This window comes from Dyadobacter sp. HNCC25DJ183, assembly GCF_056895175.1.
Map to the genome: position 1 here is coordinate 749,730 of NZ_JBXHAP010000001.1, position 57,671 is coordinate 807,400.

General features: G+C 50.3%; 39 protein-coding genes (2 of these 39 cut by a window edge). 17 read left to right on the forward strand and 22 right to left on the reverse strand.

Going from position 1 to position 57,671, the window contains the following annotated elements; genetic code table 11:
- Positions 1-1,500, forward strand: the 3' portion of a protein-coding gene (locus AC1XTG_RS03035; protein WP_484840966.1) for an ABC transporter permease. It extends 1,125 nt beyond the left edge of the window; the window shows 1,500 of its 2,625 coding nt (coding positions 1,126-2,625); the start codon falls outside the window, past its left edge; the stop codon is at positions 1,498-1,500.
- A 30-nt stretch (positions 1,501-1,530) separates the two neighbouring features.
- On the opposite strand, the gene AC1XTG_RS03040 is transcribed toward AC1XTG_RS03035, so the two are convergent.
- The 5 genes from AC1XTG_RS03040 to AC1XTG_RS03060 all read right to left on the reverse strand — a co-directional run bounded on the left by AC1XTG_RS03040 (position 1,531) and on the right by AC1XTG_RS03060 (position 10,146).
- On the reverse strand, positions 1,531-2,937 hold the full coding sequence (locus tag AC1XTG_RS03040; RefSeq protein ID WP_484840967.1) for a sulfatase family protein: 1,407 nt from the start codon (positions 2,935-2,937) through the stop codon (positions 1,531-1,533).
- A 26-nt stretch (positions 2,938-2,963) separates the two neighbouring features.
- On the reverse strand, positions 2,964-4,523 hold the full coding sequence (locus AC1XTG_RS03045; protein ID WP_484840968.1) for a sulfatase: 1,560 nt from the start codon (positions 4,521-4,523) through the stop codon (positions 2,964-2,966).
- Positions 4,507-5,937, reverse strand: coding sequence for a RagB/SusD family nutrient uptake outer membrane protein (locus tag AC1XTG_RS03050; protein ID WP_484840969.1), 1,431 nt, complete (start codon positions 5,935-5,937; stop codon positions 4,507-4,509). The genes AC1XTG_RS03045 and AC1XTG_RS03050 overlap by 17 nt, the downstream gene beginning before the upstream one ends.
- An 11-nt stretch (positions 5,938-5,948) precedes the next feature.
- Positions 5,949-9,017, reverse strand: coding sequence for a SusC/RagA family TonB-linked outer membrane protein (locus AC1XTG_RS03055; protein ID WP_082489246.1), 3,069 nt, complete (start codon positions 9,015-9,017; stop codon positions 5,949-5,951).
- Between the two features lie 160 nt (positions 9,018-9,177).
- The gene (locus tag AC1XTG_RS03060; RefSeq protein ID WP_484840970.1) at positions 9,178-10,146 is read right to left on the reverse strand and encodes a c-type cytochrome; all 969 of its coding nucleotides are present in this window, start codon (positions 10,144-10,146) and stop codon (positions 9,178-9,180) included.
- Between the two features lie 499 nt (positions 10,147-10,645).
- Between AC1XTG_RS03060 and AC1XTG_RS03065 the strand changes: the two genes are divergently transcribed.
- Together AC1XTG_RS03065 and AC1XTG_RS03070 are read left to right on the forward strand one after the other, a co-directional pair.
- A complete protein-coding gene (locus AC1XTG_RS03065; protein WP_484840971.1) occupies positions 10,646-13,636 on the forward strand; it encodes a sensor histidine kinase in 2,991 nt (996 codons plus the stop codon).
- A 62-nt stretch (positions 13,637-13,698) separates the two neighbouring features.
- Positions 13,699-14,331, forward strand: a complete 633-nt coding sequence (locus AC1XTG_RS03070; protein WP_484840972.1) for a response regulator — start codon at positions 13,699-13,701, stop codon at positions 14,329-14,331.
- Positions 14,332-14,339: 8 nt separating this feature from the next.
- Here AC1XTG_RS03070 and AC1XTG_RS03075 read toward each other — a convergent pair whose 3' ends face one another.
- The 7 genes from AC1XTG_RS03075 to AC1XTG_RS03105 all read right to left on the reverse strand — a co-directional run bounded on the left by AC1XTG_RS03075 (position 14,340) and on the right by AC1XTG_RS03105 (position 22,466).
- On the reverse strand, positions 14,340-15,794 hold the full coding sequence (locus tag AC1XTG_RS03075) for a TolC family protein (RefSeq protein ID WP_484840973.1): 1,455 nt from the start codon (positions 15,792-15,794) through the stop codon (positions 14,340-14,342).
- A gap of 32 nt (positions 15,795-15,826) precedes the next feature.
- The gene (locus AC1XTG_RS03080) at positions 15,827-17,179 is read right to left on the reverse strand and encodes an HlyD family secretion protein (RefSeq protein WP_484840974.1); all 1,353 of its coding nucleotides are present in this window, start codon (positions 17,177-17,179) and stop codon (positions 15,827-15,829) included.
- Entirely contained in the window at positions 17,172-18,176 is a 1,005-nt protein-coding gene (locus tag AC1XTG_RS03085; protein WP_056287088.1) for an ATP-binding cassette domain-containing protein, read from the reverse strand. The genes AC1XTG_RS03080 and AC1XTG_RS03085 overlap by 8 nt, the downstream gene beginning before the upstream one ends.
- A 421-nt stretch (positions 18,177-18,597) precedes the next feature.
- Positions 18,598-19,437 (reverse strand): SDR family NAD(P)-dependent oxidoreductase, encoded by an 840-nt coding sequence (locus AC1XTG_RS03090; protein WP_484840975.1) that lies wholly within the window; start codon positions 19,435-19,437, stop codon positions 18,598-18,600.
- 87 nt (positions 19,438-19,524) lie between these two features.
- A complete protein-coding gene (locus AC1XTG_RS03095) occupies positions 19,525-20,469 on the reverse strand; it encodes a helix-turn-helix domain-containing protein (protein WP_484840976.1) in 945 nt (314 codons plus the stop codon).
- A gap of 74 nt (positions 20,470-20,543) precedes the next feature.
- Entirely contained in the window at positions 20,544-21,353 is an 810-nt protein-coding gene (locus AC1XTG_RS03100; protein WP_484840977.1) for a helix-turn-helix domain-containing protein, read from the reverse strand.
- Positions 21,354-21,431: 78 nt separating this feature from the next.
- Positions 21,432-22,466: an SDR family NAD(P)-dependent oxidoreductase gene (locus AC1XTG_RS03105; RefSeq protein WP_484840978.1), complete on the reverse strand. Its 1,035-nt coding sequence runs from the start codon at positions 22,464-22,466 to the stop codon at positions 21,432-21,434.
- Positions 22,467-22,648: 182 nt separating this feature from the next.
- Here AC1XTG_RS03105 and AC1XTG_RS03110 point away from each other — a divergent pair, with 182 nt between their 5' ends.
- A complete protein-coding gene (locus AC1XTG_RS03110; RefSeq protein ID WP_484840979.1) occupies positions 22,649-23,647 on the forward strand; it encodes a 2-hydroxyacid dehydrogenase in 999 nt (332 codons plus the stop codon).
- A 20-nt stretch (positions 23,648-23,667) separates the two neighbouring features.
- Here AC1XTG_RS03110 and AC1XTG_RS03115 read toward each other — a convergent pair whose 3' ends face one another.
- Positions 23,668-24,165, reverse strand: coding sequence for a DUF1579 domain-containing protein (locus tag AC1XTG_RS03115; RefSeq protein ID WP_484840980.1), 498 nt, complete (start codon positions 24,163-24,165; stop codon positions 23,668-23,670).
- 141 nt (positions 24,166-24,306) lie between these two features.
- Between AC1XTG_RS03115 and AC1XTG_RS03120 the strand changes: the two genes are divergently transcribed.
- From AC1XTG_RS03120 to AC1XTG_RS03175, 12 genes are all read left to right on the forward strand, one after another.
- On the forward strand, positions 24,307-24,900 hold the full coding sequence (locus AC1XTG_RS03120) for an RNA polymerase sigma factor (RefSeq protein ID WP_484840981.1): 594 nt from the start codon (positions 24,307-24,309) through the stop codon (positions 24,898-24,900).
- A gap of 69 nt (positions 24,901-24,969) precedes the next feature.
- Entirely contained in the window at positions 24,970-26,154 is a 1,185-nt protein-coding gene (locus AC1XTG_RS03125; protein ID WP_484840982.1) for a FecR family protein, read from the forward strand.
- Between the two features lie 47 nt (positions 26,155-26,201).
- The gene (locus tag AC1XTG_RS03130; protein ID WP_484840983.1) at positions 26,202-29,738 is read left to right on the forward strand and encodes a TonB-dependent receptor; all 3,537 of its coding nucleotides are present in this window, start codon (positions 26,202-26,204) and stop codon (positions 29,736-29,738) included.
- 11 nt (positions 29,739-29,749) lie between these two features.
- On the forward strand, positions 29,750-31,192 hold the full coding sequence (locus AC1XTG_RS03135; protein ID WP_484840984.1) for a RagB/SusD family nutrient uptake outer membrane protein: 1,443 nt from the start codon (positions 29,750-29,752) through the stop codon (positions 31,190-31,192).
- A 13-nt stretch (positions 31,193-31,205) separates the two neighbouring features.
- Complete coding sequence (locus tag AC1XTG_RS03140; protein ID WP_484840985.1) at positions 31,206-32,498, forward strand: M14-type cytosolic carboxypeptidase; 1,293 nt, start codon at positions 31,206-31,208, stop codon at positions 32,496-32,498.
- On the forward strand, positions 32,495-34,000 hold the full coding sequence (locus AC1XTG_RS03145; protein ID WP_484840986.1) for a PQQ-dependent sugar dehydrogenase: 1,506 nt from the start codon (positions 32,495-32,497) through the stop codon (positions 33,998-34,000). Before AC1XTG_RS03140 ends, AC1XTG_RS03145 begins: the two co-directional genes overlap by 4 nt.
- A 547-nt stretch (positions 34,001-34,547) precedes the next feature.
- Positions 34,548-36,041, forward strand: a complete 1,494-nt coding sequence (locus tag AC1XTG_RS03150) for a T9SS type A sorting domain-containing protein (protein WP_484840987.1) — start codon at positions 34,548-34,550, stop codon at positions 36,039-36,041.
- Between the two features lie 117 nt (positions 36,042-36,158).
- The gene (locus AC1XTG_RS03155) at positions 36,159-36,779 is read left to right on the forward strand and encodes a response regulator transcription factor (RefSeq protein WP_484840988.1); all 621 of its coding nucleotides are present in this window, start codon (positions 36,159-36,161) and stop codon (positions 36,777-36,779) included.
- A gap of 123 nt (positions 36,780-36,902) precedes the next feature.
- Positions 36,903-37,298 (forward strand): hypothetical protein, encoded by a 396-nt coding sequence (locus AC1XTG_RS03160; RefSeq protein WP_484840989.1) that lies wholly within the window; start codon positions 36,903-36,905, stop codon positions 37,296-37,298.
- 102 nt (positions 37,299-37,400) lie between these two features.
- A complete protein-coding gene (locus AC1XTG_RS03165; RefSeq protein WP_484840990.1) occupies positions 37,401-39,230 on the forward strand; it encodes an alkaline phosphatase in 1,830 nt (609 codons plus the stop codon).
- Between the two features lie 109 nt (positions 39,231-39,339).
- Positions 39,340-40,869 carry a SulP family inorganic anion transporter gene (locus tag AC1XTG_RS03170; protein ID WP_484840991.1) on the forward strand — a complete coding sequence of 510 codons (1,530 nt, stop codon included), beginning with the start codon at positions 39,340-39,342 and terminating at the stop codon, positions 40,867-40,869.
- Between the two features lie 65 nt (positions 40,870-40,934).
- Positions 40,935-41,870 carry a hypothetical protein gene (locus AC1XTG_RS03175; RefSeq protein WP_484840992.1) on the forward strand — a complete coding sequence of 312 codons (936 nt, stop codon included), beginning with the start codon at positions 40,935-40,937 and terminating at the stop codon, positions 41,868-41,870.
- A gap of 33 nt (positions 41,871-41,903) precedes the next feature.
- Here AC1XTG_RS03175 and AC1XTG_RS03180 read toward each other — a convergent pair whose 3' ends face one another.
- The 7 genes from AC1XTG_RS03180 to AC1XTG_RS03210 all read right to left on the reverse strand — a co-directional run bounded on the left by AC1XTG_RS03180 (position 41,904) and on the right by AC1XTG_RS03210 (position 53,604).
- Positions 41,904-42,704, reverse strand: a complete 801-nt coding sequence (locus AC1XTG_RS03180; RefSeq protein ID WP_484840993.1) for a glycerophosphodiester phosphodiesterase — start codon at positions 42,702-42,704, stop codon at positions 41,904-41,906.
- Between the two features lie 61 nt (positions 42,705-42,765).
- The gene (locus tag AC1XTG_RS03185) at positions 42,766-45,123 is read right to left on the reverse strand and encodes an ABC transporter permease (protein ID WP_484840994.1); all 2,358 of its coding nucleotides are present in this window, start codon (positions 45,121-45,123) and stop codon (positions 42,766-42,768) included.
- Between the two features lie 125 nt (positions 45,124-45,248).
- Positions 45,249-47,591 (reverse strand): alkaline phosphatase family protein, encoded by a 2,343-nt coding sequence (locus AC1XTG_RS03190; protein WP_484840995.1) that lies wholly within the window; start codon positions 47,589-47,591, stop codon positions 45,249-45,251.
- A 39-nt stretch (positions 47,592-47,630) separates the two neighbouring features.
- Positions 47,631-49,121 carry a SusD/RagB family nutrient-binding outer membrane lipoprotein gene (locus AC1XTG_RS03195; RefSeq protein WP_484840996.1) on the reverse strand — a complete coding sequence of 497 codons (1,491 nt, stop codon included), beginning with the start codon at positions 49,119-49,121 and terminating at the stop codon, positions 47,631-47,633.
- The gene (locus tag AC1XTG_RS03200; RefSeq protein WP_484840997.1) at positions 49,121-52,306 is read right to left on the reverse strand and encodes a SusC/RagA family TonB-linked outer membrane protein; all 3,186 of its coding nucleotides are present in this window, start codon (positions 52,304-52,306) and stop codon (positions 49,121-49,123) included. Before AC1XTG_RS03200 ends, AC1XTG_RS03195 begins: the two co-directional genes overlap by 1 nt.
- Before the next feature lie 181 nt (positions 52,307-52,487).
- Positions 52,488-53,102 (reverse strand): hypothetical protein, encoded by a 615-nt coding sequence (locus AC1XTG_RS03205; protein ID WP_484840998.1) that lies wholly within the window; start codon positions 53,100-53,102, stop codon positions 52,488-52,490.
- A 10-nt stretch (positions 53,103-53,112) separates the two neighbouring features.
- Complete coding sequence (locus AC1XTG_RS03210; protein ID WP_484840999.1) at positions 53,113-53,604, reverse strand: RNA polymerase sigma factor; 492 nt, start codon at positions 53,602-53,604, stop codon at positions 53,113-53,115.
- Positions 53,605-53,706: 102 nt separating this feature from the next.
- Here AC1XTG_RS03210 and AC1XTG_RS03215 point away from each other — a divergent pair, with 102 nt between their 5' ends.
- The gene (locus AC1XTG_RS03215; protein ID WP_484841000.1) at positions 53,707-54,885 is read left to right on the forward strand and encodes an AraC family transcriptional regulator; all 1,179 of its coding nucleotides are present in this window, start codon (positions 53,707-53,709) and stop codon (positions 54,883-54,885) included.
- Between the two features lie 12 nt (positions 54,886-54,897).
- Here the strand turns inward: AC1XTG_RS03215 and AC1XTG_RS03220 are convergent, their stop codons facing one another.
- Together AC1XTG_RS03220 and AC1XTG_RS03225 are read right to left on the reverse strand one after the other, a co-directional pair.
- A complete protein-coding gene (locus AC1XTG_RS03220) occupies positions 54,898-57,264 on the reverse strand; it encodes a mechanosensitive ion channel family protein (protein WP_484841001.1) in 2,367 nt (788 codons plus the stop codon).
- A gap of 145 nt (positions 57,265-57,409) precedes the next feature.
- Positions 57,410-57,671 carry the end of a fatty acid desaturase gene (locus tag AC1XTG_RS03225; RefSeq protein WP_484841002.1) on the reverse strand. It continues 776 nt past the right edge of the window, so 262 of the gene's 1,038 nt are visible here — the last part of the coding sequence; its start codon lies off the right edge, out of view; its stop codon occupies positions 57,410-57,412.

The following is a 57,671-nucleotide window of genomic DNA, read 5'->3' on the forward strand; positions in this document are numbered from 1 at the left end:
TCTGCCTGTTTCAATTATACCAATCTTTCCATTGCGAGGTCCCTGCGGCGCGCCCGGGAGGTGGGCGTGCGGAAGCTTATCGGTGCGCACCGGAGCCACGTACTGGGACAGTTCATTGCCGAGGCAGTAATGATTGCGCTGCTTGCACTGCTGTTTTCATTTGGTTTATATGCATTCCTGCGCACAGAGTTCCTCTCGCTCGACAAGCACATTGCCCAGCTTTTCACATTGAACCTCTCGCTGGTGACAGTACTCTGCTTTATCGCGCTCGCGGCGGTGACAGGAATCCTGGCGGGCGTATTACCTGCATTGTTCTTTTCCAAAATCAACGCATTGTCGGTGATGAAAGACAGTGGCGGACTTAAACTTTTCAAGCGGATCGGATTGCGCAAAACGCTGATTGTAGTACAGTACGTGCTTTCCCTGATCTTCATAGCCACCACGATGGTTGGTTACGGACAATACAAAGGTTTCCTGAACTTCGACCTGGGCTTTTCAACTGAAAACGTACTGAATATCAAGCTGCGCGGTGAAGAGGCCGATGCATTGAAGAAAGAGCTGGCCGAGCTGCCGGAGGTAAAAGGAATATCAACATCCAGGATGATCACCAGCGTAGGCAGCTTTTATGGAGAAACAGTGAAGTACAATCCGGGCGATTCCGCATTAGTCTGGCATAATACTGTGGACGAAAACTATATTCCCGTGCACCAGCATAAATTACTGGCAGGTACCAACTTCAAGCTGCGCCCCGAAAAGGGAAAGGAAAGCGAGGTCATTGTGAACCAGCAGGTATTGAAGCGCTTCAATATCGCCGGACAAGATCCTCAAAAAGCATTGGGAGAGTTGATCACGGTGGGCGGAAAGAAGCTGGCGATTGTGGGCGTGTTGAAAGATTTCCACTACGGAACAATGGAAAGCAAAATTGACCCTGTGATGCTCCTCTATTCGGCAAGCGAGCCCAGTGGTTATCTCAACCTGAAAATAGCTTCCGGCGACCTTGAAGCCACGATCGAGAAGGTGGAAAACATCTGGAAGAAGTTCGACAAAGTACATACCCTCGAAGCACGTTTTTACGACGATCAGATCCAGGAAGCTTACAGTCAGTTTTCTGTAATGATCAAAATCGTAGGCTTTATCGCGTTCCTCGCGATATGCATTGCCTCGCTGGGATTGTTTGGAATGGTCGTTTTTACAACGGAAACAAAACTCAAAGAGATTAGTATCCGCAAAGTACTAGGCGCAAGCCAGGCAGGATTGGTGTTCCTGCTGTGCCGCAATTTCCTGTTGCTGCTCGCCATTTCGGCGGCTGTTGCATTGCCGGTCACCTATGTGCTTTTTGATCAGATATTCCTGACGAAATTCGTTTATCATCAACCCATCGGCATGATTGAACTGGTAAGCGGCGCCATTGCAGTGATGTTGCTGGCATTGTTAATGATCAGCTGGCAAACGGCCAAGGCAGCCCGGAGCAACCCGGCTGAGATACTGAAAAGCGAGTAGCTCCAGACTGGCGCCTGCAATCAGCTGAGGTTACTTTTTAGCGGCCCGTTTGTCCAGCTCCGCATCTACCGGTACCACTGTAGCAAGATGTTGTTTCGCTGCCGCAGACAGTTCTTCAATCACTTGCGGGTACTTACTGCCGATCTCGAATTTTTCGGATGGATCGTGTTCCAGGTTGTACAAAAGAGGCGGATTGTGCACTGCTGCGGGCTTCTGAGAGTAAGACGCATTGGTTTTAAAATGCAGCTTATAAGGTCCTTTCCTGATGGCGTACAGATCGTTATTCTCATAATAATAAACGATTTCCGCGCCTTTCCCGGACTTGGCTGTCAGGATATCGGCGATGTTACCGCCATCGAGCTGCGTATTTGCAGGTGCCTCTGCGCCGGCCCACTTCAATATCGTCGGATAGAGGTCCATTGAAGTGGTTACGGTAGACGAAACCTGGCTTTTTACAGTTCCTGGCATCCAGGCAATGGCGGGCACGCGCATTCCGCCCTCGTAGGTAGACCCTTTCGCTTCATAAAGCAGCCCCGATGAGCCGCCGTTTTCATCGATCAGACTTTTCATCAGCCAGGGACCATTGTCGCTGAGGAAGACGACGAATGTATTCTGGTCCAGTTTGAGTTCTTTCAGTTTGTTCAAAATCTGCCCGACGCTCCAATCCAGTTCTTCTACCACATCGCCATAAGGCCCGCGCTTGCTCTTTCCTGCAAAATCAGGCGAAGCGTGCAGCGGAACGTGAGGGAACGGACTGGCGTAATAGATGAAAAAGGGTTTGCTGCGGTTTTTGGTAATTAAATTGGTCACTTCGCTGGTAAACCTTTTTGTCAGCAGGTCCTGGTTTGGCTCGGTTTCCACTACTTTGGTGTCGCGGTACAAAGGCAATGCAGGATTGTCAGCAACAATCGGTTTTCCATTCGCATCGGTACGGAAAGACTCTTTGCCCATATCATTGGAATACGGAATGCCGAAGTACGAATCAAAGCCATAATTGGTCGGCAAAAACTCAGGCAGCGAGCCCAAATGCCATTTTCCAACGATTGCAGTCTGGTAACCTTTCCCTTTCAATGCTTTGGCCAGCGTTGTTTCGCGCAGGGGTAAGCCGCTGGTGGAATTGGCAAAAAAAACCTTGTTAGCCGCACTCGTCCCGAACACGCCGTTTCGGACAGGCAGCCGGCCGGTAAGCAATGCAGCCCTGCTGGGTGAGCAGACATTGGCCGCTACATAAAACTGCGTGAACCGCGTACCTTCCAGTGCCATTTTGTCCAGGTTCGGTGTACGGATCGTCGGGTGACCGTACACGCCCAGGTCACCATAACCCAGATCGTCGGCGAGAATGATAATGAAATTCGGCTGTTTCGATTTCTGGGCAAATGCGGCCGCTGAACTAAAAAACAGGGTAATCAGGAGTGAGTATATAGGATATCTTTTCATGATGATATGTTTTGTCTGATAAGCATTCAGCGCGTAGCGAGCTGGTCAGGCCACGCAGCCGGCTTTCCGGTTTTCTTGAAAACAGGTAATTGTGCGTTCCATTTTTTGAGCTGTGCGGTCAGCAATGCGGCTAGCTCCCTTGTTTTCGCAGGATTGGAAGCCGACAGGTCTTTTTGCTCGCCTATGTCGTTTTTGAGATTGTAGAGTTCCAGCTTCTGGTTCCGGTAGTCGTAAATGAGTTTCCAGTCGCCTTTGCGCAATGCGCTTGCAAAATGAATGTTGGGCCCCTCCTGCGCAATCCAGCGGTTGGGATGATGCCACACCAGCGCGCGCTGATCGTCCTTGAATGCAGGATTTTTCAAGATCGGCAAAAAGGACTTTCCGTCAACCTGCTGGATCAGTTCAGGACTTTTTACACCGGCTATTTCCAGTATGGTGGGGAAGAAATCTTCCACAATCACATACTGCGCCGCGGTAGTCTGCGGCTTCACCACACCCGGCCAGCGCACCAGCATTGGCTCGCGTATCCCCCCTTCATACACAGAACCTTTTCCCGCTTTGAGCGGCAGGTTGTGCGTCCACGCTTTGCCTCCGCGCTGCGGCTTGGTGCTCAGCCCGCCATTGTCGGACATAAACAGGATCACTGTGTTATCAGCCAGCTTTTGATCGTCCAGGTATTTCAGCAAATCCCCCAGGCTCTTGTCCATTCCCTCGATCAACCCGGCGTACTTCGCTTCCAGACTGTCCAAACCCAATTTCAAGTACTTGTCGACATAGCGTTTATCAGCATCCAGCGGCGTGTGTACCGCATAATGTGCGAGGTAAAGAAAGAACGGCTTCTTCTCCGAAACAGGCTTTTCCAAAGCCTTTATAGCTTCCATTGTAATTGCGTCACTCAGAAAAGTGCCGGTACCGTGGTAAGCTTCCAGGCCGGGTACCGCATTGCGGTTGGGCTTTCCATTGTTAGGTTTGTCATAATTGTTCTCGCCCAGATAACTCGCAGGGTGCCCGATCTCACTCCCCGCAATATTCACCTGAAAACCCAGATTAAGAGGATTTGAACCAGGCGTACCCTTCGAGCCGAAATGCGCCTTTCCGCTGTGGATCGTGTAATACCCATTTTCGCGCAAAACCACAGGCAATGCTGTTCCGTGAAAAGTATGCGGCACATTGGCTTCGGGACTGAAACCATTGATGTTCCAGTCGACGAACTGCATTGTCGTGTCTGCAAAATCGGTATTGGTGTTCTGGTTGGGCGAAGTCCAGTGTGTTACGCGGTGGTGCGCCGCATTCACTCCCGTGATGAGGCTCACGCGCGTGGGGGTACAAACGGGCATTGCATACGCATTGGTAAACTTCATTCCCTCCCGCGCCAGCCGCTCCATATTGGGTGTGTGGTAACGCTTGTTAAAGTCCGTTACCTTCTCCCAAAATGGCACAGAAGTATCCTGCCAGCCCATATCGTCCACCAGGAAGACCACAATGTTCGGCTTGGCAGTTTGAGCCGATACCGGTTTCGGTACCGACAAGGCTGTCAGTACCAAAACCATTGCAATGCAATTCAATAACTTATTTGTAACCTTCATTCTGTTTCAGGTTTGGATTACGGTCGATCTCGCTTTGCGGCAGCGGGAAAAGTACCTGGTGATCAAATGCAACCTTGCCCCGCGCCTTTGCCCATTCGATAAACTTGCCGTGACGGATTAGATCCTGGCGGCGCAGCTCTTCGGAAAAGAACTCCCACCCTCTTTCTTTCAGGATCTGCGCACGGAAAGCTTCTTTCGTCGGAAGCTGAGCCAGTGTCAATGCAGCCAGACCGGCTTTTACATGCACCTGATTGAGAAGGCCAAGCGCCTCCGCTGTCGGACCATTCAGCTCATTCAATGCCTCCGCCTTAGTTAAAAGGATATCTGCGTAACGTACTACCGGAAAATCGTTTCCCAAATCGGCGGCGGTTGCATTCAGGTCTTCTTCAAACTTGAAGCTCCTTTTGTCATCTTGTCCCAACACAATGTGCTTGCCGCTCAGGTCATCGTACTCCGTCAGGAACACCTGCCTGCGCTGGTCTTTGGGATCGAACGAATCGTAAAATGCAGAGAGCGTTTTCAGTTGCGTCGCGTAGTTGGCCTTGGGGTTACCCTTGAATTTGTAGCTGGGCGGCGCGGCGTGTGCCAGATAGTTGGTACCCAGGCCCGGCTGCGCAATGTGCGGCCGCACGTAAATGAACTCACTGTTCACCTCATTGGCCAGTTTGAACAAATCGGCGCGGTTAGCACTGTTAAACAAACTGTAAGTGTTCAGATCAATTACTTTCTGGGCTGTTTCGCTGGCTTTTGCCCATTCTTTATTATTAAGATAAAATTTGGCAAGAAATGCGAGCGCAGCGCCTTTGGTCGCCCTGCCATAATTTTTGGCTTTTACAGGAAGGATCTCACTTACTGCATTCAGCTCGTCCGTCACAAACCTGACGAACTCTTCTTTGGTAGCACGCGCCGGCCGGTCTTCACTGCTGCTGATACTACTGGTAATGAGCGGCGTTGGCCCGAAAAGATCATACAGATAGATGTATCCGCTGGCGCGCAGGAACCTGGCTTCGGCCACGATCTGCTTTTTCCTTTCCTCGTCCAGTTCTATTGCAGGCACATTGTCGATCACGAGATTGGCGCGGTAAATGCCACTGTAGTACCGCGTCCAGGCCACATCGAAAAATTCGTGGGAGGCATTCCAGGTAAAATCTTCCAGCGGCTGTGCCAGCCCGCGCAACCCGCCCTCCCGGATAATGAGCAGGTCGGTAGTGACTTCGGCCATCACAAAAATGTTCCGGAATCCGTCGGTACCCTGCTTTTGTTCCAGCGCATAAGCCGCATTCAGCAGCGCCTCAGCATCGTCGGCCGTTTTGAAAAAATTATTGGGACCGAATGAAGAAAAAACCTCTTCTTCCAGTGGCTTGTCGCAGCCTAAAACAGTGAGCAATAAAAAGATATATAGCATCTTTTTCATTTTTATCAATATCAAAGATTAATACTCAAACCGGCCGTGTAAGTACGCGAAAGCGGAAATGCATTGTAATCCGCACGCACATTGGAGGTTCCGAATGCACTCACTTCGGGATCGTAGCCCGTGTATTTCGTAATGGTAAACAGGTTCTGCCCGGTTATGTATATCTGCACATTGCGTACATATTTCCATTTGGCAGTCGGGAAGTTGTAGGTGAGCTGCAATGTTTTGAGGCGCAGGTAAGAGGCATCTTCCACCGCCCGGCTGTTCACATTACTCGTGTAAGCCACCGCGACGGGGACAGCAGAGGAGTTTTTATTCGTCGGATTGGTTGGCGTCCAGCGGTCGGTATAGGTTTCAAGCAGCCGGTTGCGCCGGAAAGAAATCGGGTTTTCAGACTCGGTCCGGTTCAGGTTAAACATCTTGCTGCCCTGCACCCCCTGGAAGAAAAACGACAGGTTGAAAGGTCCGTAAGTGAAATCGTTGTTCAGCCCGTAAGTGAATTTGGGAAACGGCGAACCGAGGATCGTCCGGTCCTGCGAGTTAATCGCCCCGTCGCCATTTACATCCCGGTACTTGTACTCACCCGGCCGCGACAAAGGCTGCGCCGAAGAGGCAATATCCTCACCAGTCTGGAAAACACCGTCAACAATGTAACCATAGTAGGCATTGAGCGGATCGCCTTTGCGGATGATCGTAAAATCGTTGGTGAAGCCCGCCGAGCCGCCCAGGATAAAAGGCAATGCGCCCAGATCGGTTACCTCGTTTTTAATGGTCGAGAAATTGGCCGCAGTCCGCCAGGTAAATGGCGCAGTAATGTTGATCGAATTCAGCCCCAGCTCAAATCCCGAGTTTTTCAGGCCGCCCACATTTTTGAATGTAGTGGTAAAACCCGTCGTACGCGGCACGGGAAGTTGCAGCAGCAGATCTTTGGTTTGCTTATGGAAATAGTCAATACTCCCTGTGAGCCTGTTATCCAGCACCCCGAAATCGATGCCCAAATCGAGCTGCGTGGTGGTTTCCCATTTCAGGTCCGGGTTGGGGAGCTGGGTAGTAGAGATACCTACATAGGGAGCGCCGTCAAAAATCGCCTGTCCCTGCGGGCCGAGCAGCACCAGCGATTTGTAGCTGCCGATATCCTGGTTGCCGGTTACCCCATAGCTTGCGCGGAATTTCAGATCAGTGACTGAGCGGACATTTTTGAGAAACAACTCGTCCTTGATGCGCCAGCCCAATGCAACAGAAGGGAAAACGCCGTATTTGTTATTGTCCCCAAACCTCGACGAACCGTCGGCGCGAATGGAGGCTGTGAGCAGGTATTTGTCAAAAAGATTATAGTTAATGCGGCCAAGGTAGGAAAGCAGCTGGTTTTTAGTGCGACCCGAACCAAGCGAAAATGTGCTTTGTGCACCGGCAGCAAGGTTATCCGTACCCAGCGCGTCGAGGGGGAAGTTTTGCGCCCCCGCCGTAAGTGAGCTTGTTTCAAATTCCTGGAAAGTGTACCCGCCAAGTATTTCAAGCTGGTTGTTTTTATCCAAAGCTTTACTGTAACGCGCTGTAACTTCGATCAGGTTATTGTAAGAATTGCTCGTGAGCACATTGGCAACGCCCCTGGTACCTTCTGCCCTTTTGGTAAGCCTGGAAGTGAAAATGTCGCGGCGCGAATCCTGGCGGTCTGTTCCGAAGTTGATTTTGGCAGATAGCGAAGGCAGGAAGAAGTACTCTGCAAATACACTCGCGAATGTGCGGTTGGTAGTGGCAAAATCGCTTACCTCGCTGGCCAGTCCCACGGGATTTTCGAGGTTAACGATCTGTGTCTGCGCCCAGGTACCATTTGCATTCCTGATCGGGAGCGTGGGATCCTGGAAAATAGCCGTGTTGATCACACCCGCGCTCTCATTGACGCTCACGCCATTTGGTACAAAATCATCCTTTACATTGCTGGAATTCAGACTGAGTCCGAACTTGAACTTTTCATCAGAATAATTCAGGTTGACGCGACCTACATACTTTTTGATCCCTGAGCTGATCACCACGCCTTTCTGGTCAAGGTAGTTCAGCGAAGCATAGTAATTGAATTTATCCTGCCCACCCGAGAAGCTCAGCTGATGGTTTTGAACAGACCCTTTTTGAAAAATCTCATCCTGCCAGTAAGTCCCCGCTCCTATTTGCGCGATCTGCTCGGCAGAGAACTCCGGTGCCTGTTTCTGGTCGGCGCGCAGGTCGTTGAGCAGACTCGTATACTGCTTTGCATTCAGCATCGGCACCCTTTTCGTCACTTCTGAAATACCGCCGGACAGCGCGTAATTCACATTCAATTTTCCCTTGGTCCCTTTTTTGGTGGTAATCAGAATAACCCCGTTCGCACCACGTGAGCCGTAGATCGCCGTCGCAGAAGCGTCTTTCAGGATTTCGACGGATTCAATATCATTGGGGTTCAATGCATTGAGCGGGTTGCGCGGAGCCTGTTCCGTGACCACCGTCGAGCTGGGTACCACCGAAGTGTTATTAATCGGCAGGCCGTCGATCACATACAAAGGTTCATTATTGGCATTGATGGAGTTGGCCCCACGAATGCGGATCGTTACCCCGCCGCCCGGCTCAGAGCTGGACTGGGTAACCTGTACCCCTGGCGAGCGCCCGGCAATCAGCTGGTCGACAGAGGTTTGTACCCCTTTGTTGAAATCCCTGCTATCCAGCGAGCTGACGGAGCCTGTCAGGTCACGCTTTTTCTGAGTGCCGTAGCCGACCACCACCAGCTCATTGAGCTGGCGCGTATCATCGCTCAGCTGCACATTGACCTGAGAACGGCGGCGCACAGGCACTTCCTGCGTCAGGTAACCAATGCCGGAGATTACCAGTACCGCCTCTTCACCGGCCTGGATTTCGAAAGTACCATCCGCATTGGTGGAAGTACCCGTAGTAGAACCTTTGATCAGAATATTGATCCCGGGCAATGCCGACTGGTCAGTGGAAGATGTAACCTTTCCTTTGACCAGGCTTTGTGTAAATCCCGGAAAAGCCAGCAGCAGCAAGCCCAGGGTCAACATGCTGAAAGGAGAAACACGCAAATGTTGAGACATAAGAATTGGATATAGTTTATGTAAATCGGAGCGCGAATTTACTTAAACTATTTAATCTACCAAGTTTGTAGATTATAAATTCTTATCTGAAATTTTCTGCGTTTCTGAGAGATCAGTGATGATTTGTGTTATTAAAGCAGCTGGTTAACTGCTGCGGAGCTTACCTTTTCTCCATTCGGACAACCTGGTGTTCGATCGGTTTGACGGTATTCAGATAGGCGAAGATCGCACTTAGGTCCTGCTCCTTCATGCCGCCGTACATTGTCCACGGCATAGGTGAGTTCAGGTCACCGTGTGCAACTTTTGGGGCAACATAATTGCTGTCTGCAAATGCTTTGAAGCGCGCAACGAAAGCCTCTCTGGTCCAGTTACCAATGCCGGTTTCCTTGTGCATGGTGATGTTCGGCGAGCGTACTACGCCATTCGGACTGCTAAACTCCATTCCGCCACCGAACTCTGTGCCCGGCACTACACTTCCTTTTTCAGTTTTGCTGTGGCAATCCACGCATCCTGTTGCGGTAATAAGGTATTTGCCGTAGGCAACCTGGTCGGTTTCGGCGGGCCGCTTCGTAAATGCAGCTTTCTGGGGCATGGTGTTAATCAAAAAATTAACCGGAAAATCGGGCTCGGATTCCGGCACATCATTCTTGATCGGCGCCAGTCCACGGATGTAGGCGATCACCGAATAGATATCCTCCTGGTCCAGCTGTCCGAACCGGTGGTAACCCATTACAGGAAACAGCGCCTTTCCATCCTTGTTCACACCAGTGGTAACGGCACGGAAGATTTCTCCGTCCGTCCAGCTGGCCAGTGTGTAGGGTGTGATATTAGGTGCAAAAAACTTACCCGGGAATCCCATTTCCTGCGTAAAAGCTTCTCCGCCCCCACCGAGACCGCCCGATAGCGGCCCTGCGTACCGCGACCAGTCGCGGGTACTGTGGCAATCCATACAAACAGTTACATGGTTGGCGAGGTACTTGCCCCTTTCAATGCGAGCTGGTGTCAGTTCTACTTTCAAGTCAGGAGCGGGACCGGTATCAGGTAATGCGGCTTTAACGTAAATCATAGCGGCGACAACAACTATCACCAGTCCGGCGAGGATCTTACCTGTAATTTTCAATGCTTTCATGTAACTGTCAGATGTTCGTTTAGGCAGCTGAACTTGCCGGTCCGTGCGGATTTGTCACTGTACAGCCAGCAGGTTTCGTCACCCGCAGCCTGCCCAGCGCGTCCGTACATCATGGAAGTTCAGTGTGGTGGTTGAAAAAAGTTGAGTAAAAAAGGAATAACGTTGAGTAAAAAATTGGTTCAGAGCTACTTAATCCGGAAGTAACCAGGTAAACAGCCTGCCTGAATGTCGTTGCAACTTGTGGGGACAAAACAAAGCATGCTGTAAGCAAGGCGCAATAGCAAATTCTTGCTATATCCACCATTTCAGGCAGGTTTTGGCAGGTAATTTGTCGTCTTTTTTAAATCTTCCTCTCAACTCCGTTCTTCATTGCATGCTGCGTAATTTGGTTTTGTTTGCTCACCTGTTATTTCGGAGCAAAATTTGGGTTTTCACTCTGATTGTCTTTCTGGTACATTCTGGCATAATCACCTGTCCGGCGCAGGGGCCTCAAACGCGCGTGAACATTCAGCTGCTTGGCCCTGAGCAAGGGTTGCCCAGCAGGAATACACGCTGCCTGGCGGAGGATGGGCGCGGGTTTATTTGGGTGGCAACCGGGCAGGAACTGTGGCGTTACGACGGGTACACATTTCAAAATTTTACCTCTCTCCTCACCCGCTCGATTGGTGGCGGCACGCTGATCAACCAAATGCGGACCGGCGCCCGCGGGGATATCTGGCTCGCGCATAACAATGGCGTCAGTGTGATTGACCCTGTGAATCTGCGCTGCACGACCATTGATCCTTCCAGCAATCTGAAAGGAGCGGGTACCAGGCAAAATCTTGATATTTTCTTCGACAATAACCAGGACACGTGGACGGCGATACCAGGTGGCAAGCTCGTGAAGATCAGCAAAAAGCGCGTGCCGGTCGCATTGTATACGCCGCCGGCCGGCCCTGGACATTCGCCTGCATTCGAGTCACAGGTAACCAGGCTCTTTTTTGATAAACAAAACAATGGATATGCATTTACAGGCAGTACATTCCTCGATAAGGTAGATGCGAATGCGCGACTCATCCGGCGGATCAACCTGTTGGATAAAGCGCAGTTGAACAGTGATATCGTAATTTCCAGCCTCGTGCAGTTTGCCCCCGGGGAGCTGACTATTTATTATGAGAAAAAAGGCGGTAAGGATCCATTTTCGCGCAAATACGTGTTCGAAACACAACAGCTTGGTCCGGCTACTGCAATTGACACGCCTTTAATTCCCGACTATATCGGTCACGATTCAAGAGGTTACAGCTGGTACAAAGCCTCTGAGAACATTGGTTTTTTGAACAAAAAAACAGGCAAGTTCACCGACCTGACTTCCCAGCTGCAGCAGAAATCCGGTGCTACCAGCTACTTTTTTGCCGCTTACCTCAGCTCCGATGACAGCTTCTGGATCTCGTGCGTAGACGGACTTTTCAAGATCACGCTGACCGAGGAGATTTTCCGGAAATACCTCAATGTACCCCTGGAAAAGCCAGGCGATATCGGCAGCAGCATCCGCGGTATTACAGAAGACGATTCAGGAAAAATATGGGTATGTTCCTACGGTTTCAATCGTGATGGAAGAACGTATTTACTTCACCAGATTGATCCGGTAACTGGAATGCGCCGCCATATGGCGCTTCACCGGCCGAGTAATCTGCCCGGCGACAATGTAATTCCCTATAAAGTGCTCTTTGCACAAGACCAGGTTTATGCAGTGACTGACGGTACCCAGTTTATTAAAATCGATCCTGCAACAGAGGTCTATTACCCGGTTGCATTCCCCGCAGTAAGCGGCCGCGGTTTTACTACTTTTTACAAACTGAATGAACATACGCTCTGGATGGGAACCTGGGGCGGCATGGCGACGATAGATACCCGCGACCTGAAACCCGTTTTGCTCAACGACAAAGCAGGCGCCTACATCAAGAATGTGAGGGTTAACCATTTTATGGCTTGGAAAGACGGCAGCATTCTGGTGAGTACCACGAATGGTTTGTATGTGATTAACAAGAATGCAACTGTCCGCGAGCATTTCGGACAGAATCCGAAAGACAAGATCCAGCTTCCCGCCTTGCAGATATTCCACACGATCTGGCATGAAAATGCATTATGGGCTTCTTCCGGCCAGGGTTTGATCCGCATTGATCCGGTTCTGAAAAAGGCGCGGCTTTTTACTATGCAGGACGGTCTGCCTGATAACAACATTTACGCAGCCCTGCCCGACACGCGCGGTAATCTCTGGCTGAGCACGAACAAAGGTCTCTCGCGTTTCAACATCCGCACACAGAAGTTTTACAACTACAGTACCAGCGACGGACTTCCGCACATGGAGTTCAACCACGGGTCTTACCTGAAATCTCGGGATGGTACATTGTACTTTGGCGGATTAAACGGGATCGTCGCATTCGATCCCGCGCGCATTGACCTCAGTGCCCGTAAAGAACGTCCGTTGCAGCTGATCTCCTATTCCAAATACAATGCAGACCGAAACCGTACCGACACTGTAACCAACCATCGCCCCGGCAGCGAGATCGTGTTCAACCCCGGCGACCGCCTTTTTGCATTCTCATTCATGAGCCCCGATTACCAGAATACCGCGCGCAACCGCTTTCGCTACAAACTGGAAGGCTGGGACGATGACCGCTGGCAGATTTTTGAAAACGGGAACAAACTACTGCTGAACAGTTTGCCGGCAGGGAACTACAAGCTCCGGGTACAGGTATCCGCAGCAGGCGCTGACTGGAGTAGCCAGGAGTGGCAGGTACCTCTCAGGGTGATTGCGCCCTGGTATAAATCGGTGTGGTTTTACCTGCTGAGCATGCTTTCCATCGGGCTGGTACTCTATCTTTTTTACCGTTATCGCCTGCGACAGATCCTGCAAATACAGCAGATCCGCAACGGGATCAGCGCCGATATGCACGACGAGATCGGCAGCACGCTCAGCAGCATTACCTTTTACAGCCAGGCGCTGTTGATGCAAATGGAAAAACCTGAGCACCAGCAGGTGGTACAAAAGATCAAAAACAATGCACAGCAGGTGCAGGAAGGGCTCAGTGACATTGTGTGGAGCGTAAAAGCGGGCAGTGACGAGATCGAAGATGTATTTGCCCGCATGTTCCAGTTTGGCAGCGCGCTGGCGGAGTCCAAACAAATTGCATTCCATTTTGAAACAGATCCAAGGCTCGAAAACATGAAACTGGATATGCAGAAGCGCAAAAACCTGTATCTGATCTTCAAAGAGGCACTCAACAACGCAGCCAAGTACGCCGCTTGCACGAGTATGCGCGTGGTCGTCAGACAGGAAGAGAACCAGGTCAAAATGGTGATTGAAGACAATGGAAAAGGATTTGATCAAAAATCCGCGAAGCGCGGCAATGGGCTCGCAAACATGCAGCAGCGCGCATTACAGATCAAGGGGCAACTGACAATAGAGTCGGCAGCAGAGCAGGGAACTGTAATCACCCTGATTTTTTGAGAAGGTTGCAATAACAAATATTTGCTATATCATCCCAGGCATTGATCCCGTAATTTTGCACGATGGCTTCAAGGATCATTATTTTCGACGATAACCAGGAACGGTTGAGCAGCGTGGCAATGCTGCTTAACCTGTCCGGCGATTTTACATGTACAGGCACTTTTCCCAATGCAGTCAACCTGGTTGCAGATATTACAGCTTCCAAACCCGACCTTGTACTGATGGATATTGACATGCCAGGCATGGACGGGATCGAGGCAACTCGGCTTGTCAGAAAGCATTTCGGTGCTTTGCCGGTATTGATCCAGACCAACTTCGAAGACGACGAACGAATTTTTGAAAGCCTGAGGGCTGGCGCAAATGGGTACCTGCTCAAAAAAACAAGTCCGGAGCGGTTTTTAGAAAGCTTAACAGAGGCACTTGAAGGCGGCGCTCCGATGACGGGCAGCATTGCCGCCAGGGTACTCAGGTATTTCTCGGCAGAGTCCACAGCCAAAAAGGACTACCACCTGACCGAACGTGAAAAGAACATACTGAGCTTTCTGGTTAAAGGGTACAGCTACAAGCTGATCGCTTCCGAATGCCGCATTACCTATAATACTGTGAATAACCACATCCGCAATATTTACGACAAGCTGTATGTGAACAGCGCTACGGAGGCCGTCAGTCTGGCCATCAAAGAGCGGCTGGTGTAGCTACCGGCTTACCTGTCGATTACCGTTCCCACCGAATAGTACAGCTGTGCGACTGCCTTCTGGTAGCCCGCCACAAGCTCCGCCAGCTTGATCTTCATATCAATCAGCTTCGTTTCCCTGCTGTTGATCAGGAACAATGTACTTTCCCCAAGGTCAAATTTGGCCAGTTCGCCATTAAGAAGTATCTGCTGGTTATCGATGCTTTTGGACTGAATGACCAACTGTGATTCGTAAGCTTGCAGGCTGTTGAAGGAGCTCAGGATCTTGGTGTTGATCTCCCGGCCCGTTTGCTGAACATCGTATTGCAGCGCGCGTTGTTTTACTTTGATCTCATTCAGCTTTCCTCTCTGGCTGCGCAAGAATAGCGGAAAGGAAAAATCGACCCCAAGCTTATAGTTGCTCCATTGAAAATCATAATATTCAGGAACATAAGAGCCAAAATCGGTTCTGGTGGTAATAAGCGAGGCGCTCACGTTGAGCTTGGGTTTCAGCATTTCCCTGCGGTAGTTTCTTTCGAGTTGAAGCTGCAAACCTTTATTTTTCAGCAACAGCAGCTCAGGATGCGAGGTGGCTGCATTGCTGATCAGTGTTTCCAGCTGGTTTTTGTAAAAATCCGCACCCGGCTGTTCTGTATCCTGCGGGACGGAATTTTCCGGTAATTCCAGCGGCTCTTCGCGCTCATTCCACAAATGGTTTGACATTACCAGACGCGAGTTATTCAGCTCCACGCGGATCTTTTCAAGCTGCAGGCTGCGCTCCTGATAGGTAATGGCTGCTTCTACGGAATCAATGGCTGGCTTATCGCCGATCAGTACCTGATTTTTGACAAACAGAAACCGTCTCAAAGCCAGGTCGGTACCTTCCCGGATCAATGTAAACTGACGGTATGCATAAAACCAGTCCCAGTAATCTTTCACGGCTTCATACCACACCAGGTTGATCTGCTTGATCTTTTCTGCCTCGGCATAGCCGACCATTACCCTGGCCTGCCGCAATGTATTCCGGCGCGCATCGATCAGGAAACCCTGGCCGATCGGAACACTCAGCCCCACCCCGGCAAGTCCCGGCTGGGCTGTGCGCGTTTCGGGATTGGTGTAAGCACCTACATTGCGGTCGTAACCGATTTTCAAGTCTGCTCCTGCCAGCCAGAGCGGCACTTTGAGCTCGTTGGACCAGTTGTTATAATAGTCGGTACCACCGAAGGTTTTTCTACCAAAATAGCTTTTGAGGTTGGGGTCAAAATCACCCCACGCTTGCTGCACTTTCGTCCTGGCCTCTTCGCCGAGCAATCCCGCCTGCTTTACAACAGGGTGATTGGCCAGAACGATCTGCTCAAAATCCTTCAATGCAAATACCCGCGCATTTTCGGGAATGGTATCGTTCTGAGCGTGGCCTGTTACCTGAAAGGCAACAAGCGCCAGCAGCAGGAAGATCAATCGCTCCCCTTTTATTAAGTAATCCATGTTCAACAATGTTACGGCCACTCTCTTTTTCATCACTTCGCTCCTACCTGCACATCCGGCTCCTTCTGCAAGCTCGGCGGGAATCCGTTAAGCAACCGCCATATCTCGTACCAAAGCGGAACAGACCGCAGGATCACGCGCCCGTAAACACCCGAACCCTGCCGCAGCTGCTTGGGCCAGGGCTGGTCTTTTTCCGGGACCGGATCGGCCGGCTTCACCAGAAGCCGGTATTTCCCACCTTCGCTGCTTACCAGGTCAATCACCGATACTGTACCCGCGAAAGTTCCGACTGCTACTGACGGCCAGCCTGAAAACTGTACCGAAGGCCAGCCTTCAAACTGCAAACGCACGTCGCTGTTGTTCAGGATCAGCGGCACATCCATTGCATCCACGTAAATCTCGGCTGCCACCAAAGGCGCATCAGGTTGAAGTGTGGCAATGGATTCGCCTTCCTTGATATTTTCGCCAATACCCGCTTTCAGCGTTTTGACTACAAATCCATTCTGCGGCGCACGTACCACGTACAGCCCGCGGCGAATATTGATATTGGATATCTCGTTCCGAAGCTTGGCTATTTCGCCCTGCGCGCTTACCCTGCTCGACAATGCCGAGCTCAGGTCCGACTGTGCTTTCGCCAGCGACTGATCGTACTCTGCCTTGATGTTATCTAGGTCGATCTGCGCATTGCGCAGTGACTGAATGGAGTTGTTCAGCTTGTTCTGCTGGCTGATCACTTTGGCATTATCCTCCTGCAACTTCAATCTTCTTGATTCAATGTCAGTAAGCGAAAAGAGCCCGTTCTGATAACCGGCTTCATACCGCGCCAATCGTGACTTCGCTATTTCGTAAAAACGCCGCACTGCTACCAGGTCGGCGCTGTCGATGGTCACGTAGTTTTCTGCCTGGCGTACCTTGTTGCGCGCCGCATTCAGCTTGATCGACAGTGCTGTGGTAAGCGCGCGCATTTGTGCGTTGGTCGCTTCCATTTTCTGTGCAGCTGCATCTTCACTGCCTTTTTTGGCAGACAGCTGCTCCTGTAAACGCACCGGCAGTTCAGGATCGAAGTACGACTGGCTGGTTTCGGAAATTACCAGGATAGTATCTCCCTTTTTCACCTGCTGACCTTCCCTTACCGCCCAATGCTCAATGCGACCGCCAATCTGGTTTTGTACAGTTTGTGGCCGGTCTTCCGGCCGCAATGCAGTCACGTAGCCGCGGCCCGGGATGGTTTGCCGCCACGGCAGAAACAGCACGATGATAAATACCAGCAGCAGGCCGATCATGATCTTGCCCAATGCTTTCGGAGCGCGGGTGGTCAGGATCTGTTCCCGGGAGTGTACTCCCATTTCTTCCCACCGGTTTTGTTCGAGCATTTCGTTAGCCATGTCTCACCTCACTTTCTTCAAGTTCAAGATCTGTAACAACAGCAAGCTTCTCGCTACCAGTTACCATATCAAAGAGTGTATTCAGATTGGTCATGAATTTTTCAACTGCGTAGCTGATTTGCACGATGATCACCTCGGCGGCTACAAATTGCCCGAGTGTCATTTGTCTTTCAATTACGTAATGTGAACCTAAAAGCAGGAGCCCTCCCATTAACGCAGTCCGCAATGCTACCGAACTCGCAAAAAACTTCCGGAGAATCCTGAAATGCTCATTCCTGGCCCGGAGGTACCTGGAAGTAAGCTTGTCTGTTTCCATGATCACCTTGCTCAGCTGAGCAGGCTGGTTGCGGTACCGGTCCAGGTCTGCCGCGACGGATTCGAGATAAGCCACCACCTCATACTTGTACTCCGATTCCTCAATGCTCGTCATCAGGCCCTGCTTGTAGAATAGCCCTAGCATGAGCAGGATTACCAGCACGGTTATCACACCAAAAACGATAAACACAGGGTGGTAAAAGGAAAGCAGTATCGCCGCAAAAAAGATCTGCACCGTAGATGCGACCACGTCGACGAGGAGCTTTGTAAGTCCTTTCTGAATGGTAGTGACGTCAAAAAACCGGTTGACCAGTTCCGGAGGATATTCACCTTCCAGCTCCGATTTTTTGATCCTCGGAAAGCGATAGGCAAATTCCAGGGCGGCTCTTGTGAAGATTTTCTGTTCAAGTACCTCCACGAGCGTCAACTGGGCGATCAGCAAACTTCCGCCGACAATCACGCCCAGGAGCACCATACCGATCAATATATACGTAGAACTGAATAATGCGCCATTGGACAAGAAGTTAAAAACGGCTGTTGTACCCAGTGGCAAAGTGAGCCCGATAAGTCCAATCAGAATGGCGTAAATGAAAATGAAATTGATTGTCGATCTTTCAACATAAAGCATTCCCACTAATCTCTCCCAGGCAGTGGGAGCTTCGACATGATGTCCCTTCTTCATTAATCTAATATTCGTTTAACATGGTTTTCCAGCTTCCCATTTTACCTGTTCACGGCAGAAGACTGACGAGGAGCTTTACTCTCATAAAGCCGGGTTAATAGATCATTCCCGATAAACGGAACCAAAAAATATGCCAAAAGTCAGTTTGTCAGGTTCTTTTCTCAGATGCATCCAAGATTTTCGGCTCATAACCCAACGAAGGCAGGGGTGCGTCAGGGCAATGTCAGTCTGGTTATACCTGGCAGACCTGCGGCATTCTTACTCAGCGACCGGTTACAATCGCCAGGTTTGTAGAAGCTGTGTGTAACTGATTATACAGTTTCAGGCTACAACCTCAAAAGTGGTTCTTGCCTGAATCCCTGCAAACCAAAGCAACCCGGCACAGGGTACCGGGTTGCTTTTAAGATAGAATTCGGATTTACTAAAAATCAGTTGACCTGCTCACATCTTCAAATGTGGCCAGATCATGCTGAACAGCCTCGATTTTGCTGTGCGCCATTGCGAGTGCGTCGGAGCCCAGGAACAGGTGCAACGGCCGGCTTTCCATTGCTGCCACTTGGATCAATGCGGCGGCAGCTTTTTCTGGGTCGCCCGGTTGGTTTCCTATGATCTGATCATTGTGCAGTACTTCCAGGTCACGGGCTTCCTTATAGGCGGCGATCGGGCTGGCGGCTGTCCGCAGCGAACCCTGCAACAGGAAGTTGGTTTTGAAATAACCCGGATACACCACTGTCGCTGTTACCCCCAGCGAAGCCGCTTCTGCCGAGAGCGCTTCGGTAAACCCGGCGACTGCAAACTTGGTCGCATTGTAAATCCCCCAACCCGGAAATGTACCCAGGTAACCGGCAATAGATGAGATGTTGAAAAATGCACCTGACTTCTTGTCACGAAAGTGCGGCATGACGTGACGGATCACATTCAGCGAGCCGAACACATTGACATCGAAGTTCTTGCGGGCTTCCTCGTCGGTAAGCTCTTCCAGGGTGCCGAGCTGTCCGTACCCAGCATTGTTGACCACCACATCAATGCCGCCCAGCTTGCTGATGATCTCGGCTACGGCTGCTTGCACAGCAGCGTTGTCTGTGAGGTCTACCTCCAAAGGCAAAAAATCACTTCCTTGATATCCCGCTTCTGCGCGCAGTGCGGCTACATCCCTCGAAGTAGCAGCTACCTTATAGCCTTCGCGCAACAGATTTTTTACCAGTGTTAAACCCAATCCTTTTGAGGCTCCTGTAACGAACCATACCTTTTGTGTTTCCATGCTTGTGAGTTGTTAATTTGTATGACACAAAGTTGCTCACAAGCTTCGGAGAGGCACTTATTCGGATCACAGGTGAATTTGCGACTTTCAAATATGGACCGGCACAAACGTACTTTTCCTGAAAGCAGAAGGCGAAGTATTCGTTTTTTTCCGGAAAAATGAGGTAAAAGCCGCCTGACCAGAAAAACCCAGCCCGTCGCTGATCTCGTTGATCCCCCAGTCGGTTTGCACCAGCAGGGACTTGGCTTCGTGCAGCAAACGGTCCTGAATATGCTCCCGCAAAGTTTTTCCTGTCTGGCTTTTCACCAATGCATTCAGGTAGTTGGGATGTACCTGCAATTCGTCCGCAAACTCGGCCGCAGTTTTCAGTCTGGCATACGAACTTCGTTCTTCCACCTGGAATGCGGATTCGAGCAGTGACAAAAAACGATAGATATGCCCATAACCCTCGGGAGTTGGAGCGGTAGCCCTGTTCTTTCCGGCCCGCTGACTTTCCAGGAGCAGCATCTGCAAATGGAGCAAAATAGCCTGCTTCTTGTCTTCACTGCTGCCCTGCTCTTCTCTCAGCATGGTTTTAAAGTAGCCGTCAATCCGGTCAGACTGCTCGTCTGTGAGCTGAATAACCGCTTTGTCGCTGGCGAAATACGGATATTGCCGGAACAGCTGCAGCACATGATCTGCTTCGCGACCGAAGTAGCCGGGGTGAATGAGACAGAAATGCCCGCCCGTTTCGCTGGAAGTAGTTTGCCACGACATGATCTCGTCGGGATGAAGGAATGCGATTTCATTCGGCCCCATTTCATATCTGTGCAACCCAATCGTGAGCACACCGGTACCGGAAGTCATGTGAAATATCTTGTAAAACTTCCTGCGATGCGGCGATATGTAGTTCCTGACGGGATAGTTGTCTCGGTTTTCTATTACAAAAAAGCTGGAATCAACGGGGTAATGCGTCACGTCAAGCATAGGCACTTCGTAGCTGTCCTGCGCAAAAGCTTCGAGTTCAAGCCGGGGGATCGTTGCGTTTTCCATTTGTGTTGACAATTTTGCTTTGTCCAAATATAACAGCCGCCCGAACTGATACAAAATGCGCTGGCCGGTTCATTTTACACCTGCTGCACCTGCGTTGGAGCGACTCCGTATTTCTTTTTGAATGCAAATGAGAAATGGGAAAGGTCTTCAAAACCTACTTCCAGGAACACTTCAATCGGCTTCTTCTTTTGCTGCGCCAATTGGTAATGTGCCAGTTCGAGCCGCTTTTCGGTAAGCCATTTCTGGGGTGTCACATTGAATATCCGTTTAAAGTCACGGTTGAAGGTCGACAAGCTCCTTCCGGTGAGGTAACCCAGCTTTTCCATTGACATATTGAACATAAAATTGCGCTGCATGAAGTCAACCAGGTCAACCTTACCGGGATCGTCAAAATTGGCCAGCACACTGTCTACATTCCTGTCGATCTCGCGCAGGATCGTGATCGCCTCGGTGATTTTGAGCGAGGCGATCGTCTCCGGAAATTCACCTTTCACATCAAAGTAAGGTATCAGGGAAGTCAGGCAGCTTTCGAGCAATGGATGGTTGTTGAAGCTGAATATTTTCTGGTCAGGAACTGCGTGGCGTCTTACTTCCACTTTGTCATAAAACGCCCTGAGCCGGCTGGTCGACAAATGCATGACCACCGTTTTATGGGGTAAGCCGTTTTTGGGATAGTTCACAATCGTCGCCAGCTGGTTTCTGGGGATCAGGAAAATGTCCCCTGTCCGGAAATAGTAAGTTGCATCTGCCTGAATGATCTTGGTTTCTCCCGAAATAAACCAGATCAGCATATGATCGTCAAACATCAGGTCCGACTTGAAAAGCTTGTCGTCGTAGCTGGAAAGTTTGATTTCTTTTGTCAGGTATTTTGAAATGTGTTCCATAAAAACGGGCTTTCCGCCGGCCAGACTTAAACGATTGAATCAAGATAACAAAAACATCCACAGCAAACCTCGGCCGACTCAAAGCTGGCTTTGTGCCACTTCCGCATTGCGTTCCTCCCCGAACGAAATACCCGTTATTTCCTCACTCCATTTCCAGAGCTTTTTGGCATTTGTTTCATCCAGTGAATACAATTTGACCCCGCGCTGCGTTTCTCCTGCATTCCCTTCCAGGCTCAGCTCAGCTACGTCCGCATCCTCGCAGTAAACACCCCCGATATGATCAAGCAGCGGACTTGTGGCGCACCAGATCGTTGTGGCTGCACCCTGTGGGACCGTTTTCAGAGAGGCAGCTACTTCGGGCAACAAGTTACCCTCTGCATCCATAAAGCCCATTTGCTGAAAAAGCTCCAACGAAGCCTCCCGGCCAAGCTCCGTACCATGAATGGAACCTGGATGCAGCGAATATGACCTCACACCGAACGCTTTTCCGAAGTGGTCAAGTTCGAGCGCAAATAAGTTACTGGCCGTTTTCGATTGTCCGTACGCTTGCAGGGTTTCGTAGGCACGATGCAGGAAATTGGGATCTTCAAAGTCAAAAGGCGCCATCTGGTGACCCAGGGAAGATACATTGATAACCCTGGCACCGCGCGCCCTGACCAGCGCAGGCCACAACCTCGCAGTGAGATGAAATGCGCCGAGGTAGTTGGTGGCCAGCTGCGACTCGATCCCGCGGCTGTCGCGCCGCAGCGGTACCCACATAATACCCGCGTTGTTGATCAGCAGGTGGAGCGGCCGCCCGCTTGCCAGAAAAGCAGCCGCAAATGCATCGATCGAATCCGGGTCCATGAAATCGATTTCCCCTAATTCCACATTCGGAATGCCTGCCAGATTTCTCCTTGCCTTTTCCACGTCCCTGGCCGGAACGATCACAGTAGCTCCGGCCGCTGCCAAAACTCTGGTGGTTTCCAGTCCGATACCCGCATTACCGCCGGTCACGATCGCGGTTTTTCCTGTGAGATCGATGCCGCTGATTACCTCACCTGCTGTCGATGCTGCATGGAAGCCTGAATTTAATTTCCGCTGTAAAGCGCCCTGATAATTGCTTTGTCCCATTTGAGGTTTTGTTTAAAAGTGATAGGACAAAATTACCCGGTGCGCGCCGACCGCATTTTGTTAGGAACGTCAATTTACTTTGTTAAGAACGTCACCGATTTTGACAATACCCGATTGTTTTACACATTTGAGGCTGACGTTGCTCCGCAGCCTTGCACTTTTTACCATCTAAACCCATTCGTATGAAGGTCCTGTTCTTTTCTGCCAAACCTTATGACAAGCAGTTTTTCAATGCCTACAACCAGTCTTTTGGTTTTGAAATTGAATACCTGGAAACCCATTTGGGGCCGCATATCGTCAATGCAGTTCAGGATGAAAAGGCGGTTTGTGTTTTTGTAAATGACAAGGTCAATGCGGAGGTAATTGGTGTTTTGGCTGAAAAGGGCGTCAAGATCATAGCATTGCGTTGTGCAGGCTTTAATAATGTCAACCTGGAAGCAGCCCGGTCGCACGGGATCAAAGTTTGCCGCGTACCTGAGTATTCCCCCCAGGCAGTTGCGGAACATACCGTGGCCATGCTGCTCACCCTCAACCGGAAAACGCATAAAGCTTACAACCGGGTTCGGGAACAAAACTTCTCCCTGAACGGGTTGCTGGGTTTCAATCTTTTTGGCAAAACAGTTGGCGTGATCGGTACCGGGAAAATCGGCAGTGCGTTCTGCCACATCATGAAAGGTTTTGGCTGCAAAGTGATCGCCCACGATCTTTACCCGAACGAAGCGCTTAAAAATGCAGGAGTCGAATATGCGCCGCTCGATGAGGTACTGGCTACCAGCGATATCATTTCACTGCATTGCCCGCTGAACGGGGATACGCATTATATGATCAACGAGCAGTCACTCGGGATCATGAAAAAGGGTGTAACATTGATCAACACAAGCCGCGGCGGATTGATCAACACCGCCGATGTGATACAGGCTTTGAAAAACAAGCACGTGGCTTACCTCGGTATTGACGTGTACGAACAGGAGGATAAACTGTTTTTTAAAGATCTTTCAGGCAGCATTATCGAGGACGATACCATTCAGCGTCTGATGAGCTTCCCGAATGTGCTTGTAACCGCGCACCAGGCGTTTTTCACCGAAGAAGCACTGTCTGAAATTGCGCAGGTCACCCTGAAAAGCATTGATCAGCTCAGCAAAGGTGAGACACTGGAAAATCAGGCAGTGCTTCTTGTATAAACAGAAATAAGGGTCGGGACTTAGCTTACGCGCCGGTACACCGTTTCAGTCGCCATATCTTCCTGGCCTTCCGGTGAGATATTGTATGCAGTTATGGTAAGCTGGTCGGGTTCATTGAGCCGTACCACCGTGCGCCAGCCCCAGGGAACAGGGATACCCGGACCGCCATAAGCGCCCAGCACGGAAAACCCGTGCTCGACTGAGCTGCCTTCGGAAAGCATGATCGCAGTGCCCATGTGAAAGCTGTCCACCCAGGCGACCTGGAATTTTTCATTGCCAATGTCGTACCCGATCGTCGCTGAACCTTCAAACGGCTTGCCTGTCAGAGTACCCTCGTACTGGTACAACAGGAACCTCCCACCCAGGATAGGCTGGATACTGCCCGACATAGGTGATTCGTCGGCGAGTACGCCGGGCTCAAACCAGGTCTTGGTAACACCCTCCCACTTCCCGACCATGGCATGGATGTGCTGGTGAATGCCGGATTCCAGTGAGATCTCGAATTTGGACTTGCTCATATTGGCTGTTTATATCATTTTTCAAAACAAAAATAAGAATATAAGCTGCACCAACACTTAGCAGTAGAATGGAAAATACAAGCTCTTTCTTAACTTCCGCCGCTAACCCATTTTCATCAAACCATACGCCCATTCACCAAAATGCCCTACCTCACTGCTATGCATCGGGAAAGCGAAGTTTTGCGTCGGGTGTCCGAGGGTGACGAGCGTGCTTTTGCTGCGCTTTTCAATCACTACCACCAGCGGCTGGGCATGCATATCTACCGCATTACCAGGTCAGAAGAGCTGGCAGCGGAAGTAGTACAAGATGTTTTTCTCAAAATATGGCTCAACAAAGAACTGCTTGCGGAGGTGGATAATTTCCCGGTATACCTCTATGTCATTTCCAAGAACGCGGCATTGAATTGCCTGAAAAAAGCGGCCAGCGAAAGCGCCAGGATCGTGGATGTGGATCTGCATTCGGAACATTTCCCGGTGGCGGATACCATTGAGGAAGACCACCGCTACCTGCTGATCGACGAGGCGATAGACCTCCTCCCGCCACAACAAAAACAGGTGTACCTGCTGAGCCGCCACCAGCGCCTCTCCTATGCGGAGATTGCCGCGCAGATGAATATTTCCAGGGAGACCGTGAAGAAATATCTGCAGATCGCAACTGAATCGATTTCTTCACACATACGTAACAAACTGATAATAAGCTTCCTGCTCGCAGCTCATTATTTTTTTTCAAAATAATTCCATTTCAATAGCCCCTTTTCGGCTACCCGGTTTGTCCTGTTGGTGAAGTTCGACAATCAACTGATAATGGATCATACCGAACGCAGGTTGCAGGACCTGTTTGACCGCTACTACCACGGGAATGCCACCGAAGATGAGACGCAGGAGCTGATGGACCTGGTTCGTGCCGGTCGGCATGATGCACTTCTGGAACAGTATCTCAAAAACAACTGGCTGGAACAGACAGGCAATGAGACACTTTTTACAGAGGAAAAAAGCAATGCAATGCTGAGCGCAATCCTGGATGCAGCCAGCCAGCAAGCCGCTCCCGCGAAAAAGGTGGTACGCCTTAACTGGCTGCGCTACGCCGCCGCGGCGATGCTCGTGCTCACCGGTTTGGGGATCTGGTACAATGCTAAAAACAGCTTGAAAGACAGCGTTTCCGTGGCGGCCATTTCTCATCCGGCCGACGTAAAGCCGGGCGGCAACAAAGCGCTGCTCACCCTCTCCGACGGCTCGGCGATTGCGCTGGACCAGGTAGAAAGCGGCTTCGTGGCGCGACAAGGGAATGCGGAGATCAGGAAAACGCAGGAGGGTATCCTGGTGTATAATGCAAAAGCAGATGAACGAACCGGCACGATCAGCATGAACACGCTGTCGACCCCAAAAGGCGGCCAGTACCAGGTGCGCCTGCCCGACGGCAGCAAGGTTTGGCTGAATGCGTCCTCGTCCATCCGGTTCCCGTCGGCATTTGCAGCCTCGGAACGGAAGGTTGAAATTACCGGCGAAGCCTACTTCGAAGTGGCCAAAGACAAGAGCAAACCATTCAGGGTGAAGTTCAACCAATCGGAAGTACTGGTACTTGGCACGAGCTTCAACATCATGGCGTACCCTGAGGAAGGCGCTTCCAAAACAACGCTCGTGGAAGGTTCTGTCGACATTAAGAATGTGGGTCAGAATGCCCGCCTCAAACCCGGCCAGCAGGCTGCGATCCTGGTTACGGGGCAGATCAAAACAAAGTACACACCTGTTGAAGAGGCCGTCGCGTGGAAAAACGGCGAGTTCTATTTCCAGGATGCGAGTGTGGAAGAAGTAATGCGCCAGCTTTCACGCTGGTATGATGTCGGGATCAATTACAATGGAAAAATCCCCCTGAAACAGTTCACGGGGCGCGTGTCGCGACAGGTTAGCTTGTCGGAGATTGTAGGTATGCTCCGGTATGCGGGTGTCAACTGCAAGCTCGATAACAAGCAGATCATCATCGACCAGTAAGCGCGTATATAGTATTACGTTTAAACTATCCTAAACCTTTAATTTTTATGAAAAACCACTACTTACCCTGCGTGGCAGGTCGTAAGCGGCCTTATCTTGCTGCCCAAATTTGTATCGCGATGACCCGGATAATGCTTTTGCTGATCGTAACACTCTCGCAGGTCACGGCTGATGGTTTCAGCCAGAAGATTTCGATCCATGCGAAAAACACACCGCTGAAAAGCGTCCTGAAAACGATTGAGAAGCAAACGAACTACCTTTTTCTGTACGACAAGCTCGACTTGCCCGAGGGCCAGAAGGTTTCGGTGCAGGTGAAGAATGCAGATATCGACCAGACGCTCGGCGCTGTGTTCCAGGACCTTCCGGTTTCCTACAAGATTTTCAATCAGAACATTGTCCTGAAAGCGGTTCCCAGAAGGCAGCCGCAGGAAAATCTGATGCCCGTAAAAACGCCGGAGATCAAACCGAACATCCAGCTCAATTACCGGAGCATTGAAGAACCGCCGCACAATCTCGACCGGCTGATCCGCGGACGGGTAACCGACGAAAACGGCAATCCTTTCCCTGGCGTGAGCATTCTCGTGAAAAACACGCAGAACGGGACTACCTCCGATGCTAACGGAGAATTCAGGCTGAATGTACCTGAAACAGCGCAGGAACAGCTGGTTTTGATCGCCAGTTTTGTGGGTTATAAAAGTCAGGAAATTGCAGTAGGCAGCAGACAGGAAATCAGTTTCGGCATGTCGGTGGATACCAAGTCGCTCAATGACGTAGTCGTAGTCGGCTACGGTACCCAGAATAAAAGCAGCATAACAGGCTCGGTGGCCTCGCTGCCGATGAAAAGCATTTCGAATCAGCCGGTTACCAGCCTCGACCAGGCGCTGGGCGGACAAATTGCGGGGGTGAATGTGGCGCAAACCAAAGGCGCGCCGGGCGGAGGTGTATCAGTGCGTGTGCGGGGAACAGGTTCGATCGGGGCCGGAAACGAGCCGCTTTATGTGATTGACGGTTTTCCGGTATCTGCCGATTTCAATGGCAGCTTCAATGCACTTTCTACCATCAACCCCAGCGACATTGAATCCATCGAGATATTAAAAGATGCTTCTGCGGCGGCCATTTACGGTTCGCGGGGAAGTAACGGGGTAGTACTGGTCACTACCAAGCGCGGCAAGTCGGGCAAATCGGTGGTTCAGTTTGATGCTTACTTTGGTGTTCAGGAAGTAGCGAACAAGATTGAAATGCTGGACGCCAGCGAATATGCAATGTACAATACCGAGGCGCGGAACAATGCGTGGGTAGACCGCGGCGGCAAGGCAACAGATCCAAACAGCGCGCGACCGGCCAATTTACAGATCCCTGAAATGTTCCAGAACCCGCAGTCGCTCGGCAAGGGTACCGACTGGCAAGATGAGGTTTTTGTAACTGCGCCCATTCAAAATTACCAGCTCTCGGTGGCAGGTGGAACTGACAAAACGCAGCTTTTTATGTCAGGCGCGTATTTCCGCCAGGATGGTATCGTGATGAATACGGGCTTCGACCGCTACTCGGCACGCATTAACCTCGATCACCGCGTTTCCAAAAACGTGAAGGTTGGAATGAACTTATCGCCTTCGTTTTCGTCAAACAAGCTGCTGCCGGTAGAAGATCAGGTATTCACTGGCGGGATACTCGGCTCGGCGCTTTCGCTCCCTCCTACTGTGCCTGTTTACAACGCCGACGGTTCGTTTACTACTTTACTGGGGCCTTCGCCTTATAACATTGGTGTGATTGACAACCCGGTTGCGATTGCCAGCAAAATCAAAGACAAAAAGAGCTTCTTCCGCACGCTGGGTAATGTGTATGCGGAGATCGATATCATTGACGGCCTGAAATTCCGTACATCCTTCGGTCTGGACTATGCCGATTCACGACAAGCCGCTTTCTACCCGTCCAACCTGGGCTGGAATGGAGTACCTGCGCCGGTACAAGCCCGTGCCACGGCAAGCAGTATCCGCGACCTGAACTGGCTCAATGAGAATATCCTGACCTATAAAAAGACCTTTAACGATAAACACGAGCTCGACATCCTGGCTGGTTTTACGTCCCAAAAAGCCAAATCTGAGTACTCCTCCATGTCTGCTACCAACTTCCCGACTGACCTTGTACCTACCCTCAATGCAGGCCAGGTTACTGCGGGCGGAACGGGCATTTCGGAATGGTCGCTGCTCTCGTACCTCGGTCGTGTTAACTACACTTTTGCAAGCAAGTACCTGCTTTCTGCGACGATCCGCCGCGATGGTTCTTCCCGCTTCGGCGCGCGCAACAAATGGGGTACATTCCCGTCTGCTTCGGTGGGCTGGTACCTGTCGGAAGAAGAATTCATGAAAGGCCAGCAAGTGGTAACAGACCTGAAATTCCGTGCGAGCTATGGATTGGCGGGTAACAACACGATCGGTAACTACAATCACATTGGTTTGCTTTCCAACCGCCGGTACAGCCTGGGCGCGGGTACCGGTACTGTGGCTTACGGATTATATCCCGGCTCGATCACCAACGAGCAGCTGGGCTGGGAAATGATGCACCAGATGGATATCGGGATTGACTTTGGTATTTTAAGAAACAGGCTGACATTTACAATTGATTATTACAACAAAAACACGACCGACCTGCTGCTGAATGTACCGGTACCTGCCTCCACAGGCTACGAAACCGCGCTGCAAAATATTGGCAAGCTCAATAATAAAGGCTGGGAATTTAGTGTGAGCTCCAAAAATTTCACCGGCGCATTCAAATGGTCTACCAACTTCAATATTTCTTTTAACAAAAATAAAGTGGTCAGGCTGGGTCCTTCGGGTAATGCGATTATCTCGAAAAGTCCTTCTTTCAGTCCAAATACACACATTACAAAAATCGGCTCGCCAATCGGAAGCTTCTGGGGGTATGATGCGATCGGTGTGTACCGTGATGCGGAAGATGTAAAGAACAGTCCGGTGGTACAGGGAAGCACAGGTTCCCGCCCGGGTGACCTCAAATTCCGCGACATTGATGGCGACGGCGTGATCACTCCAAGTGACGTCACGATCATCGGCGACAACAGTCCCGACTTTTTCTACGGTATCACCAATAATTTCAGCTACGGTCGCCTGAACCTCAGCATTCTGGCCGACGGTGTGCAGGGTATCCAGCTGCTGAACGGATCGCGCAGAAACATCGGTCTGGTGAATGGAAGTTACAGCCGCAAGGATGTACTTGGCCGCTGGCAGTCGCCCGAAAACCCCGGTGACGGCCGCACGCCACGCGCCAATGTGTCGCCTACGGGAGGGAACGTAAGCTACGTTTCGAGCCTGCTTGTTGAAGACGCTTCGTTCTTCCGCATCCGGAACGTGAACCTGCGTTATGCCTTGCCTGAGAAAGCCGCCAAAGCCATTTTCATGCAGCAGGCAAGCGTAAGTCTTTCGGTACAAAATGCATTGACTTTTACCAAATACCTGGGTTATAACCCTGAGCAAAGCCTGAATGGAAGCAGCTCGCTGACACCCGGCGTGGATTTCAACGGCTACCCGCTGGCACGTACCTACACCCTCGGCGTAAACCTCACATTTTAACTAAACCCGACATGAAACTTCATAAAATAACACTTGCCTCACTGGTCTTTTTATCTGCCGGCTGCACCGATTTCCTTGATCTTTCGCCAAGAGATACGGCCAACGTGGGTAATTTCTACAAGAATGCCTCCGATATGCAGGCAGCGCTCACGGCGGCTTACGGCATGCTGGCCTCGCCGGGAGAATATGGGTATGCCTACTACAATGTTTCCGAAGTAAGGTCTGACAATACGATGAACTGGGAAGGCGGCGGAAACCTGCCCGATGCGGAGCTGGACCAGTTTAAGATGTCGTCGACAAACGAGATTATCCGCCTGATGTGGATCGATACTTACCGGGGTATCCTCGCCTGCAATGCGGTGCTGGACCATATTGGTGGGGCAACAATGGACGACGCAACGCGCCAGCGCTTTATAGGAGAAGCGAAATTCCTGCGTGCGCTGATGTACTTCAATATGGTACGTACATTTGGCGATGTGCCGCTGGTGTTGTCTGAGACCAAATCCGTGGACGAAGGTTACAGCCAGGCGCGCGTGCCACAGTCGGAAGTTTACGCGCAGATTATCACAGACCTGACTGAGGCTGCGGCGCAGCTGCCGCTTACCTACTCGGGAAATGATGTTGGAAGGGCGACGAAAGGCGCTGCCAAGGCATTGCTCGGGAAGGTATATCTCACGGTACGGGATTATGCCAAAGCGCGGGATATCCTGAAAGAAGTGATTGCGCAGGGTACTTATAAGCTGCTTGACGATTACGCTGCATTGTGGCCGGTCGCGAATGCGAACAATCAGGAATCGATTTTTGAGGTTCAGTTTAAAAAAGGCGGAACGGGCACGGGAAGCAGCTTTTACAACAACTTTTCACCCCGTAACTCGGGCAGCTCGGTGATCCAGATCGGATTTGCAGGCGGACGCAACATTCCTACCACCGACCTGATCAATGCCTACGAAACCGGCGATGCTAGAAAGGCAGCCTCGCTGGCAGTGGGTTACACGGACAATACGACGGGCAAGTTCGTTGCCGATCCCTACACCTTGAAATACCGCGATACACCGTTTGCCGAAGGCGATGCTGACAACAACTGGGTCGTTTTGAGATATGCGGACGTGCTCCTGATGTACGCCGAGGCGATCAATGAAGCCGGCAATGGAGCTACTGCCGAAGCTTACGAGGCTGTCAATGCGGTTAGAAAGCGTGCCAGGCTGGCGGTATTGCCTGCTGGCCTGTCGAAAGCTGCCTTTGCACTTGCGATAGAGCACGAGCGGCAGGTGGAGCTTGCTTTTGAAGGCCACCGCTGGTTTGACCTGGTGCGCACGGGCCGCGAGGTAGCTGTGATGAATGCACATTTCAATGCACCGGTAGTCGCCGAATTCAATGCTGTGTTCCCGATCCCGCAAACGCAGATCGATGTGAACCCTGCGGGAATTAAACAAAATCCAGGCTATACTTTTTAAATGAGCTGATGTTATGAAATGGAAATTGAGTCACTTATTGTCGTTGGTGCCGGGCGGCCGGACCGTCATTTATAGTCATTTGTTGTTCTTGGTTGCGGGTGCATTTGGTAATTTCTCTTTTGGGAAAAATGCACTTCATACTTTGGCTGATACCGTAATTACGCCAAAAGTTTTTATCAATACGGGCTTTGAAAATGCATCTCCCATGAACTGGGAAATCGATGCGGAAGGGCGGGTACTTGGCAGCCTGGTTTATGACCACGAACGTTTTGCACACAACCGTGCCAACAACCACTGGCATTTCAGAGTGGAGGCGCAAACGGGAATGGAGGTGACGGTGATCCTCCAAAACTTCGATAACATCTGGAACAATACCCACGCCAGCCCGATCTCGAAACAATCGCCTATCGTGGTTTCCTTTGACAACAAAACCTGGGAAACGCGCCCGGCGGAATTCCTGCCCGACAACCGCCTGCAGATCAAGCTGAAAATGAATGGGCCGAGTGTTTACATTGCAAGTATCGAACCCTACCGCATCAGCGATCTGGACCGGTTCTTGGCCAAAATCAAAAGTAACAAGCTGGTAAAAGTGGAACGCATCGGACAAACTGCCGAGGGCCGCTCCCTTGAAATCATCACAGTCGGAAACGAAAAGGCGCCTAAAAAGCTCTTCCTCCGCGGTCGCGCGCACGCCTTTGAAGCTGGCGGTAACTGGACACTCGAAGGTTTTGTCAACAGGCTTTTACAAAATGATGAGGCGTCGAAAAGATGGCTGAAAAGATACTGTGTGTACATTTTACCAATGGCCAATAAAGACGGGGTAGCTCGTGGGAAAACGCGCTTTAATGCAAATGGATACGACCTCAACCGCAAATGGGACAAGCCCGCAGACTCGCTGATCGCGCCCGAAAACTTTTATCTTGAAAAGTGGCTGCGTAAAATGGTCGACGAAAAGAAAAAGCCCGATCTCGCGCTGGATGTACACAATGACAATGGCGGCAACCTGCACGTAAGTCGCCCCGACGGCGATATCCGGGCCTATCTTGCTAACATGGCCAGGCTGGATACACTTTTAAGAAAGCATACCTGGTATACCGAGGGCGCCACCAAGCCCGGCTTCCGCAACCCGGGCACTTTGGGAGAAGGTTTTATGGAAAGGTTCGGTATCGAAGCCGCCGTTTATGAGCTCAATTACGAATGGGTGGAAGGTTTGAAGAAAGCGCCGGTTGCCAAAGACTGGCTGTTGCTGGGAAGCCAGCTGCCGAATGTCTTTTATGATTATTTCGAAGACCGCCCGGCGAAATGAAAAAGTGGATCTTTGGCTCCTGCGTGGTAGCTGCCGGGTTGGCGACCTGCCTGTTTTCGGCAGGCTACCGCGCGATCAGAAGCGACTTTCCCGCGAGTTTTGAAACTGAAAAATACGAGCTCGACTCGACGCTCCTGAAACTGGAAACCGTGGCCACCGACCTGAATGTGGTGTGGGATATGGCGTGGGGACCTGACAACTGGATCTGGTTTACGGACCATGACGGAAAAGTAAGCAGGCTCAACCCGAAGACAGGCCAGGTAGTCGACATTTTACAGATTGAAGATTATTACCGAAAGCGGCTGGGGCTGATGAGCATGGTACTGCACCCCGATTGGCAGAAACACCCGCACGTGTTCATCAATTACAGCCACATTCAAAGCGACTCGGCGATTGTATCGAAGCTGGTGCGCTATACTTACAATGGCAAAAAGCTGGTGGAACCCAGGCTGCTGTACCAGATTCCCGGCTACCTGGGCCACAACGGATCGAGACTGGTGATCAGTAAAGACAGGAAAATCCTCTGGGCAACAGGCGATCTGAAACACAAGGAAACGATCCAGAATCCGGCATTTGCCAATGGAAAAGTGCTTCGCCTCAACCTCGACGGTAGTATTCCCAAAGATAACCCCTACCCCGGCAGTCCCGCCTGGGCGATGGGCTTCCGTGTGCCGCAGGGACTTACCTATTCAGCCAACGGAAATCTCTTCATCGCCGAGCACGGTGACGCAACAGACGACGAGGTGAACCTGGTGCAAAGAAGAAAAAGCTACGGCTGGCCTGCCATCGCAGGGTTTTGCGACCTGCCCGAAGAGCGCGACAACTGCCCCGACTCGGCTGTTGCGCCGGTGAAAGCATGGACGCCCACGATTGCGCCTGCCGGAATGGATTATTATAAAGGCAGTATCCCCGAATGGAACAATGCATTGCTGCTCACGACCCTGAAAGACCAGAGTCTGCGCGTGCTTAAACTGGACGCGAAGCAGCAGAAAGTTATCGGTGAGGACATTGTTTTCAGCAAAAAGTACGGCAGGCTGCGCGATGTGTGCGTTTCACCTTCGGGCGAGATTTACATTTCAACCAGCAACCGCGACTGGAACCCGGCCCCTAACTTCCCGATCAAGACCGACGACCGCATTATCCGGATCACCCGCGCCGGTACTATCCCGAAATCTGCCCGGAATGCCGGTAAGAACACGCAAAAAGAAGTAGGCAACGCTGCTTCCTTGTATGTGAACTTCTGCGAGTCCTGTCACAAGGCGGACGGAAAAGGTGTACCAGGGTCGTTTCCCTCGCTTGTCACATCCAGGCGGCTTGCCGGAGAAAAGGATGCATTGATCCGCTTTATCCTGAAAGGGTCGCAATCACCGACCGGCGAGGCAATGCCCGCATTTGGTTTTATGACGGACGCGCAGCTTGCCGCAGTAAGCAGCTACGCAAGGAGACAATTCGCAAAAATCCCTGATGAAATCAGCGAGGCAGATGTAGCGAGGGCTCGGTAGGTATTTATGTTAAATCTTGTACAAAAAAATACCACGATAGCAAATTCAACTATAATTAAGAACAAAGTCAAATTTCATTCTATTCTAAATTCATTTTGATTAAATAATAGTTCGCTTTCTTATTTTATTTCTTAATAAATCAATAATAAAACTTACCTTTAATGAAAATAGATCGGCATTTAATTGTCGGTCTATTTTTATTTAAATACTTCCCTGTTTCATATCCCGCACTTTGCTAATTGCATTCTGATCTGTAATATAAATTGATGTAAAGCTTAATGACTTTCTCACACGCGAATACATCATTATCAGCAAGTTGCAAAATTTCAGCGCTATTTTCCGCTTCTTTCTACAATACCCATAAAGCGAAAACAGTCGCTATGTAGTACAACTTCTAGTTGTTTTAGAGATGTGTCCAAATTGGCCATTTCTCCTACAACAAACTCTCCCAGTGCTGGAAAAAAACCTAGTTTTGGCAATCAAAGTAACTCGCAATGTATTTCTACATGCCACACAGTTCTTTATTGTTTTACTAGTTGAATTAGTTATGAAAACAACATCTACAAAATCGATCATGTTAAACCTGGCGCTAACGCTGGGCTTGCTAACAGCCGGTACTGGCGCCTACGCACAGTCGCTGCCGGTACTTCCATCACCAAACCACGAAACTGATCACACAGCGCTTATCAATGGGGTTGTAACAGTTAACGGAAGCGCACAACAAATTGCAGGCGTTGTAGCCAGACTGAGCCGCGTAATTCCAGGTTCGCCTGAAACGCTGGTACCTGTTTCCTACGCGATGTCCGATGCAAACGGAGCATTTACATTGACTGGTCAGCCAGGCGTTACGTACCGCATCAGCTACGAATTTCCTACCGCCGGTTTCACTGCGCCACAGGGAAATCCTTCCGAAAACTTCATACCGGCAGACGGTGCAAACACAGCCCCGAACGGTGGCATAGAGCTATTCAGAAATTTAAATACCATCACAAACTGTAATGTAACCGCACGCCAGGCAACAGACTGGACCACAACCATCCAGGTTGCCAAAGCGGTGCAAATTAATCCGAACGCTATCCTCAACAGCGTCACCGTTTTCGGTTCCACACTGGCAGCGCATCCGATGATCGAGGTTACTGCTACGACCGCCTCCAATGTGCGTGCGCTACGAATAGGTGCGGCCATTGACCTGGACGGCCCCAGCTACTTTCAGGCGCTGGAAGCAGTGAAAAACTTTGCAGGTGCCTCCCCTTCCCAGAACATTGTTCTGAATGCAGACCAGACCCTGACCTACTATGATATCAGCTCTGCAGGCACGTCAAACGAGCCACTGAGTTCAGTACCAGTGGAATATACAGGCACCGGCACTGTGCCCTTTTTAGCCAAGGCGTATGGTTCAAAAACGATCACAACAACGGGTGGAAACACTTCCAGCATGGAGCAAACCTTTGCATCTGCGGGCGTTTGTCTCACTTACACCTACAATTCTGACCCGCTTCCTGTCACATTAACTTCATTCTCGGCCACGAAATCGGGTGAAAATGTGAACGGCACGAAGCTGGAATGGAAAACAAGTGCGGAAAGTCAAAGCGACCGTTTCGAAATTCAGCGGAGTAACGATGGTAAAGCGTGGGAACAAATAGGTACCGTGCTTGCCAAAGGTGAAAGCAGCATTATCACACACTATGAATTTGCAGACGAAAACCCATTTGCTGGCGAAAACCTTTACCGCCTGAAAATGGTAGACGCAGACGGGACATTTTCTTTGAGTTCAGTAAGAAATGTCCGGTTTGAAATGACAAGTCAGGTAGTGCTGCACCCGAACCCGGTTTCGGATATGCTGACTGTCAAAAGCACCGCTTCGGACCAGGTTGCCGAGGTCATTATTTACAACCTGACAGGTATCCCGCTTTTCTCGAAAAGGGTAAACAACGGCGATAACAAGATCGATATGTCGCGCTTGTCTCCCGGCTTGTACATGGTGAAAACTGTTTCGGATAATGGATCATATAATACTCAGAAAGTGATTGTTACAAAATAAGTCCGTGCTATTAGGGACACCAATTTTAACGTTGAGTAAAATCTTACACCTCCTGAAAGTTTTTTAGGAGGTGTTTTGTACATTTTAATTAACCCACATGTTTCATTTGATTTCGCAATGAGAGTACTGATCATCGATGACCATCAACTGGTTTATCTTGGATTGAAATTAATCATCGCCGAAATCTACCCGCAATCGGAGGTATTTCAGGCATTGACATTTGAAGAAGGATTAGCGCTTTTATCCATTCAGAAACTGGATCTTATTGTACTTGATATCGGAATTCCGGATGGTGAAAATGAAAAAATGATTGCAAGAATAAATAGTATTGACAATGAGGTTCGAATTCTGATTAATACCGGGTTTGATGAAAAAATATATGCAGCAACTTATCTTCGTGCAGGGGCTGATGGATTTATTTCAAAGAATGCGGATTCCGATACTTTAAAGAGTGCATTGGTGTTAATGGCGAAGAAGAAAAAGTACATTAACCCCGAATTACTTTACAGTTCCAATAGCGAACCCAATTTAATCAGGATCAAAGGATCTGTTACATTATCACCGATAGAAGCACGCGTGGCAGAGCTGTTATTAGAAGGAAAATGGCTGAAAGAAATCGGTGCTATTCTGGATATTTCGCCTTCCACTGTCAGCACGCATAAACAAAGGATTTTCACAAAACTCAATGTAAATAATATCATTGATCTTGCGCGAAAATTCAATTTATTAAAGCGATAAAAATAGTTGGAATATGCATTGAAAGCAGCTGGCAACTCCTGAAATTTCCGCCGTCGCAGTGCTAAGCTGGTACATTCGCGCTACTTGTCTTAACTTTACCGGAATACCAACGCTTTTCAGGAATTGAAAAATAAAAAACTCATATTCGTTCTGCTGCTGGCCGCTTTTCTGGGCTATATCATTTACGATTCTACATCGCAGCCAGGTGTCACTGACCTTGCCGGCAACTTCAAAGAGGCCGCCGTTTACAGAAACGAGAACAACACCGGCCCTATCGTGCGGATTTATGCGGTGACAGTGGAAGGTACCCCCTGGGAGGAAATGGAAAAATACGGTGAACTGATGCCTTACACCAAATACGGCAGTACAACAGTGTACTTTTTTGACGCTTCCAAGCCCGCGCCCACCAAGCTGATCCCCATTGAACCGAACTTCGATCCAGATTTCAGGGCAAATTGCCTGGCCGTTTACACCAAAGACCAGAATGGCTCGGTGACTTTCAGGAAATCGCCGATGTGAACTTTTTGATGCGCGCGGGAGCATGTTATCTTATTGTTAACCCTCGCGCAGGAAGGTGATGCGACTGTAACTTTACCGGCATTAAAGCAAAATATGCCTGTAATGACCATCACGAAAATCAGTCAAGTTCTTCTATCTCTCTTTCTTTTTGCCTGCACCGGAACATACGCACAGCAACTGTCCGGCGCGTTTCCTCAGGGACATTCCCACAACGATTACCTGCAAGCCGCTCCGTTTACGCTGGCTTACCAGCAGCAATTCGGCTCTATAGAGGCCGATGTTTTTCTTCGAAATGACACCCTCTTCGTGGCGCATACTTTCAATGAGATTGAACGCGGGCGGACATTTGAAAAGCTGTACCTCGCGCCTTTGTTGCAGGTTGCGGCCAGAAATGGAGGCAGGATTTACCAGCAAAAAAAATTACAGCTGCTGGTCGACCTGAAAACATCCGGCGAGCCCACGCTTCAAGCATTAGTCAGGCTGCTTGAACCACACAAGCAGCTATTTGGTGAAGGTGGCGCAGTGACGCTGGTGATCAGCGGGAATACACCTACGCCGGAGGCATTCAGCCAATATCCCGGGTACGTACTGTTCGACGGCCGCCCCGAGGTGAGCTACACGCCTGAGCAATTACAGCGGGTTGGACTGATCAGCCAGGCTTTCGGGACCTATTCCAAATGGAATGGCAAGGGTATACCCGTGGAAGCCGACCGGGAGAAACTGCATGCAGTGATCCAAAAAGCGCATGCAGACAAAAAACCTTTCCGCTTCTGGGCGAGCCCGGATAACATCAATGCATGGAAAGTGCTGATGAACCTAGGTGCCGACTACATTAATACAGATAAGGTAACCGGGCTGGGCACTTTCCTGAATGGTCGCCACAATGCGGAGTTTAAAGCGCAGGGGTTTTACGAACCTTATAAGCCTTCCTACAGGAACAATGACAGCAAAGGAACTGTCAAAAACATCATTCTGCTGATCGGCGACGGAATGGGACTCGCGCAGATTTACGCGGGACTTACAGGGAATGCGGGCAAGCTCAACCTTGCCAATTTTCTCAACATCGGCTTCTCCAAAACAGCTTCATCGGACAATTATATTACCGATTCGGCCGCGGGCGCTACTGCATTTGCAACGGGCAAAAAGACCAGAAACCGCGCGATCGGTGTGGACTCCAACCTGGTCCCGGCCCGTTCGATCATGCGGGATTTCCAGTTTGCCGGCAAGAAAACGGCTCTGATATCATCCGGTGATATTACCGACGCAACACCGGCCAGCTTCTACGCCCACCGGCCAGAAAGAAGTATGCAGGACAGCATTGCGAAAGATTATCTCACGTGCCAGGCAGATATCCTGATCGGTGGCGGCTTTGCGCATTTCCAGCGCACGGGGGTAGTCGATTCTCTCCGGAAATCGGGCGTATCTGTTTCTGATCAATGGAAGGATCTTGCGTCGATCCGGACACCGTTTGTTCTTTTGGATGAACAGAATGCGCGCCCTATGAGCAAAGGCCGGGGTGATTTTCTTTCAGCTGCATTCAAAAAGTCGGTACAGAGCTTTGCCGGCCACAAGCCCGGATTTTTCATCATGGCCGAAGGCGCGCAGATCGATTACGGTGGTCATGCCAATATAGTGAGTTACGCGGTTACCGAAATGCTGGACTTCGACCAGCTGGTAGGAGAAGCGATGCGCTTTGCCGACAGCAACGGAGAAACCCTCGTGATCGTCACCGCAGACCACGAAACAGGCGGACTTACCCTGCTGGATGGGAATTTGCGCACGGGCTATGTTGACGGGCATTTCAGTACTGACGATCATACGGGCATTATGGTACCCGTGTTCGCCTACGGCCCGCGTTCGCTGGATTTCCGCGGGGTATACGAGAATACTGAAATTCACCAGAAGCTGATCCGCATTTTGAAGGGCAGGTAGTTACAGCATCTTGTGCACGTAAATTTTGGTTTCCCGATAGTTTGGGTAAATTTTGCTGAATGAAGCTGAGCGCAAACCATGCTCAGACAGCAATTTTTTCACTCCATTTATGAAAGGTTACCTCAACCTGTTTGACTTCTCACAAAAAATCAACTACAAAACCGAGATCCTGGCCGGCCTTACCGTGGCGATGACCATGATGCCGGAGTCGCTTTCGTTTGCAATTCTGGCGGGGCTTCCTCCCCTCGTCGGACTTTATGCTGCATTTATAATGGGGCTTATCACCGCGGTTTTCGGAGGGCGGCCGGGACTGATCTCAGGAGGTGCCGGTGCGACGGTGATCGTGCTGATCGCCTTAATGCAGTCACACGGGATCGAATATGTATTTGCGGCCGTGGCACTTGCGGGCATTGTGCAGATACTCGTCGGCGTTTTCAGGTTCGGGAAATTTATCAGACTTGTTCCGCAGCCGGTGATGTACGGATTTGTAAACGGGCTTGCGGTCATCATCTTCATGTCGCAGCTGCAACAGTTCCAAACCGTCAGCAATGGGGAAGTTACCTGGCTGAGCGGCACACCACTGCTGACCATGGCGGGCCTTGTGCTGCTTACCATCGCCATTATCATTATTTTGCCAAAATTCACAAAGGCAGTCCCGCCTTCGCTGGTGGCGATCATCATTGTATTTGCGGTTGTGCTTGGCTTTGATATCGACACCAAAACAGTGCGCGATATTGCGTCGGTGGCAGGCGGCTTTCCGCCGTTTCATATACCGCAGGTCCCGTTAACACTCGCTACCCTGCAAATCATCTTTCCTTACGCGCTGATCATGGCCGGCGTGGGTTTGACGGAAGGACTTCTCACCCTGAACCTCGTAGATGAACTGACCGCCACGCGCGGCAACAGCAACCGCGAATGCATTGCGCAGGGTACTGCCAATATCGCCAACGGGTTCTTTTTTGGAATGGGTGGCTGCCCGATGATCGCGCAGACGCTGGTTAACCTTTCAGCCGGTGCGCGTGCCAGGCTTTCGGGCGTTATCGCCTCCCTTACGATCCTGCTGATCATCCTTTTTGGTGCGCCGGTAATCGAGCTGGTACCGATGGCGGCGCTCACGGGCGTGATGATCATGGTTGCTTTCGGGACATTTGAATGGGCCAGTTTCCGGATTATCAATAAAATGCCGAAACACGATATTTTCGTGGGGATACTTGTCGCAGCGATCACGATTTACCTGCATAACCTGGCGCTTGCCGTGCTGGTGGGGGTTATTATTTCGGCCCTGGTTTTTGCGTGGGAAAGTGCCAAAAGGATCCGCGCGCAAAAATCGGTTGACGAACACGGAGTGAAGCAGTACAAAATCTATGGTCCGCTTTTCTTTGGATCGGTAACTGCATTTAACGAGAAATTCGAGATCGAGAAAGATCCGCAGGAGGTGGTCATTGACTTTTCAGAAAGTCGCGTCGCAGATATGTCGGGCATTGAAGCATTGAGCAAAATTACCGGGCGGTACCAGCAGGCAGGAAAAAAGGTACACCTGAAACACCTCAGCCCCGACTGCCGCAAGTTGCTCAGCAATGCGCAGGATGTCATTGAAGTAAATATCCTGGAAGACCCGACGTATCCGGTATCTATTTAGGTTGGTAAAATACAAATAATCAGTAAATTAGTGCATTCCCTAACCTATCTACTCAAACGGCACTTATGAGATCATTTTTCTGCGTCATTTTACTTGCTGCACTGGCATCCTGCGACAAAAGCGGACCTACTTACAGCATTATACCTTCCGGTACAGGTACGCCGGGCGGCTCAGGTAACCCGGTCGTGGAAATCGATTCAACCAGGTTTGACAAACCTGAATTTGGTGATCCGGCTGCAACAGTACGCCAGTTTCCCTACGGACCAGGCAAAGCATATTCCGGAGATATCCGGCTGGTGGCAACGAAGCGCGGAGGGCTGAGGGACCAGCAATTCATATACGATAAATCCGGGAAGCTGGTTGAAAAGAAAACGTATGGGGGCGATGGTAAACACGTCTATACATCACAGAAGTATGTGTATCATCCAAATGCAGGCATTGCCAAAATCGAGTACTGGATCAATATAATAGGGATCATGCCGGAAGGTTACCCGACTACCGATGAGCTGTACTTGTATAGTTCGACAAAATTCGAGAATGGTTATATTGAGGGTACTTTTGACAAAGTTAATCAGCGTGCAGAACGGCAGGAAAGTTACTATTCCCCGGACCCGGTGGAACTTGGTTTTGATAAAAAAGGCAGACAGGTTTGGGAAGGAAGGACGCAGGACAAATCCCATTACTTCTCATATACCGCAATAGAAAGAGCTGATAACGGGAACATTGTCAAGATTAAGAACCGCTACTATTCGGATTACCAGGTAGGAAATCAGACGGTTTACACTTACGACGACAAGAAAAACCCCTACTACACCACAGGCGACCCTGCCGATTGGAGCAACCTGAATATCAACAATGTGATCGCTTCCAAATTCACTAACAACCAAAAATACAGCCAGACTGCCACATTCGAATACACCTATCGCCCTGATGGTTATCCTCAATACCAGATCGATCCCGCAACGAAGAAAGTGATCATGGAATTTATCTATAATAAGTAGTCAGATTAGCGCCTGGTAGTGAGCAGAGAGTGGTTATTTGGAATCTTCCACAAGGAACCGGCGGAATTCCGAATCGATCTGAAAACTGGTTACACCTATCGAAAGCATTCGGCGGCAATCCCGGGCAGCGTCGGCCATCATATCGGCAGATTGCCTGTAATGATACTTGTTAATCGCAGCCACAACCATTATTCCATTCTTGCGCACCCATTGTACATCTGCATCGGTCAGTCTGGACGGGCGCTCAAATAGAAAATAGTCGGTTACCTTGTAGCCGGGTTTCCGCAGATTCTCTTCCAGCTGCGCGCGGGAGCAGCTTAGCCTGATTTTGCCAGTAAAAAAATCCGTAGACTCATCGGTACCAATCATTAATGCCGATTTTCTCAACTGATATTTATCCAAAAGATCAATCAACTTCGTAAAAACAGTAGAATCAAACCCGGCTATTTTGTTGTCAAGCATGATCCCCAGCTTGTTCCGAGCACAAAAGCGGAGGATATTTTCGAGCAGCAACGGACTGTCCCCATCCAGCTTGCTTTTCATCTGCCTTATTTCTCCCCAATTAAGCTCGGTCACTTTCTTATCAACCTCGTAGTACCGCCTGAAATCCGCATCGTGGTTGGCGATCAAAATACCGTCCTTCGTTACGCGCACGTCTGTTTCAATCAGCTTGTACCCCTCCCGAACCGCCGCTTTGAGCGCCGACATACCATTTTCCGTAAAGGAACTGTCCACTACCCCGCCCCGGTGCGCAATCAGGGTTAGTTTTGTTTTTTGTGAAAAACAGAATGTAAATGAGAGGAATGCAATGATAAAAGCGACGAGGAATTTCATAGTAAAAAATAAAAGTACTTTCAGGTTCAGTGCCTGCACAACCCGCAAAAAACATCAGTTCTTATTCATTTTGCAAAGCTTCCACAGGATTGCCTGTGGCGGCACGATAAGTTCTGGTGCTGATGATCAGTCCGCCCAGTAGCAACAATACCCCCACGCAAAGTCCGAGTGTTTCGAAGCCGATAGACACGTGATAGGCGAAATTAAACAGGAATGCAAATCCTGCCATATACCCCAGCGGCAGCGCGATTACGGCGGCTATAACCAGCAGCTTGACAAAGTCCCGAGACAGCAGCCAGATGATCTGCGCGACCTCCGCTCCCATTACCTTCCGTATTCCTACTTCTTTAATGCGCGTTTGTGTGTTGTAGGTCACCATTCCGAGCAGGCCCAGGCAGGCAATTGAAAACGATATCCCCAAAAGCAGCCCCATAAAGCTCAGGTCATCAAAATGGGAATGGTGGCGATAAAGAAAGTCGTCGTACCACTCACCTTCAAAGGTTGCGTACGGACTGCTCTTCTTCCAGAGCGCCCTGATATCTGCTAAAACTTTGTCGCGTGCGCCGGGTGCAACTGCCACGTGCATATAGCCGATCCCGGCAGTTTGCTGGCGCAGTACAAGCGGCATGATTTTCCAGTTGAAGCTGGTGAACCGAAAGTTGCGGAGCACCCCCGCCACCTGTACTTCGGTGCTGTCATTGAGCCACAAAGATTTCCCGACTGCTTCTGCATTGCTGCCGAGGTTGAATTTGCTGACGGCCTCTTCATTGATAAAAACAAACCTGCCAGCAGCAGATCTGTTTGTAAGATCTTTCCCCGACAAAAGCGTCAGGTTCAAAGCCGGTATGAAGTCGGGTGCCACAGTGAAAATAAAACTGCTGGCAGAATTGACAGCTCCCCGGCTGGTTTTAATCAGGCCCGTTTGTCCGTAGTGGCCGAAAGGCTCGGAGATACCCGACACGTGCTCCACTCCGGCCAGCTTGCCCGCTTCATTCGAAAGCCGCTCGTAGGACAACGCATTCAGCGGAATGTTCAGCACATTCTCATTGCGAAAGCCATAGTCGCCCGTCGCCATATAATTTTGCTGCCGCATAACGGTTACCAGCGTGATCATCGCGATCAGCGAAATGGTAAACTGCATTACGATCAACGTTTTACGCAGCGAAATACCCTTGATTACTTTCAGCCCGTTCTGGCTGCGAAGTACCTCCGCCGGTTGAAAACCGGAAAGTACCCTGGCCGGGACAATGCCCGCGAGCAGCCCGGTACAAATGCTGAATGCGATGATAGCGCCCCATAATTTCCAGTCCCACACGACCCCTCCGATCAGCCACTGCTGCACAAAGCTCATGGGTTTTACAATTTCAAGCATGATATAAGCCAGCCCTAATGCAAGCAGGGAAAGAATGACCGACTCAGCCATAAACTGTCCGAGCAATTGCCAGCGAAGCGCGCCGGACGTTTTCCGTATCCCTACCTCTCGCGCCCGGCTCATGGAACGCGCCAGTGTAAGGTTGATATAGTTAAAAGCGGCCATTAACAGCGTAATAAGTCCCACCGCCATTTCGGCCATCAATCCACTGATCTGCGGCTCGTAGCTGCTGTTCATCAGCTCTTCCGTAGCCGGCGAAATGCTTTTCAGCGCCTGCGTGCGAAAGCCGAGTGAGCGGGTTGGCCCGGTGCCGAGGGCGGCGCTTCCTGTTTTGGCAACCCCAGGCAAAATGCTGTTCAGCTGCGCAGGGGTAGTGCCTGGTTTGAGCAGTACGTAAGTGTAGCTTTTCATATGATCCTTCCAGCCCGCATTATCGCCCCACGCGCTGAGCTGGTCTTCGGCCAATGCAAACAGGATATCAAAGCGCAAATGGGAATGCGATTCTGCTTTGGCGACTACGCCGGTGACGATTGAAGTACCTGCTTCTCCCTGGTCCAGCACCTGACCGATCGGGTTCATTTTGCCAAAAAGCTTTTCCGCTGCTTTCTGGCTGATTACTGCGTGTGCCGGAGCAGAAGGATACTGGCCCGATACAAGCGGGTAACTAAAAAGCTGAAAAAAGGATGGGTCAACGGCGAAAGTAAGGAAATCGAGCTCCCGGGAATTGCCCGTTACCGGCCCGTAAGTACGCACGGCGCGCGCTGCCTTCTCGATAATTCCGTAATCCTGCTCCAATGTACCTGCGAGCGGCAAAGGTGATGTGGCAAATGCAGACTTATCGCCCGTTTTGCTGGTTGCATCTGTGATAATGCGGTAAATACGGTCGGCATTTGTGTGAAAATGATCGTATTCCAATGCGCCTTTGATGTGCGCAATCGCCAGGAAGCAGACCATCAAACCAGAGGCAAGCCCGAATATATTGATGAATGCAAAAAGCCGCTGCTTCCAGATATTCCGCACGGCGATCTTTGTATAGTTTCTCAGCATGAAAAAGGGATTGGTATAAACCTGTTACAATGACGTAAAAGTTTATACCAATCGAAAAAACGGTTCAGAAACAGTACAACGCCTGTTTTCAGACCGAACGCTGTACGATTCCGAACGTAAATTGTTCACTTTTTGACAGTTTCAAAACGCGTCCGCTCGGTCTTCGTGAAGTCGACATAGCGGTATTGCTCCAGTACTGACATTTCCAGCGAAAGCTTGTAAATACCCCAGGGATACCTTGCTTCCGTCTGCACTTTCTCCTTTTTAGAACGCGCGACGCTTTTTGTGGTTTTTGTATAAAACTCTTTCATTACCCGCCCGTCCATTTGTTTTGGTACCTGCATACCGTACAGGCTCAGCACGGTTGGCGCGATGTCCACATTGGAAGTAGGCAGCCCGCCTGTGAATGCATCTTTGAAATCGGGCCCATCGGCGAAGAAGGCGATGTTGATCTCATACGGACTGGATCCGCCGTGGCCTGCTACGCCGCCGGAGAAATCTGTCCCTACATATCCTTTGTCGTTTTTATCATCATTCCAGTTTGGAGCGACCAGAATGTCGCCTGAGCGCGTCGGGTGGTTATAATGGATCGCGTCGAAAGACAAGGTACCGTCCACCCAGCCTGTGAAGCTGCCTTTCTTTTTAGGTTTTGTAAAAACAGCGCCGACCCAGTCTTCCTTATGCAATGCTGCGACGATCTTTCTGATCACATTTTCATCATGATTTTTCACATAAACAGCACCTTCCGAAATCACCACGTCGTCAGATTCCTTGTCTTTTTTCAAACCTTCCGCTATGAGCAAATCGCCCAGGTTTTGCTTGCCTGTGTGCGTTACAAAGCCGTGATCGGTGGAAATGAGGATATTATACTTTTCGCGCAAACCGCGCGCTGAAAGCGAATCCAGGATCCTGCCAAACTGCGCGTCTACATACCTGATCGCCGCAACAGCCTGTTCAGAACCGATACCATACCGGTGGGCAGCGCCGTCAGGGTCTGAAAACCAAACTGCACTTACCAGCGGGCCTTCGTTTTTCAAACCATAATGCAGTAATGCATCCGCCACCCATTTGTGTTTGATAAAAACATCGCCCGTACCTTTGGGCATCGGGCCCAGTTCGGCAAGTACCTTCGTTTTCAAAGATTCTGGCAGGATCAGTTCGTGGTTGATGATCCCTCCGCTACCAATTTTATGGTTTTGCAAAAAGGCCTGACCGGTGGTACCGGAGCTAAAAACCATCATCTGCTCGCCCGCCGCTTCCAGTACTTCGCCCATTGAAACAGCTGTCAGCAACTGCCCCGACTCAGATTCCTGCACTTTCATCAGATCCTCGTAAGTGGTACCAATTGCTTTGTTCGGACTCACTTTCGGGAAGTAAATGGAATTGCCGAGCAGTCCGTGCGTGCCGGGATAGGAACCGGTGGCGTAGGAAGAAGAGTTTACGCGGGTAACAGTCGGGAACACGCTGTGGTGCTCCTTTCCGTGGGACGCTTTTTGTTTGAATGCAAACAGGTTGGGCATCTGCTCTTTTGTAATGTAATCCGGCCGCAGTCCGTCGAAAAATACGATCAGCGTTTTATTCTTCGCTTTGTCGTTTTGTGACAGCTTTTGGGCAGGCACTTTTGCCTTGGAGTAAGCGGGTACCACGGGATTTATGCCGAGCTTTTTGGCCTCGGGAATAAAGTCTGACACATTATTGACCAAGACAAAATCAACACCTTCCGCATAGAGCCTGCTCAGTTCGTATGGCGTTTTTGCATAAAAATAGCTGATCTTAACTTTGTTGTCTTTCAAGTCCTGCATGACCTGCGTGCGGTCTTCACCCGGCTCGTGGCGCAGGAGCTGGATAAAGCCGGCGTGCATATCAATAGTAGCCTGGGCGTACTTCGGCGTATTTTTCCGGTAGCTGTTCTCCCCATTGCAGATCTGGATTCCGGGAACAACTTTCCTCGCCGCACCTGCCGCCTTTTCAGAGCAGGTTAGAAATGCCTGGTGCAGCCGGCCTGACTTCGCCAGCATTGCCGCCGCTTTTGCACCTACCGCCTCGTCGCCTTTCAAATGGCAGTTGAGCCACACATTATCGGGCATCATCGCCAAGGTTTCTTCAAAAGTAGGCACCTGCGTTTCTTTGAATTGCTCCGACTTCTTTATGCCCGCATCCAGCGCACGGATCTGTGCAAATGTAAGATCCGAAACCTTGCCAGTACCATTCGTGGTACGCTCCACGCCATCGTCGTGCATGATCACCAGCGCACTGTCTCTGGTCAACTGGATATCAAACTCGATCATCTGGGCGCCGAGCCGCACTGCCTCGCGGAATGCAGGCAATGTATTTTCCGGATGCGTGTCCATGCAGCCGCGGTGGGCGCACAAGCCACGCGCCGGCATTTGTATGTTTTGCGCGTAAGCTGTTAATCCTGCAAAAAACGATAGCAAAACAGCAGCAAACCTGAATCTGTATTTGAACATTGTACTTGAAATTTAACGCTACTGAAAACCTGAACAAACCTATTTATCCCACCAAACCTTAATATCACTGTCGTCGCCACCCATGGAAGCCACCGCACCGGCGAGTGCCTCGGGATTGAGCGATTGCAGATAGGTAGGGTAAGGCACGCGGGACGGAAATTTGTTTTCGGCAGGGATACCGGTGCCACGCGGTAATGCAGGATAGCCCGTCCGGCGCTTTTCAAACCAGGATTGATAATCTACAAAAAAGTAAGCGTAGTACTTCTGCAGCATAATCTGCTCCAACTGCATTTCGGGTGTAGCTGCCGCATTGTACGCGATACCCGGCTGCGCCAAAAAGCCCGCTGGTATGGTTACTCCCCATTGCGTCATGGAGGCGGCAATACCTGCTTCGTAGTGTTTATCCGGCGTCGACCCCGTGTTGTATCCCTTCAATGCAAGCTCAGCTTTGATGAATTCTACTTCCGCGAGCGTCATCATCACACCCAGCTGCGGCAGCGTTTTCAATGCATCGGAATAGCTTGAATTACTTCCTACCGCGTATTCCAGCGTAGTCGGGTAGCCGCTTTCTATGCCGCGGTATACGTTTTCAGTCCCTGCTTTTACCTGCGTAGCCCAGGGTGCGCGGCGCGGGTCGCCCGTCTGGTTCATAAAATCCATGAAGAATTTGGTATAATAATTCCCGTCCCGCCAGTCAACCTGCCGTGCATTGTAGAATGGATTGAAAAACGGAAATGTACCCGGATACCTGAAAATAGCCTCGTCTGCATTCGTTGCAAATACAGGGTTTGCAGCAGGATTTGCCAGTATCGCCGAGATCTGCTCTTTTACATTCACCTCGCCTTCTCTTTTAGAAATCCGGAGCAACAATCTCAGTCGCAAAGAATTGCAGAACTTCTTCCATTTCTGGATCCCCGGATTTTTACCGCCCGAAAGCGCATTGGAATTGTAGAGCATATCGCCGCCGTAAGTCAGCGCTTTGGTATCGTCGAGCAGACTGTTGGCTGTTTCCAGGTTTTTCAGGAGCTGAATATAAATGTCCTTTTGTTTGTCAAAACCTGGTTTGAAGTTACCCTCAATCGCCTTGGTAGCCTGAGAATAAGGCACGTCTCCGTAAAGATCCGTCAGAATCGAGTAGCTCCATGTCTTGTAAATCAATGCGATCGCCTTGTAATTATTCTCATTCAGCCTGTCGGCGATGATGTAAATATCCTCGATATCATTGAGATAGGTGTAAAAATTGCTCCAAACACCCGATCCCGGATTGACCAGGTACCTGTGCAAACCGCCCCCGCCCGCGCTGGCCCTCGGCGCGTCTACCTGCATCAGTTCATGCGTAAAATTGCGGCTCGCATTCACCGTACTGTTCACGATCTGGTATTGCAGCTGGCCCAGCATAACGCCCGGCGTGATCTCCTTTGGGCGGTTCGGGTCCGTATTGAGCTCTTCAAAACCGTTGGTACAGGATACCAGCAGACTGATCAGCATTAAAAAAGGAATATATGCTTTCTTCAACATGGTGATTTTCATTAGAATTTTAATGTAAGGTTCATTCCCATTGTCCTCGTGGAAGGAAACTGCGCCAGCTCCACGCCCGGCGTAAGCGTTCCATTGTTGAGGTTTCCGCCTTCGGGATCAAAGCCCGGGAATTTGGTAAAGTTGAACAGGTCCCTGCCGAAGAATGCAAGGCTCGTCTGGCGCACGCCAACTCTGTTAAGCAGCGCCTGCGGCAGGTTAAACTCCACCCGCAGTTCCCTGATTTTCAGGAAAGACGCATCGAAAATGTTGGTTTCTGCATTCGCGATCTGGTAGTAGTTATCGTAGTATGAGCTGGCAGGCACCTTCACCGTGTTAGGCGTAAAACTTCCATCCGGCTGCTTTACCACACCTTGACCCACGATCCCGTCTTCGCGTCCGGGTAGTGTCACTTTCGTTTTGCCCAAAGTATTGTTCTTGTGATTGGTTTGCGAGAACATACTGCCGCCTTTCTGTCCGTCAAGCAGCAGACTTACCCGCACGTTTTTGATCGTAAATTCATTGGATAAGCTCGCTTTCCAGTCTGCGAATGCGTTACCCCACTTTTTGGCCGTCGGATCCAGTGCAGCAGGCAGTCCTACCGAGGAATAAATGATCTGTCCGTCAGGTGCGCGCTGGAAACCACGTCCATACATATCGCCCATTAATCCTCCTACCCTCGCCTCAATGCTGACGTTGGTATTATGCGCATAAATCACCTGGTTGGTAATCCCCGAAGCAAGTTCTTTCACGTAACTGCGGTTGCGCGACCAAAGTAAAGTCGTGTTCCAGGTGAAATTTTTGGCAGTAACAGGCTTGCCAGTCAGCTTGATCTCCACACCGCGGCTGTTGATCAAACCCGCATTGATCAATGCATTGTTATATCCCGAAACCGGGTCCAACGGGACCGCAAGTATTTGGTTGCGGCTGTTATTGTTGTAGTAAGCGACATCGAGTCCCACCAAATTTTTGAGCAAACGAACATCCAGACCAAACTCGTAGCTGGCGGTAATTTCAGGTTTCAGGTCCGCATTGAAAAGTGTGTTGGAGTTGGTAAAGCTGTTTCCGTAAACCCGGTCGTAGTAGCGGGCAGTCTGGTAAGGTCTGGTATCATTCCCGACCTGCGCCCAAGAAGCACGAAGTTTAGCGAACGAAATCGCGCGCGGCAATGTCAAAAGCTCATTCAGCAAAAAGCTGGAACTGATAGAAGGGTAGAAAAACGAATTGTTTCCATAAGGCAGCGTACTCGACCAGTCATTCCGGCCGGTTACGTCCACAAAAATCTTTTCATCCCACGAAAACTGCGTCGCTGCGTAGATACTGTTGATCGCCTTTTTGGTTTTCAAAGGATCTGCTACTGCCTGGTCGAGGCTGTTTGAGATCTGGTAAATGCCAGGCTGCGCAAGCTGGTCGGCGTACATTCCTGCGAAATCGTAAGATTGGCGCATTGCATTTCCTCCCGCAGACGCAGTTACATCGATCAGCCCGCCGATTTTGTCTTTATAATTCAGTAAAAAATCGGTGTTCGACTCGTAGGTAAATACATTCTGTTCGCGGTACATCCCGCGCGGGTAGCGCGTCATACTGAACGGGCGCTGCTGCGAGCGGAACTCAAAGGCCATATCGAGGCCGGTGCGCACAAGCAGATCGAATTTTTTGGAGATCTCGTAATTCGCAGAAACGTTACCGATCACGCCGTGCTTGTTCATTTTGTTCAGCATTTCGTACATACCCAGGTAAGGGTTGTCGGGCGTCGGGTTGAATGGACTTCTTTGTTTTACGTTTTCCAGTCCGGGCTCCCAGTAGGGCTTAAACCACTCAGGTTTGATATTGGGCGTCGTGCCAAGGATCAGGAAGTACATCAGCGACTGGTTGTTATATCCCGCCATCGGCAAGTTGTCGCTTTTCTTATTGGTATAATTGACCTTTCCATTGATTTTCAGGCGACTTGATACCTTCTGACTAACTGAAAGCGCGGCATTCAACCTTTCGAAACCGGTGTTGGGAATGATCCATTTGTTTTTCAAATGCGTGAGTGACAAGCGGGCGGAGCCGTTTTCGCTTCCTCCTTCAATGGAAACGCTGTTCGAAAAAGTAGTACCTGTCTGGAAAAATCCGGAGATATAATCTTTATTGGCTACCCAGGGTGTACGTTCAGTCGGCCTTCCGTCCGGTGAATTCGGGTTAAACTGATAGTACATTTGTCCATTGAACTTGGGGCCCCAGGCTCTTCCCGCCGCTACTGTTGTTGCTGTATTGGGTCCGTCTTCGCTGTCGAGGTAAGAAAAATACGCGCCGCTTCTTCCTTCCCCATATTCAAACTGGTAGTCTGGATAGCGGTTGATCTGCTCTACGCTGAAATTGGAATTGACGGTAATACCTATGCCTTTGTCTTTGCGAACACCTGATTTGGTGGTGATAATGATTGCTCCGCCTGCTGCCCGGCTGCCGTACAAGGCCGTAGCACCGGGACCTTTGAGCACGGTAACTTTCTCAATATCATCAGGATTAATATCGGATAGACTGGAACCGTAGTCTACCGGGCTGTCGGCAGAAAGGTGAGAATTAAATCCGGTCCCGGTAATCCTGCTGCTCACAGGCACACCGTCCACGACGATCAACGCCTGGTTGTTGTCGAGGTTCAAAGACGATTCACCGCGCAGGGTAATCCTTGCCGATCCCATTGGCCCGGCGCCCGCACCCTGGATATTGAGCCCTGCTACTTTACCAGAAAGTGTATTGACCCAGTTGTTGGATTTGGCATCTTTTACCGCATTTTCATTGATCGTCTGTGCAGCGAAGCCCAGCGACTTCTCCTCGCGCCTGATCCCAAGCGCCGTTACCACTACTTCATTCAGGATTTTGGTATCTTCCTTTAATGTAACATTGATCACGCTCTTGTTACCCACTGCCTCTTCCTGTGACAGAAAACCGATCGCTGAGAAAATCAGTGTTGAGCCGGGTGCCGGGATGGTCAGGGAAAATGCGCCATTGGCGTCGGTGGTGGTACCTAAGCTCGTTCCTTTTACAAGAACGCTCACGCCCGGCAATGGGTCCCCGGCTGGTGCGGCACCCGTTGGTGCGGCACCCGCTGGTGCGGTAACCTTACCGTTGATGGTAAAAGACTGGGCAGACGAACGCATAGGCATGCAGAGTCCGGCCAGCAAGGCAAAAAATGCCAGCAGTAACCGTGTTTTCATATTCTTTTATCAGAGGTTAGTGAGAGTGCCGGCGCGGAATGTCCGGCATTTTGTTTTGTTAAACCCCAAAGATATCTGACGGTTACTGCCTGGATATTAAGCCTGCATTATGCATTTGTTACCGAATAAAACACGCCGGTTAAACTGCCGTATCCAGCGACTCCAACCCGGTATAGGTCACTCAATCAGCTTCCAGCTCCGCCAGGGTAGCTTTTATGCTGGCCAGCTGCGGGTCAGGCAAATTTTGTAAAAGCCGGCGTGCGGCGGCGTACACGAGCAGGACAATCAATGCTTGTGTAGCTATCACCAAGGCGATCTTCTGGCTACTGAAAGCTTCAAAACGCGGGGCAAGCAGCGAGATCCCCAGCAGAAAGCCGGCCACCAAGCTCAATTTCCAGATCTTTGCCGCGAGCCGCTGGTACCTTTCGTGTACGCGGATTACGGAAGACAGGCTTTCCCGTAAATCAGTGCCGGTGAGGTTGACCCGGCGTAAAAACAGGTACTCATTTACGGCGACTGCCAAAGCGGCTGCAACTACGAGCAGATATAAGAATGCAGGCAGATAATGAAGCCAATGCGTATAATCAAATGGATTACCGGCCAGTATAGCTGTAAAAAGCGCGAGTAGCGCGGTAAAGAACATTGCTATGCGGGCGGTTTTGGACTGCATGATCGCGAGCGTCCCGCGAGAGCGGTCGGTCAGCATGCTGCGCAGCATTTTCTCATTGAACTGGCGGGTAGCCAGCAGGTTCTGATCCAGGGTATTCCACTGTGTTTTAAGTTCTTCAAGTATCATGATTTTGTCGTTAAAGTGTTACGGATTTCATCAGGCTTTCCAGTTTCGTTTTAATCCGGCTGAGCTTTACGCCCACATTCGTCCTGCTGATCCCCAGTATAGACGCAATCTCCTCGTAGCTTTTTTCTTCCAGGTACAGCAGTACCAATGCCTTTTCAACCATAGAAAGCTGGTCAATGGCCACGTACAACCTGGCCACCTGATCGGGCGGTTCCGGCTCTTCCAGCAGGTCGGGGATCGGAAATGCCAGGTGCGAAAATGGCGTCGGGCTTGTTCTGCGGATATCTTTCCGGTAGGTTGAAATCGCCGTATTCATCGCAACGCGGTACAGCCAGGTACTTGCATTGGCTTGCTTGCGGAAAGTCGGGAAGGCGCGCCAAAGTTGAAGGACGATCTCCTGGAAAAGATCCTGGCGGTCCGGCGGCTCACGGGCATATATCTTGCAAACCTTGAAAAGAATGCCGCGGTGTTGGTTCAGCAGGTCGACAAATTGTTTTTCCACGATCAGATTCAGGACAGTTATACATCAATTAGTCGCATCGGGCATTCAAAAATTACATGGAGGCCGGTTTATTTTCAGATAAGGGTTTAAAATTTTTATCTATTGTTTAAAAGCAGTCTAAATACAGGCTATTTTTGTGGCAGGTACCTTTCCGAGAATGCATCTGTGGCGACAATAGAAAAAGAATTAAAGTATCAGGGAGTAACGAATGCGGAGCAAGGAGCTGGCGATACATATGCGCATAACAGCTGGACCTTTCCTGAATTCGGCGAACTGCATGAAGAAGAACTCACAGACAATGAGCTGCTTTACGATAATGCGCACACAGCCGGCGCAGGCAGGGAGTTTATTTCCAAAGCGTTTTATATATGGTACGGCAAGTTCCGGGTGCATTCAGAAGGTCCTGTTGTGGTCCATTCATCGGGTGACCGGATACAAATGCTGTTTTGCCTGCAGGGTGTAGCTACCTATTTTCAGGAAACTGCTTCAAAACCTTTTGTGCGCTTCAAACCGCAGCAGCATAACCTGTTTTTGCTGCCGGACAAGAATGTAATGATCCAGTGGAAGCCGGGCGAGGAAGTGGAGACTTTTGCGATCAGTATGGACACGCGTTTTTTCTTTGAAAACCTACCTGCATCTCATCCGATCTGCACACATTTCAGGAGCGGGATCAGCAGGTCGCTGCCTGCTTTTATGCTCAGGAGGAACCTGCCCGTCACCACCAAAATGGTTTCGTCCCTTTTTGAGATACTTAACTGCACTTACAGCGGCTATTACAAAAGTCTTTTCATCAAGGCGAAAGTAATCGAGCTGCTGGCATTCCAGTTTGAACAATACGAACATTTGCCCGTGCCGGATATCTCGGTTAACCTGAAAGAATCGGACAAAGACAAAATGCATCTTGCGCGCAGGATATTGTCCGAAAACCTCGATAAGCCGTGGTCGCTGCGGGAGCTGGCGCACCAGGTAGGCACCAATGAATTCAGTCTTAAAAAGTATTTCAAGGAAGTTTTCGGAAAACCTGTTTTTGGCTACCTGCACGATCTGCGAATGGAAACTTCGATGCAAATGCTGAAAGAGCCCGGCAACCGGGTAGCTGAAATCGCCCAGCGCGCGGGCTACAAGAATGCAACCCACTTCACGGCTGCATTCAAAAAGTATTACGGGATTTTGCCCAATAAGATCAGGATATGCCTGCTGCACTTGCTGCATCTTTCTGATGTACTCACCCAGCTTTTTACGCAGGCAATGGACAAAACCTCCTCTGTAGAGGCACTTTAAGGCCAGTTAAGGCTACATGATCTTGATCCCTTCTGCCTTGAAGCGGATCAGCGTTTGTTCCAGAACGTAGCTTTTAAATGTCGTTTCCTGGTAAACATCATTCAGCCAGACTAGGATTTTCAGCTCGATATTATCCGCAGCGATCGCATTGAAGAGGATCTGGCGAGGTGCGTTCTTGACGGTACCTTCCGCATTGTCGACAATATCGTGTATCACTTTCTTGACACGCTCTAAATCAGCCTCAATGCTGATTTTAAATGTGATTTCCGCCTTTAACCTTGCGTCACTCGTCGTGTAGTTGACCAACCGGCCGGAGAGCAGGTCTCCGTTGGGGATAATGACCTTTGAACCCAGCGGTGTGAGCAGCCGGCTGGACCTGATACCGATGTCGAGCACCTTCCCTTTCTTGTCTGCCAATTCAATGTAATCGCCTATCGTGAATGGTTTTTCAAAAATCAGGATGATCCCGGATACGAAATTGTTGACGATGTTCTGCATACCTAACCCGATACCTACGCCCAATGCACCAAGGAGAACGGTGATCCTGGTCAGCGGTACGCCGGAAACTGTTACGGCGATCAGAAAGCCGACCACAATGATCAGCAGCCGGATCAATGCGAGCTTTGAACCCTTATGTCCCGAATCCGCAGCAAAGCTGACATCGTGGCCCGAGAAGAAGTAGCCTACATTCTTTTGCAGGCTGTTGGCAAGCCAGATCGTGACAGCAAAAAACAGCACGTTTTCGAGGGTAAATGTCACGCTACCGAAAGTCCGCTCTTTTTCGAGGATCTGTAATGCAAAGTCGAATACCGCACCGATGATATTGAGGTTGATACAGAAAACCATCAGCCAGAGCACAATGGAAACAAACAGCAGCAGCCGCTGAAAATACAATCTGGTACGCTGCGCACTGACGCGCGAAAAGAGCATTTTTGCAGCTGTACTAACGCGGATATGCAAGTCGAGCGCCTCCGTGAGCATGTGCACGAAAACGGTTAAGCTGACCACCTGGATCAACCCGCTGATAGCAGTAATGCTGAATGCTTTGGCCAAGGAAAGCCGCCCGAAAACATTGAGCAGGATTGCCAGTACGTGTAGTACGATGTAAATAATCACCACCGGCTTGATCAGCCTTTCACCCAGATTGGCCTTTTTGACAATCTTGAAAAACCACCATCCAAATGCAATGGAAGCGGCACTAAGCCCCAGAAATGCAAACCGGAGCAGAAAAGATCCGTCCACAACCACATTGGCGCCGACCGTGAGCAGGTACAAAACGATGACGGAAAACCACCACGCAAGCTGCTCGCGCGGCAGCATTTTCAAGAAGAAGAATGTAAGTGTGATGACCAGCAGAAACTGGTTGAGCTCAATGTAAATGGAAGGTGAACGGGGCTCAAAAAGCGGCGTGATATTGAATAGTAAAATCAGCGTTGCAAGAAAAGGTTTATGCCCGATGAATTTGAAATCGGTCGGGCCTACCTCCTTGCTCAGCCTGGCACTTTTGGCGAAGTTGAAATTAATGTAAATCCATGCGAAAAAACCAATGCAGAGCAGCAGCAAGAAGACGCGGTTGTCCCAGGTAGACTGCAGGAAGTACCTCAGAACCTTATTCTGGCCGGCATAAGAGACTTTGATCAGCCGGTTCATATTGTCGGAGCTGTCTTTCTGGCGGGCTTTCCAGAGATAGCTTGATTCCCGTCCGAGCAGGTTTTTACCTGATTCTTTGATGTAATCGTTGATCGTGCCACTTAGATCGTTGGCCGCAAAATAGACCTCCGAAACATCGGCGAGCAGGTTACTTACGGTGTCCAGGTTGGCAGTGGTCGTCTCCCCTGCCTCCTGCAGCTTGCGCCTCAGCTCGGCTATCTGACCTTTGTACAGCTTCTTTTGCGTAGAATCGCCATTGTCGATGGTGAGCAGCGAATCCCGGCCAAACTCGATCACCGACGACGACATACTTTGCAGCTCGGCATTATAGCGGGAAAGCTGCTTGCGCCAGGCACTTGTTTTTTGCTGAATATCGGTGAGCATCAGCCGGTAATTGGCCAGACTTTTACTATCAGGAGCCGTCTTCTCTACTTTGATCGCCTCCTGTATCTGGCTTACATTGGTTTTGGCAACACCCAGCTCGCGCCTGATATCGGCGCTTCCGTAACCCTTTTTATTGGCTGCATTGATCTGCGTGATCACCGCCTGCGCGTTCTCGATCTTAAACAGCAGCGTGTCCGGTATTACCACACTGGGGGTTTCTTTTTCCGCAGGCTTCTGTGCGAGTAGCGGCAATGTGCTGGTGAGCAGCACAAGCAGGATTAAAAGGACAAAGTCCCTGACTTTTTGTGAATTGAAGAAGGAAATGCGGGTAATAACCGGTGTCATAGTCTGGATTTTAGCCAAGATTCTAGCTGCCGCCGGGTTGGCGACATCGAATTTGCTAAACTTCCATACCAATAAACGTCAATGAGAAAGAGAGAAACTTGTGCCCCGACAGCCGGAATTGAACAAACAGGCGTTTGTCAGCACATCAATGTACTTGTTCCTCCTTTTTGACCGGCTTGTAATAACGGTCGTAGAAAACCTGCTTTGAATCATTATAGCTGCTTACCGCGCCCAATTTGCGCATCAGTTTGATATAATAAAAAGCAAGGTCAACCTGGTGTGGCTGGAAACCGCTGCGTGCACTCTGCGGGAACAAATGGTGGTTATTGTGCCATTCTCCTGCCACCAGGCCCGGCCACAGCTGGTTAATGGATCTGTCTTTGTTGTTGTAATCAACGCCCGGCCGC

Bases quoted from the DNA above. Each gene is read 5' to 3' on its own strand.
- AC1XTG_RS03040 (WP_484840967.1), bottom strand. From the start codon at position 2,937: ATGAAAAGATATCCTATATACTCACTCCTGATTACCCTGTTTTTTAGT.
- AC1XTG_RS03045 (WP_484840968.1), bottom strand. From the start codon at position 4,523: ATGAAGGTTACAAATAAGTTATTGAATTGCATTGCAATGGTTTTGGTA.
- AC1XTG_RS03050 (WP_484840969.1), bottom strand. From the start codon at position 5,937: ATGAAAAAGATGCTATATATCTTTTTATTGCTCACTGTTTTAGGCTGC.
- AC1XTG_RS03055 (WP_082489246.1), bottom strand. From the start codon at position 9,017: ATGTCTCAACATTTGCGTGTTTCTCCTTTCAGCATGTTGACCCTGGGC.
- AC1XTG_RS03060 (WP_484840970.1), bottom strand. From the start codon at position 10,146: ATGAAAGCATTGAAAATTACAGGTAAGATCCTCGCCGGACTGGTGATA.
- AC1XTG_RS03070 (WP_484840972.1), top strand. From the start codon at position 13,699: ATGGCTTCAAGGATCATTATTTTCGACGATAACCAGGAACGGTTGAGC.
- AC1XTG_RS03075 (WP_484840973.1), bottom strand. From the start codon at position 15,794: ATGGATTACTTAATAAAAGGGGAGCGATTGATCTTCCTGCTGCTGGCG.
- AC1XTG_RS03080 (WP_484840974.1), bottom strand. From the start codon at position 17,179: ATGGCTAACGAAATGCTCGAACAAAACCGGTGGGAAGAAATGGGAGTA.
- AC1XTG_RS03085 (WP_056287088.1), bottom strand. From the start codon at position 18,176: ATGAAGAAGGGACATCATGTCGAAGCTCCCACTGCCTGGGAGAGATTA.
- AC1XTG_RS03090 (WP_484840975.1), bottom strand. From the start codon at position 19,437: ATGGAAACACAAAAGGTATGGTTCGTTACAGGAGCCTCAAAAGGATTG.
- AC1XTG_RS03095 (WP_484840976.1), bottom strand. From the start codon at position 20,469: ATGGAAAACGCAACGATCCCCCGGCTTGAACTCGAAGCTTTTGCGCAG.
- AC1XTG_RS03100 (WP_484840977.1), bottom strand. From the start codon at position 21,353: ATGGAACACATTTCAAAATACCTGACAAAAGAAATCAAACTTTCCAGC.
- AC1XTG_RS03105 (WP_484840978.1), bottom strand. From the start codon at position 22,466: ATGGGACAAAGCAATTATCAGGGCGCTTTACAGCGGAAATTAAATTCA.
- AC1XTG_RS03110 (WP_484840979.1), top strand. From the start codon at position 22,649: ATGAAGGTCCTGTTCTTTTCTGCCAAACCTTATGACAAGCAGTTTTTC.
- AC1XTG_RS03115 (WP_484840980.1), bottom strand. From the start codon at position 24,165: ATGAGCAAGTCCAAATTCGAGATCTCACTGGAATCCGGCATTCACCAG.
- AC1XTG_RS03120 (WP_484840981.1), top strand. From the start codon at position 24,307: ATGCCCTACCTCACTGCTATGCATCGGGAAAGCGAAGTTTTGCGTCGG.
- AC1XTG_RS03125 (WP_484840982.1), top strand. From the start codon at position 24,970: ATGGATCATACCGAACGCAGGTTGCAGGACCTGTTTGACCGCTACTAC.
- AC1XTG_RS03130 (WP_484840983.1), top strand. From the start codon at position 26,202: ATGAAAAACCACTACTTACCCTGCGTGGCAGGTCGTAAGCGGCCTTAT.
- AC1XTG_RS03135 (WP_484840984.1), top strand. From the start codon at position 29,750: ATGAAACTTCATAAAATAACACTTGCCTCACTGGTCTTTTTATCTGCC.
- AC1XTG_RS03140 (WP_484840985.1), top strand. From the start codon at position 31,206: ATGAAATGGAAATTGAGTCACTTATTGTCGTTGGTGCCGGGCGGCCGG.
- AC1XTG_RS03145 (WP_484840986.1), top strand. From the start codon at position 32,495: ATGAAAAAGTGGATCTTTGGCTCCTGCGTGGTAGCTGCCGGGTTGGCG.
- AC1XTG_RS03150 (WP_484840987.1), top strand. From the start codon at position 34,548: ATGAAAACAACATCTACAAAATCGATCATGTTAAACCTGGCGCTAACG.
- AC1XTG_RS03155 (WP_484840988.1), top strand. From the start codon at position 36,159: ATGAGAGTACTGATCATCGATGACCATCAACTGGTTTATCTTGGATTG.
- AC1XTG_RS03165 (WP_484840990.1), top strand. From the start codon at position 37,401: ATGACCATCACGAAAATCAGTCAAGTTCTTCTATCTCTCTTTCTTTTT.
- AC1XTG_RS03170 (WP_484840991.1), top strand. From the start codon at position 39,340: ATGAAAGGTTACCTCAACCTGTTTGACTTCTCACAAAAAATCAACTAC.
- AC1XTG_RS03175 (WP_484840992.1), top strand. From the start codon at position 40,935: ATGAGATCATTTTTCTGCGTCATTTTACTTGCTGCACTGGCATCCTGC.
- AC1XTG_RS03180 (WP_484840993.1), bottom strand. From the start codon at position 42,704: ATGAAATTCCTCGTCGCTTTTATCATTGCATTCCTCTCATTTACATTC.
- AC1XTG_RS03185 (WP_484840994.1), bottom strand. From the start codon at position 45,123: ATGCTGAGAAACTATACAAAGATCGCCGTGCGGAATATCTGGAAGCAG.
- AC1XTG_RS03190 (WP_484840995.1), bottom strand. From the start codon at position 47,591: ATGTTCAAATACAGATTCAGGTTTGCTGCTGTTTTGCTATCGTTTTTT.
- AC1XTG_RS03195 (WP_484840996.1), bottom strand. From the start codon at position 49,121: ATGAAAATCACCATGTTGAAGAAAGCATATATTCCTTTTTTAATGCTG.
- AC1XTG_RS03200 (WP_484840997.1), bottom strand. From the start codon at position 52,306: ATGAAAACACGGTTACTGCTGGCATTTTTTGCCTTGCTGGCCGGACTC.
- AC1XTG_RS03205 (WP_484840998.1), bottom strand. From the start codon at position 53,102: ATGATACTTGAAGAACTTAAAACACAGTGGAATACCCTGGATCAGAAC.
- AC1XTG_RS03220 (WP_484841001.1), bottom strand. From the start codon at position 57,264: ATGACACCGGTTATTACCCGCATTTCCTTCTTCAATTCACAAAAAGTC.